The sequence below is a fragment of the Exiguobacterium sp. s161 genome, assembly GCF_018619045.1.
Classification (GTDB): Bacteria; Bacillota; Bacilli; order Exiguobacteriales; family Exiguobacteriaceae; genus Exiguobacterium_A; species Exiguobacterium_A indicum.
Map to the genome: position 1 here is coordinate 1 of NZ_JACSNH010000003.1, position 57,385 is coordinate 57,385.

The following is a 57,385-nucleotide window of genomic DNA, read 5'->3' on the forward strand; positions in this document are numbered from 1 at the left end:
GTGGTCACACCCGTTCCCATGCCGAACACGGAAGTTAAGCACTTGAACGCCGAAAGTAGTTGGGGGCTTCCCCCTGTGAGGATAGGACGCTGCCAGGCGATCGTTCCGCAATAGCTCAGCGGTAGAGCAACCGGCTGTTAACCGGTAGGTCGTAGGTTCAAATCCTACTTGCGGAGCCATTTATTACTTCTTCACCACGTACAATGGAGAGCTGTCCGAGTGGCCGAAGGAGCACGATTGGAAATCGTGTAGGCGTCAAAAGCGTCTCAAGGGTTCGAATCCCTTGCTCTCCGCCATCATCACTTTCAATTCATAATGGCCCGTTGGTCAAGCGGTTAAGACACCGCCCTTTCACGGCGGTAACACGGGTTCGAATCCCGTACGGGTCACCATTTATAGCGTCGCGGGGTGGAGCAGTCTGGTAGCTCGTTGGGCTCATAACCCAAAGGTCGTCGGTTCAAATCCGGCCCCCGCAATTACATACGGTCCTGTGGTGTAGCGGTTAACATGCCTGCCTGTCACGCAGGAGATCGCGGGTTCGAATCCCGTCAGGACCGCCATTGTTAAGGCTTTGTAGCTCAGTTGGTAGAGCAAAGGACTGAAAATCCTTGTGTCGGCGGTTCGATTCCGTCCAAAGCCACCATCTTTATTAACAACATGATTTTCCCATTTGTGGGGGGGTAGCGAAGTGGCTAAACGCGGCGGACTGTAAATCCGCTCCCTCGGGTTCGGCGGTTCGAATCCGCCCCCCCCCACCACCATAGGGGCATAGTTTAGCGGTAGAACTACGGTCTCCAAAACCGTCAGCGCGGGTTCGATTCCTGCTGCCCCTGTTTACCATGGCGATTGTGGCGAAGTGGTTAACGCACCGGATTGTGATTCCGGCATTCGTGGGTTCAATTCCCATCAGTCGCCCTCTTATTATTGGGCTGTAGCCAAGTGGTAAGGCACTGGATTTTGATTCCAGCACGCGAAGGTTCGATCCCTTCCAGCCCAGCTTTTCAAGCGGAAGTAGTTCAGTGGTAGAATACGACCTTGCCAAGGTCGGGGTCGCGGGTTCGAATCCCGTCTTCCGCTCCAATGAGTGGCGCCATAGCCAAGTGGTAAGGCAGAGGACTGCAACTCCTTTATCGTCAGTTCGATTCTGACTGGCGCCTCCAACTATTTCTCAATTAAATAGTTTTGCAAGAGATTGTGCCGGTGTGGCGGAACTGGTAGACGCGCACGACTCAAAATCGTGTTCCTTTGGAGTGTCGGTTCGATTCCGACCACCGGTATCTTGCGGGTGTAGTTTAATGGTAAAACCTCAGCCTTCCAAGCTGATGACGAGGGTTCGATTCCCTTCACCCGCTTTATACTTTTTACACAATCTGATGTTTCACCTGATCATGCGGGTGTAGTTTAATGGTAAAACCTCAGCCTTCCAAGCTGATGACGAGGGTTCGATTCCCTTCACCCGCTTACCAAAAAAGAGCAATGTGTCGTTTTCGCTGACACCTTGCTCTTTTTGTTTAGGAACGGGATTTTAACGAGGAAAGGAGTAGATCGTGATGGATGGTATGCAATTGAAATTGGCTTTACAAGAGTACGCAGCAGAAATTGGGATCGATGAATTGAAGGTGACGACGGCTGATCCATTTCTTGTCTTAAAACGTCGCCTGCAAGCGCAACAAGAAAAAGGATTCGCTTCTGGTTTTGAAGAGCCCGATCTCGACCTTCGAACGACACCGTCTCTACTCGTTGAAGATGCCGCTTCAATCATTGCCATTGCGGTCGCGTATCCAAGTACTCTCAAAAATGCACCTCGTGGCAAGGAAGGGGAGCGACGGGGAATCTTTTGTCGATCGTCCTGGGGACTGGATTATCACCAGGCGTTGCGACAACGCTTGACGTTACTTGAAGAAAAAATTCAAGAATTGAGTCCAGGTGCAAGGACACGCTCGATGGTCGATACAGGAGAACTCGTCGATCGTGCAGTAGCAGAACGAGCAGGTATCGGATTCAGTGGGAAAAACTGCTCGATCATCAGTGAGGAGCACGGATCCTATCTCTATCTTGGTGAACTGATTACAGATATCGTCCTACCGCCGGATCAGCCAGTCGAAGAATTATGCGGGACATGCAATAAGTGCATCGACGCTTGTCCGACGGATGCGCTTGTTGAACCTGGCGTCATCGACGCTAAACGGTGCATCTCGTTTTTGACGCAGACGAAAACGTTACTACCAGAACCATTCCGAATGGCGCTTGGGAACCGTCTATACGGTTGTGATACGTGTCAGCAAGTATGTCCGTATAACCGGAAGAAGAATGCGACACATCATGCTGAACTGCAGCCGGATCCAGAACAAGTCAAACCGCTCTTAGTTCCACTCTTATCCATGAGTAATCGTGAGTTCAAGAGCCGGTTCGGTACGTTATCTGGCGCATGGCGTGGAAAGAAGCCGATTCAGCGTAATGCGATTTGTGCGCTCGTCCATTATCGAGACAAGAGTGCGATTGATGCGCTACGATTGATGATAGAAACGGATGCCCGGGAAGACATGCGGGCACTGGCACTCTGGGCGGTTGGTCGAATTGGTGGAATTGAAGAAAAGTCATATATCGAATCACGTCTTTTAGCCGATATTGCAGTGGATGTGCAAACCGAAGGACAACGGTTACTTGAGGAGTGGGGGGAAGCAGATGCCATTTCAACAGCTCACTTATGAGTTTGGTACATTGCTCGTCGCATGGGAAAAAGAGCACATCGTGTATCTCGATTTTGGATTGAATGAAGAGCGTGCTCGAACCCATTTGCAAGAAGAAACCGGCGATGGTGAATTACCGAAAGCTTGGCGCATGGCGTTTGATCGTTACGCAGTCGGCGATCGACAAGCGCTTGATGCACTTCCTTGTCAGTTGCGTGTCACGCCTTTTGCAGAGCAAGTATTGCACGCTTTACGAACCGTTCCGTTTGGTCAGACGATCAGTTACGGTGAACTGGCTCGAATGATTGGGAAACCAAAGGCAGCACGAGCCGTTGGTGGTGTCTTGAACCGGAATCCAATCGCGTTAATTTATCCGTGTCACCGTGTCATCGGGGCGACTGGTAAACTGACGGGTTTTGCAAGTGGGATTGCCCATAAAGAAGCGCTTTTAGCGCATGAGATAGGAGAGAATTAAACCATGGCTATTCATGTCGTTATGTATCAACCGGAGATTCCTCAAAATACAGGAAATATTTCACGCACATGTGCAGCGACGCATTCCGTCCTTCACTTGATCCGACCGCTCGGCTTCTCGACGGACGATAAGCAACTTAAACGTGCGGGTCTCGATTACTGGGAATTCGTCGATGTCCGTTATCATGATTCGTTAGAAGAACTGTGGGAGAAGCATCCGGAAGGTATTTTCTACTATATTACGAAATATGGAGAACAGTACCCGAGCCAGATCGACTTATCGGACGTCGAACAGGATTATTTCTTCGTCTTTGGTCGGGAAACAAAAGGATTGCCGCTTGAAGTCATCGATGCGAACGCAGAGCGTTGTATCCGTCTACCCCAATCGAATCTCGTTCGTTCACTGAACGTCTCGAACACGGCAGCGATCATTGTCTATGAAGCATTACGTCAGCAAGGATACGCAGGTCTTCTATAAAGCAAAAGCTCCATCCTGAATCAGGATGGAGCTTTTATGAATTATTCGTTACCTTCAGGTTTTTTGTTGTAGCCTGCAGTGAAGATTGCTGTCAAAAACGCAAGACTTACGCCGACCATTAAGATAAATGCCATTTTTGTTTCCCCCTTCAGTCTCTTGAACCGATATAATCTATTATAGTATACCTGTAAGTGAAATTGTGTGCTACATATGAATTTTCTATGAATGGAGACTCCACATGCGTACGAACGTTTACCTATTAAGTTATGCTCCGCTGATCAGCATCTTGTTATTTAGTACGTCCCTTGCGATTGCAACGACGGAACTCGCATTACATTGGCTCGATCAAGTTGGTGTGTACGATGAATTGTTACAACTCTTGACGGCACGCGATACGAAGCTTGTCGTTTGGCTCGGCTTTTTGATTGTCTACTTCATGATCTTCAGTTCATTGAAATTATTATCGGATACGATCAATCAGCTCGGTTTCGCCTTTTTCATCAAGGAACAAGAGGGAACGACACTCGGCATGTTACGTCCGGGAAGTATTCTGCTACTTATCGGAGGTTGTGTCAGCTTCGCCTTCATGACGTCCTTCTTGCATGTCGGAATCGTCTTGCTTGTGTCTTTTTTCATCTACTTCATCTTTTACACGGTACAAATCAGTAAAATGACGAGTGCAGCAGGAGCCGTCGGTTTGATTATCTTTTCTTTCTTAGCCTGGGGTGTTCTGCTTGCTGGTCTATCGTGGGTCGGTCTGACTTTATTCAATTCGTTCGGGGAAGCGATTTTATTTCCGAGTTGACTTAAGGACTTAAAATCTTCGCCCACGTCTGGACCTGTAACGTTGCATTTGCCTCAACAGGGAAGGGACGCGGGCGATCTGCCCCTAGCCATATTCCTCCGATATGTTGATTTTTAATACCGACGAACCACATATCCTTGTTATCGTTCGTTGTTCCTGTTTTTCCTCCGATATAGCGCGCAGAGGAATCATATCCTTTGCGTCCCGTTCCATACGTCATGACATTCTTTAAACCAGCCCGTAATTCCCGGTTCGTCTGACTGGACCAAATCCGTTGTTCCTTTTCTTGTGGTCGTTCGACCGTTCCATTCTTAAGCGTAATACTTTTGATCATTGATGCCGGTCGATAGATCCCGTCATTAACGAATACGGAATAAGCGTTCGTCAGCTCATACGGACTGATCCCGTATTGCAACCCACCTAGAGCACTCGTAAAAGCATCATCCTCTCGCGTCCATTGGCTGAACTGAAACGGACGGATGGACTTCAGTCCTTCCCGGAAAGAGACAGCAAATGCGCGAATGGCTGGTGTGTTATAGGAATAGGCAATCGCATCGGCAATCGTTACTTGTCCGAGAATTCGATTTCCGCTATTTGACGGACAGTATCCATCGATACAGACGGGACTACCGTCTAACGTGCTCGACAAGCGGGCTTTCGTCTTCTCAAGGTAAGGACCGTAGACAAGTAACGGTTTGATGGCTGAACCAGGTTGTCGGTATGACTGCACTGCTCGGTTGAACTGACCTGTCAAATTCGATTTGTAGCCGACAAGAGCCGTGACTCCGTGTGTTTGTCCGTCGATGCCAACATAAGCCCCCTCAATCGGGTTGGGTAGATTGCGAAGAGCTTCCTTAGCCCGTCGTTGTTCTGCTGAGTCGAGATATGTCGAGATGACCGCCCCTTGTTGATGTAGATATTCTGCAGCACGCTTCTCACTCCAACCTTTTTTTTGAGCGGTCATCCGAACAGCAGCTTGAACGGTGGCATCGATATAGTCCGGATAAGGGACACTCGGTTTATAGGATCGAGGCGACACACGAGAAATAGTAAAATCTTTCGTCAGTACACGATCGCGTATTAACGCTTGAACGATTCGTTGCTGACGTTTTTTTGTGTTTTCAGGAAAGCGCAGCGGGTCATAAAGAGAAGGATTGTTCGGAATTGCTGTCAGAAAACTGATTTCAGACCAACTCAACTCGCGTGCCGGCTTATTGAAATAGGATTTCGCGGCAAGTTCGATGCCATAAATATTATTCGCAAAATAGGCTTGATTGACATACGCTGTCATCAGTTCTTTTTTCGAATATTTTTGCTCCAAAGACACAGCAATTAACAACTCTTTTATTTTTCTAGTATATGTTTTTTCGTTTGATAGATACGTCATTCTTGCTAGTTGTTGTGTGATCGTACTGCCACCTTGAGATTTAGAATCAGACTGATTTTTTGTAAACGCGCGTAAGATTCCTGTGATGTCATATCCGTCATGTTGATAGAAACGCTGATCTTCGATGGCAACAAACGCTTGCTCGACTTTTTTCGGCAATGTTTGAGGAGTTAGATCATCCCGTCGCAATCCGTCATAGAGCTCGACCCGTTTGTTTTCATAGGTTACGGTGATTGGTTGATAGGAGGTCAGTGGATGTCGCGTCGTCTGTTCATCGGCCCAGAAAAAAAGTGTACGTGCTGTTTTCAACTCATCTTTTATTGAAAATAAGGAAAATAGAAGCATCGTCGCAAGACCAAGTAAGACAAGATATCCTGTAGTAATTCGCATGAGAACTCCTTTCAAAAATCCATTTCATTCCTATTATCGGTCTTTTATGGAGAAATCAATAGATTTTTTTTCGATTTTTGTATTTTAATAAACCTATTTTGCAGGAATGTTATATTAAAAAGAGAAAAGATTGGGTATATAGAAGTATCTGTGGATTTTACAACGCGAATTGTCTGAAAAAAAGAGCATAAATGGAGGGGACGAAATGGCTAAAAAGAATGTCGTTGCGATGTTACTTGCAGGCGGGGAAGGGAAACGTCTGGGAGCTTTAACGAAACATACTGCAAAACCAGCTGTTGCATTTGGAGGAAAGTACCGAATCATTGATTTCCCACTATCAAACTGTACGAACTCAGGAATCGATACAGTTGGTGTATTGACGCAATATGAACCACTTGAATTAAACCGCTATCTCGGAATCGGGAGTGCATGGGACTTAGATCGACGAAACGGTGGTTTGACGATTCTACCTCCTTACCAGGCGCAAAACGGAAAGAACTGGTACGAAGGAACAGCAAATGCCATTTATCGAAACATGAGTTACATCAACCAATTTGACCCTGACTATGTTCTTGTCTTATCAGGCGATCATATTTATAAAATGGATTATGAACAGATGATTGAAGAGCATCGTCTTGGCGGAGCGGATGTGACGATTTCCGTTCGTGAAGTGCCATGGGAAGAAGCACCACGGTTCGGAATTCTCAACACGGATGATGATCTACGGATTAATGAATTCGAAGAAAAGCCACAGAATCCAAAATCGAATCTTGCATCGATGGGAATCTACGTCTTTAACTGGGATGTATTAAAACGCCATTTAATTCAAGATGCTGGTGATGCGGAATCAAGCTTTGACTTCGGTAAGAACATCATTCCGAACATGCTCTTTGAAAACCTCAATATTCGAGCTTATAAATTTAAAGGATACTGGAAAGATGTCGGAACGATTCAATCGCTCTGGGAAGCGAATATGGACTTGTTGACGGCAGAACCAGAGTTTGATTTATATGATCCTTCTTGGAAAGTCTATTCGGTCAACCCGAATCAGCAACCACAATATATCGGGAATGCTGCGACAGTCGAGACATCGATCATCAATGAAGGATGCCATATCGAAGGCGAAATCAATCATTCGGTTCTCTTCCATGGTGTCGACGTAGCAGAAGGATCACTCGTCAAAGACTCGGTCATCTTCCCGAACGTCAAAATCGGACGAGACGTCACGATTCATCGGGCAATCTTAGCAGACGGTGTGATCGTAGAAGATGGTGCAACGATCGGCTCTCCAGACGGAGAAGTTTTCGTCATCGAAGCAGACAGCATCGTCAAGAAGAACGAAGTCATCAAAGAAGCGATTCAATAAGGGGGATATTCGGATGAAGGTCGATTTATTAGGTGTCATCAATTTAAGCGGAGAAGAAGGCTTTTTCAAGGAATTGACGGAACATCGTAACTTAGCGGCAGTTCCATTTGCAGGACGTTATCGGTTGATCGATTTTACATTAACGAACATGGTACAAAACGATATCGCAAACATCGGGGTTTTTACGCTCGAGAAATATCGTGGAATGATGGACCATCTTGGATCGGGTAAAGAGTGGGATCTTGACCGTTCAAACGGTGGACTCTACATCTTCCCGCCTGCATTGTCACAAGATGCGAACGAGTTCCGTGGAGACTTATCGAACTTCCACCTCCACCGTGACTTCTTCCTTCGCAGTAAGGAAAACTATGTCGTCGTTTCTGGTTCAAACATTTTATCTGCGGTAGATTATCGCGATGTGTTACGCGAACATAAAGAATCGAATGCGGACATCACGGTCGTCTATACGAAGCGTGAGCTGCCTTGTAAATACTGCCGTCCGATCCGTTTTGGCGAACAGAATCGCGTGACTGCAATCGGATCACGAGGATTCCAACCGACGGATGAGACGTTCTATATGGAAACGGTCGTTCTATCGAAGAATCTCTTTGTTCGTTTAATCGATGAAGCAATCGCACGTGGTGAGTACGATTTACTTCAAAGCATCATTCGTTCGCAGCTCAATCGCTTGCACGTTCACGGGTATGAGTACCGTGGTACATCACAAGTCATTCATTCGCTTCGTTCGTATTACCGTGAAAGCATGCTGTTACTTGAACAGTGGGGAGCAATCAACGACTTCCAACACGTTTATACGAAAATCAAGCATGAACCGCCGACGCGTTACTTACCGGGTTCTGCCATTAAGAACTCACTCGTCGCAAACGGCTGTAAGTTAGAAGGCACGACGACGGACAGCATCTTGTTCCGTGGTGTCAAAGTCGGAAAACACGCTCGCATCAAGAACTCGATCATCATGCAAAAATCAGTCATTGAAGAAGGCGCGGTCGTCGAGTACGCGATTCTCGATAAAGAAGTCACTGTCAAACGCGGTCAAGTCATCCGCGGAACGGTAGAAGAACCAATCGTCATCAAAAAACAAACAATCGTTTAAAGGAGATGTCATTCATGAAGGTATGGTTTGCTGCCACGGAAGCGACACCCTTCATCAAGACAGGGGGGCTAGCTGACGTCGTCGGCTCGCTCCCCTTAGCGCTTGCTGAGGAAGGGGCAGACGTTTCAGTCGTCTTACCCAATTATGGTCAAATCAAGGAACAATACAAATCAGAGATGGAGTTCTTGTTCGACTTCATCGTGCCAGTCGGTTGGCGCCAGCAATTTGGCGCCGTCCTTCGTTTGAAACAAGATGGTGTGACGTTCTATTTCATCGATAATGAGTATTACTTCAAACGGGATGGCGTCATTTATGGACATTACGATGATGCGGAACGGTTTGCGTATTTCTCACGTGCTGTCCTTGAGATGATTCAACGTTTGGATCGAAAGGAAGTACCGGACGTCATCCATTGTCACGATTGGCAAACAGGTGTGATTCCAGCGTTCTTACGCATCCATTATCAACACCTCGAGCGCTATCAAGACATTAAAACGGTCTTTACGATTCACAATCTACAATACCAAGGTGTCTTCCCAGAGGAAGTGCTTGGTGACTTACTTGGCTTGAGTCATGAACATTTCACAGCGGATGGGATCGCTCATAACGGACTCGTCAATTACATGAAGGCAGGACTCGTCCACTCCAATCAAATCACGACAGTCAGCCCATCGTACCGTGATGAGATCATGGATCCTTATTACGGTGAGACGCTTGAGCCAGTCTTACAACATCGTGCTGTTGACGTGCGTGGCATCTTGAACGGGATCGACTATCGTCAATTTGATCCTGCGCATGATACGCATCTCGTTGAGACGTATTCCGTTGATACCGTCACGGAAGGAAAAGCAAAAAACAAGGCGGCTTTACAAGAGGAACTAGGTCTCCCAATCAATCCGGACGTACCATTGTTCGGTTTCGTATCTCGTCTTGTCGACCAAAAGGGAATCGATTTACTCGCGCATATCTTACCAGACTTGTTCGAACTCGATGCGCAGTTCATCATTCTCGGATCGGGTGAAGCGGAATATGAAGGGTTGTTCCATCATGCGACATCGATTCGTCCAGACAAAATCGCTTCTTATATCGGATTTGACGTTGGTCTCGCACAACGGATCTATGCAGGAAGTGATGCCTTCTTGATGCCATCGCGTTTTGAACCGTGTGGTCTCAGTCAGTTGATTTCGATGAAGTATGGCTGTTTACCGGTCGTTCGGGAAACAGGTGGGCTCCGTGATACGGTCAAACCGTTCAATCAGTTCACATTAGAAGGAAATGGATTCTCGTTCGCGAATTATAATGCACATGAGTTTTTAGAAGCGATTAAACGTACGATTGAGGTGTATCATGATCGACCAGTCTTTGATCATTTGATTGAGACAGCGATGAATGAGGACTTCAGTTGGTTGCGTTCAGCCGACGAATACTTGGCGTTATATCGTTTGATTGCACCGTCCGCCACTTGATCGTATCACTGGGAAAAGGGGTTACGTCATGTTCAAAGATAAAGAGAAGTTCAAGGAGAGGTTTACGGAACGATTCGTTTCGATGCATGGCAAGGCAATAACGGAAGCAACAGAAAACGATATTTATCAGACACTTGCCCATCTGGTACGCGAGACGGTCACGACCGATTGGTTACGGACGAAGGAAACATATATCCATAAAAAAAGTAAGCAAGTCTATTACTTCTCACTCGAGTTTTTACTCGGACGTTTCCTGCATAACAATCTATTGAGTCTTGATGTCTTAAAGGATGTCGAGCGGGGACTTGAAGAACTCGGATATCAGCTCAGTGATTTGACGGAAGAAGAGCCGGAACCTGGACTTGGGAACGGGGGTCTCGGACGTCTCGCGGCGTGTTTCCTTGATTCCCTTGCTGCGCTCGGTCTTCCTGGACACGGGAACGGAATCCGGTATCAGTATGGTCTCTTCAAGCAAAAAATCATCGATGGTTATCAAGTCGAATTACCGGATAACTGGCTGAAGAACGGGAACATGTGGGAAATCAGACGTTCCGATAAAGCGGTCGATGTTCCATTCGGTGGACATGTCTGGCTTGAAGAAGTCGGTGATGGGTATCGCGTCCATCATGAACCGGCTGAAATCGTTCGTGCTGTTCCGTACGACATGCCGATCGTCGGTTATCAAAACAAGGTCGTCAATAACCTGCGACTCTGGAGTGCTGAGTCTCCACTTGATGATGATGAATTACTTAGCCAATACCGTGGGAACTATAAAGATTTACTGGCACATAAACAATCGATTCAGACGATTTCCGAGTTCTTGTATCCGGATGATACGACCTATGAAGGAAAAGAGTTGCGTCTGAAGCAACAATACTTCTTCGTTTCTGCTGGATTACGGAGTATCTTGACGTCCTTTAAAAAACGAAATCATTCACTGAAGCAACTCGGAAATCATATCGCCATCCATATCAACGATACGCATCCGGTCGTCGCGATTCCGGAGTTAATGCGGATCCTTATCGATGAAGAAGGATTTGGATGGGAAGAAGCATGGCGCATCACAAAGAGTGTCATGTCGTTTACGAACCACACGTTACTGTCAGAAGCACTCGAGCGCTGGCCGATCGATTTGTTCCGTCGCTTGTTACCGCGCATCTACCTCATCATCGAGGAAATCAACCGACGCTTCTGTAAGGATGTGCTTGCGAACTATCCACACATGGAAGCGCATATGCGAGATATCGCCATCATCGCGGATGACCGGATCAACATGGCGAATCTGGCTGTTGTCGGAACGCATTCGACGAATGGTGTCGCTCAGATTCATACTGAGATTCTGAAGCAGCGTGAGATGCGCCTATTTTATGAGATGTTTCCGCTTCGCTTTAATAATAAGACGAACGGAATTACACATCGTCGCTGGTTCCTCTCATCAAACCCAGCACTGGCAAATCGTGTGACGGAAGCAATCGGGGATAGTTGGATTCAGCATCCATCTGATTTGCAAAAGTTGACGAAATGGGCAGAGGATTCAGCATTACAGAAGGACATCGCCGAGATCAAACTTCAGCGCAAAGAAGAATTAGCGTTGCTCATTGAAAAAGAAACCGGTATCGTCGTGGACCCAACCTCGATTTTTGATGTTCAAGTCAAGCGATTGCATGCGTACAAACGTCAACTCTTGAATGCGTTACACATTCATTCGCTCTACTATCGTCTGAAGGAGGACCGTTCCTTCACGATGACACCACGGACATTCATCTTTGGTGCAAAGGCGGCGCCAGGCTATCATTATGCAAAAGAAGTCATTCGTTATATCAATGCGTTAGCTCGCTTGATCAATCAGGATCCAGACGTCAGTCCATACTTGAAAGTCGTCTTCCTAGAAAACTATCGTGTATCGCTTGCTGAGAAGATTTTCCCGGCAAGTGACGTCAGTGAACAGATTTCGACTGCAAGTTATGAAGCCTCTGGAACCGGCAACATGAAGTTCATGATGAATGGTGCACTGACAATCGGAACGCTCGACGGAGCGAACATCGAAATTCGAGACGAGGTCGGGGATGCGAACATCTTCATCTTCGGCTTAACACCACAAGAAGTCATGAATTATAAACAATACGGCGGTTACAGTGCATACGATCAATACAATGCCCAACCCGAGTTACGACGGATTATTGATAGTCTCGTTGATGGAACCTTATTTGCTCCAGGTGAATTCCAAGCGATTTACGATTCATTATTGACGTATAATGATGAGTATCTGATCCTGAAAGACTTCATGTCGTATCAACAAGCGCAGGAACGAATTGATCGGATGTATCAGCAACCAGAAGAATGGTATAAACGCGTCATTCTTAATATTGCGCGGTCAGGTGTGTTCTCAAGTGATCGAACGATTAAAGAGTATGCGAATGCGATCTGGAACATCAAACCGATTCAACTCTGAACAAAAAGACACTGACAGATGTTTCTGTCAGTGTCTGATGCTTACGAACGGGAGACATCTTCACCACGGCTGACCCAATCACTATAAGAGCCGGCATAAAGCCGGACATCAGTTTTCCCGAGTGAATGGAGAGCGATGACATTGACACACGCTGTCACACCACTTCCACAATAAAGGATAGGGGCTGTGACCGGTAGGATGTCGGCGTACAATTCTTTCAAATCTTCCGCGTCCCGTAGGCGACCATCTGGTGAGAGTGCTTGTTCGAAGAAACAATTCACGGCACCTGGAATGTGGCCGGCGACGTGATCGAGTGGTTCGATTTCTCCACGGTATCGATCGGGCGCACGGGAATCGATGACCATCGTTTCTGTCAGCTGATCTTTCAGCTCTTCGAACGAGACGAGCATCTCATCTTGAAAACGAGGCGCGTAATGAGAAGGTTCATAAGTAGGAACGTCGTCCGTGACCGGAAGATCGAACGCTAGGTAAGAGGAGAATCCGCCCTCAAGGACGACGACACGCTCATGTCCGATCCATTTAAATAACCACCACGCACGAGCTGCATAAGGAAAACCATCGTCATACAAGACGACGAAGTCTTCTGGTGTCACACCATGCTGTTCCAGTGTGTGTTGCCACGCTTCTTTTGAAGGAAGCGGATGCCGACCGCCGACCTCATCGACGGGACCGGAAAGGTCAGTTGTTAAATCCAGGTGCTGTGCACCTTCGACGTGTTGTTCCAAGAAAGCATTTCGTCCATATTCAGGTTGTTGCAAGTCATATCGGCAGTCAAACCAGCGAATCTGATCCGTTCGGACGAGCTGTTGAAGATCTGCCATTTGAATCGTAGGAAACATGCCTCATCACCTTACCCTTTCTAGTGTTAATCATATGAAAGGTATCGCATCATCGCAAGTCTTACCCTCATTTAAAAAAGGAGTCGATTTACCATGTCATGGAAAGAAACCTATCAAAAATGGGATCAGTTCGCTGATTTAGACAGTACATTAAAAGAAGAATTAGTCATGCTAGCAACGGATGAAAAAGCAGCCGAAGAAGCATTCTATAAAGAACTCGAGTTTGGAACAGGTGGTATGCGTGGGGAAATCGGTGTCGGGACGAACCGGATGAACGTATATACGGTCCGAAAAGCATCACAAGGGTTCGCGGCATTCATTAAGGCGTCGGGGGAAGAAGCGGCAGCAAAAGGAATCGTCATCGCACACGATTCACGCCATTTCTCACCAGAATTTGCGCTAGAGGCGGCACGTACGCTCGCAAGCAACGGCATCAAAGCGTATCTGTTCGACGGTCTACGTCCGACACCGGAACTTTCGTTTGCGGTTCGGTCTTTACAAGCGGCGGGCGGGATCGTCATCACGGCGAGTCACAACCCACCAGAGTACAATGGTTATAAAGTATACGGGGATGACGGTGGACAACTTCCACCAAAAGAGGCGGATGAACTCGTTTCGTACGTCAGCCAAATCGAAGATGAGCTATCGATTGAACTGGAGCAAGAAGAAGTCCTTCGTGCGAACGGATTGATCGTCCGTGTCGGAGAAGAGCTCGACGAGGCGTATCAAAACAAATTACAAACGATTCGTGTCTTACCTTCGATTCAATCGGAATTAGCGGATCCACTTAAAATCGTCTTCACACCACTTCACGGAACAGGTCTTGTGCCGGTAACAGAAGGCTTGAAACGGTATGGATTCGAACATGTGACAGTCGTTAAGGAGCAAGCGGAACCAGACGGTGCGTTCCCGACCGTGACGTCGCCGAACCCGGAAGAACATGCTGCCTTTAAACTGGCGATCGAATATGGTGACCGGACAGATGCCGACATCTTGATTGCGACGGATCCCGATGCTGACCGTGTCGGAGTCGCAACACGTGATGCCGACGGAGAATGGACAGTCCTGACAGGGAATCAGACGGGAGCGTTATTGCTCGACTACATCCTTTCACAAAAAGCGGCGCAAGGAACACTGCCAGCGAACGGATTCGTCGCGAAGACGATCGTTACGTCGGAACTCGGCGCGTTGATTGCGCGTCATTATGATCTCCATGTCGAGAACACATTGACAGGCTTTAAGTTCATCGGGGAAAAAATCAAACAATACAATGCATCGGGTCAATATGAGTATCTCTTCGGATACGAGGAGAGCTATGGATACCTCATCGGTGACTTCTGCCGAGACAAGGATGCCGTCCAAGCGTGCTTATTAGCTGCTGAGATGGCTGCGTACCATAAGAAAGAAGGACGGACGCTCTATGAGGCATTACAGGCGATTTACGAGCAGTTCGGGTACTTCGAAGAGTCACTCCGCTCTCTAACGCTCAAAGGGAAGGATGGCGTGGCACAGATCGGGCGTATCATGGATACGTTCCGTGAAAATCCGCCAAAACAAGTGGCTGGAGAACAGGTCGTCTTATTCGAGGACTATGATGCGAGCATCGCCCACGATTTGAAGACGCATCAACCTTCACCAATTAACTTGCCAAAATCCAACGTACTGAAGTTTACGCTCAGCGATGGATCGTGGTTCTGCCTTCGTCCATCGGGTACGGAACCAAAAATCAAATTCTACTTCAGCGTCACGTCACCAGATGCTGTTGAGACGACACGGAAACGTCAGCAGATCGAAGATGAAGTCATGCAAGAAGTCGAACAAATTCAATAAGTCCCATGCAGGATCACGTCATCGACGGGGTCCTGTTTTTTATCTCAAAGCATCAAAAAGTGAAATTCGTGCAACCGGTACCATTTTGGGGTACAGTAAACAAGATAGAGTTTATACGATAGGGGAGTGGAAGATAGATGGAACGGATTCAACTAACAGAAGATTTATCATTCTCACGCATCATTCACGGCTTATGGCGATTGAATGAATGGGAGATGACGAAAGAAGAGCGGCTTGAATTGATCGAAGCATGTCTTGCTTTAGGAATTACGACGTTTGATCACGCAGATATCTATGGCGATTACACGAATGAACGCTTATTCGGAGAAGCGCTTGCTTTAAAACCGGAGTTACGTGACCGAATGGAGATCGTTACGAAGACGGGCATCAAGATGAAAGGGAATCATTTCTCGGATCAGTCGTTGTCATTCTACGATACGACGAAAGAGCATATCATCAAACAAGTCAACCGTTCTCTTCAAGAACTCGGTGTCGAGTACGTGGATACGTTGTTGATTCACCGTCCAGATCCGTTGATGGACCCGAACGAGATTGCTGAAGCGTTCGTAGAGTTGAAGGACGCAGGAAAGGTACGGACATTCGGTCTCTCGAACCATACACCTGCGCAACAAAGTCTCATTCAGTCGCGCTTACCATTCATGCTCGTGACGAACCAACTCGAGTTGTCGGTTTCGGAACTGAAACATTTCGAGGACGGATCCGTTGATCTCTGTCATGAAAATGAGATGCCGTTGATGGCATGGAGTCCGCTTGCGGGCGGTCGTCTCTTCAAGGACGAGCAATATGCACCGTTACGCGAAAAATTAGCGGAAATCGCAGAGACGATCGGGGCAGAAGAAATCGACGAAGTCGCATATGCATGGTTGCTCAAACATCCAGCACGTATCATGCCAATCGTTGGTTCTGGTAAGATTGAACGCATTGAATCTGCGGTTCGTTCGACGAAATTATCGTTGACACGCGAACAGTGGTTTGAGATTTTGAAGGCATCACGTGGTCGTGACGTCGATTAATTGATTTTGAGATAGAAGCGGATCAATGCGTAAAATGTCCGTTAGCGAAATAAAGTGAGAGGATCGTTTCCGATATATCATCCGGAAGCGATCCTTTCTTTCGCTTACGTATAGAACATATGTCAAAAAGTAAACAAAAAAAGCCCCATCTCAAGGGGGAGGAGAGATGGGGGATCTATGAGGTTAAGCTTCTAAGCGAAGCATCTCCTGACGATATTTATCTAAACGATCTTTACTTGCTGACATGGCAGCTTGGTCATTGGCTTGAATCGCATCGAAGAGCGTACTGAGCTCATAATCGATTTCGAGACGTAGCACTGGAATTCGCTGCTCTGCATCTTGTCTACGGAAAGCTTCAATTACTTGTTTCATCTCGGCCACGCTCCTTTGTAAGTTGTCAGATAATTCTGATTTTTATTAGTATACTTGATTATTCCCGGATTGCCTAGTGCTAAACCTAAAAAAATCTAAAAAAACACACTTGAAATCCTGACGGTTCCAAGTGTGGAAAATTCATTCTGGAATGCTGAATCGTGCCTCTAAGCGATGTTGAACACTTTGAATGAGCGTTGACATGATCCAGTAAATCGCAGCTGAGAATAGCAGCAACGGCATGACGAGATACGTCGTTGCTGAAATCTGGTCAGAGACATACGTCAATTCTTCGACAGCAACAATCGTACCGAGTGATGTCGATTTGATGATATCGATGACAGAGTTCGAAAGCGGTGGAATCGCCCGAGATAGTGCTTGCGGCAAAATGACATCCTTGAATGTCTTACGGCGCGGAATACCGAGCGAATCAGCGGCTTCCCATTGTCCACGATCGACAGAGGAGATAGCAGCGCGGAACGATTCTGAGATATACGCAGAAAAGTGAAGCGATAAGCCGAAAGCGAGAGCTTGGAATCCAGTCAATTGAAGGACAACGAGACCATTGTATAAAATCAGGATTTGTAACAGCAATGGTGTTCCTCGGAAGAAGGAGACGTATAAACGTGCAAAACCGCTAAAGACGGCAAGACGGCTATCACGCATGACGGCAAGAATCAACCCGAGAATAAGCGCAAAGACGATGGCGAGACCACTTGCTAGAAGGGTCGTACCAATCGCCTTTGCGTAGACGTCCGAGTTATCCCGGACGATCGTCAGTAATTCACTCACTTACTGATATCCTCGTTGAAATACTTCTCACCGATTTTTGCAAGAGTGCCGTCTTCTTGCATCTCAGCGAGTGCTTTATTAAAGTCTTCTGTATACTTGCTGTTTTTCGCCATCATGAAGCCTGATTCGTTCTTATCGAACGTCTCACCGACCGCTTTGACTTTGTAGCCTGCTTTTTTCAGCTCCGTCAAGACGAAGAGACGATCGTTCATAGCAGCATCAACACGACCTGCTTCAAGATCTTTTAAGACTTGGTTCGCACCTTTGTAGTACTTCACTTTCGCGCCAGCTTCTTCAGCCGTTTTGGCATAAAGTGAACCTTGTGTCGAACCGACTGTCTTTCCTTTTAAGTCGTCGAGTGTTTTGATGTCGTTCGTTTTATTGTTGACGATGATCGTTGAACCAGAGACCGTATACGCATCAGAGAAAGCGTATTTTTCTTGGCGCTCAGGCGTGATTCCCATTTGGTTCGCGATGACATCGATTCGTTTTGAATCGAGTGCTGGGATGAGTCCTTTGAAGTCCATCGCTTTGTAATCGACTTTATAGCCGGCACGTTTTGCGACTTCGTTCATGACGTCTACGTCATAACCTGTCAATTTTCCTTTTTCCTTATACGTGAAAGGTGGGTACGTTGCTTCTGTACCGACTGTAATGACTTTTGACTCTTTATCAGAACCTGCGTTGTCGTTCGAAGCGCCGCATGCTGCAAGCACCCCCGCTGTCGATAATGCTGCTACAGCTAATTTCAAACCGTGTTTCATAGCGCTCTCTCCTTTATAAATGAATGATTTCAATTCCTAGTTTTCGAATAGGATTAATTTTAAGCTACAAGCAGTATCATACAAAGTTACAGGAACGTCTGTCAATAAAAAAGACTGCCCTTAAAAGGACAGTCTGAAACATCGTAACTGATCGATGATGCGATTAACGGATCGTTGCTTCTGTTGAAGCATCGAAGAAGTGTGCTTTCGTCATATCGAAGAAAAGATCAAGCTGCGATCCCATCTCGACGTGTGAACGAGAATCAACACGTGCCGTGAACGCTTGTTGTCCGACTTTTGAGTAGAGGTAAGACTCTGCACCCATCAATTCGGAGACTTCGATATGTGCTGGGAAGCGGTGTGCTGTTTTCGTGTCTTGGTAGATCAATTCCGCATGGATGTCCTCTGGACGAATTCCGAGGACGAGATCCTTGTTCGTGTAACCGCGATCGCGGAGAACTTTCATTTTTCCTTCTGGTACTTCGAACTTCTCTTCTGTTCCTGAAACGTGGAAGAGACCGTCTTCCGCTAATTTACCTGTCAAGAAGTTCATCGATGGTGAACCGATGAATCCAGCGACGAACATGTTATCTGGGTGATCATAGACTTCTTTCGGCGTACCGACTTGTTGAATGATACCCGCTTTCATGATGACGATTCGTGTCGCAAGCGTCATCGCTTCCGTCTGATCGTGCGTAACGTAAATCGTCGTCGTCTCAAGACGTTTGTGTAGCTGAATGATTTCCTTACGCATTTGTACCCGCAATTTAGCATCTAAGTTCGAGAGCGGCTCATCCATCAAGAAGACTTTAGCATCACGAACGATGGCGCGACCAATCGCTACCCGTTGACGCTGACCACCAGAGAGTGCTTTTGGCTTCCGCTCGAGGTACTCTTCAAGACCAAGGATACGAGCTGCGTTATCGACGCGTTGCTTGATTTCATCTTTTGGGAACTTCCGAAGCTTTAATCCGAACGCCATGTTATCGAAGACGTTCATGTGTGGATACAACGCGTAGTTTTGGAAGACCATCGCGATATCGCGATCTTTTGGCGCTACATCGTTCATGCGTTTGCCATCGATGATGAAATCCCCACCTGAGATTTCTTCGAGCCCAGCAATCATCCGGAGCGTCGTTGATTTACCGCAACCTGATGGTCCGACGAAGACGATGAATTCTTTATCTTTAATGTGAAGGTTGAAGTCATCAACCGCTTTTGCATCACCTGAGTAGATTTTATCGATATGTTCAAGACGAATTTCAGCCATGTGTAGTTCCCCCTAATAAAAATGATGAAATAATAACGCTTACAAGATTTAGTATAAAAGAAGTCAGGGAGTCTGCCTATGGACAACCTGACTAAATGCAAACGTTTTCAATTAGGCATCATGCTACAAGAAGTAAGGTATAGAGGAAAGTAGCACCTTCAAATGAGCGAACATCGATTCCAGTCTGCTCCGTCAACCGGTCGAGTCGATACTGGAGGCTATTTCGATGTAAGAATAGATGTTTTGCTGTCAGAGAGACGTTCAAATTAGCTCGACAAAAAGCAAGAATCGTCTCACGAGACTCTGGCTCGAGGGAACGGATGAACTGATCGACGAGTGTCGCGCGATGCCGGTCATCTAGACTTGCAAGACGGATCATGGCAGGCAAGAAACGTTCGATTTGCATCGAAGGAACGAAAGCAAGCGCTGCTTGTTCAAGTTGGAACTGGACGGCGATATCACCTGCAGCACGTTGTTGACCAAGCAATACCTTACCGTCGAGTACAAAATCAGATTGTAATGCTAAAAATAAATCGGATAGTTCGGACTCGATGACAAACTCTTCGCGTTCAACGACCGTGAAGCGGTGTGTGCTAAAAGGAATAAGGATGCTCGTCTGCGAAAAGAAAGAGGAGAGCAATTGTTGAATTTCTTCACTTGTCCGTTCATCGGTTGGATTGAACAAAAAATGGACAAGTCGGAACGACTGATCTTCGAGGGCATGAGCAGATTGGATACGCTCTCGCCATAAATCGATATCAGACCGCGACGTCGTAATGATGCGTTCAGCGAATACATCAAGCAGTTGTTGTTCGCGGTCAGAGATGGCGGTCGCCTTGATTCCAAAACAGAGTCCATCTTCAAGGCGATATACGCTATACTGTTCCTGGCAATAAACATTCGGATCGGTCGTAAGCTGGTCATTGAATACAGTCATCAGTTGTCGTAACACACGGCATCACTCCTAAATCGTACATAACTATCTCGACTTTACCATAAGTCGAAAATCGGAAGGAATGATAACTTATGTCAGATACGTTTTTACTCGTATTGAAACTTGTCGGAATCATCGTCATTGGGGCCCTGATTGGCGCAGTCACGAATCATCTAGCGATTCGGATGTTATTTCGACCACTTGAACCGAAATACATCGGAAAATTTCGCGTACCCTTTACGCCGGGTCTGATTCCTAAACGGCGGGATGAACTGGCAGCGAATCTCGGACGGACGGTCGTCAAGCATCTCTTGACGCCAGAAGGGATCGGGAAACGTCTCGCATCACCAGCTGTTCGTGGAGCCGTCACACGGCTCGTCGAACGAGAAGTCATGAAATGGACACGCTCGGAAGAGACGACGGAAGCGTGGATTAGTCGATTCATCGATGAACCCAAACAACGGATCCAAGGGAAAATCAGTTATCACTTGGAGCAGGAGTTTTCACTCCTCATGGGTAAATGGCGTGAAAAATCCGTACGCGAGTTGATCGGGGAAGCCGGAGAACAAAAAATCGAGGAGGTCATGCCACGACTCGTCACATCCGTATTGCACCAAGCAGAGGAATATTTTGATGGACCAGAAGGACGTCTACAACTCGAGGAAACGGTTGCTCGTTTCATCCAACAGCGTCTCGGAGGTGGGATGTTCGGGATGTTGCTCGCGAACGTCAACGTCGTTGATATGATTCAGCCGGAGCTGAAACGGGTACTTCAATCAGAGTCGACGTCTCAGTTCATCCTTGCCTTATTACGTCAGGAATGGCAAAAGGGACTGGATCGTCCACTGTCGTCTTATATGACAGAAGAGACAGAGTCACGGATTCGACAGACTGTCAAAGAACAAGTCTTGGCGCGTTTACCGATTGAATCGATGCTTGCTACACCATTACGCGTCTGGTTGAATCCACTCGAAGCACAATTACTCGAGCAACATGTCCCTGTCGTCATCGATCATCTATTCGAACGGACGACGAATCAAATCGGGCAAATCTTGCAGACGCTTGATCTCGAAACGATTGTTCGAGAAGAGGTCGGTTTGCTGGATACTGCGTATCTCGAGGAAATCGTCTTATCGATTTCCAAACGGGAATTCCGGGCTATCACTTGGCTTGGAGGGTTGTTAGGTGGTTTAATTGGATTGATACAGGCGGGGCTTTATCTCGTCTAAACAAATTGGAGGTTTTACTCATGGCAGAAACAAATTTATATGATCACGCGTACACACTGGAGCGTGCATTACGTGAAACTTCGGAGTACACGACATTAAAAGACTTGTACACGCAAGTTAACGCGGATCCGGAATCAAACGAATTGTTCGCATCGTTCCGTAACATCCAACTTGAATTACAACAAAAACAGATGCAAGGTGAAGAAATCACACCAGACGATATGGCGTCTGCTCAAACAAAGATGCTCGAAGTACAAAACAACCCATTAATCAGTCAGCTGATGCAAGAAGAGCAACGGATGCACACGATGTTGACAGAAGTCACACAAATCATCATGAAGCCGTTAGAAGAACTCTACGCGCCAATGATGGAGCAACAAGACGACGTTCAATAAGTCATCAAAAAGGAAGACGCGCCATTATGGCCGTCTTCCTTTTTTGTATGGCTCAAGATGAAGCAGGAACGATTCGTGGCAAGTAAGCGCGCTCGAAATGAATCAAACGACCTGAACGTGTGACGCGAGCGGCATGATGAGCGTAGCCACTCTCATTGAGACGCCGAATCCCTTCTTCTCGTGCCTGTCCATCTGTGTCTGCTTCAAAAACGTCATCGAGTAACGTTTCACCACGATCTGAAAAGACTGTAATCGTATACTGCATACTTGTTCCTCCCTTGTCTGATCGGTCTTGTATTTAGTATAGTGAATCACCATTCATTTTACAAGCGTAAGTCCAAGTCTTGCCACGTCAACTGTCGCGCAGCGGGAGGAGTAGTCAGGTGACTGACTGTCATACCAATCAAGCGGATCGGTCCGTCGAAGGTGATGCCATTGAAAAGTTTCGTTGTTTCCTCAAGTAATCGTTCTTCGTCCGCCGTCTCTTCTGAAAATGTATGCCGTTTCGAACGTGACTGGAATGTATCGGTCTTCCACTTGATTGTGATTGTTCGGCAGACGAGTTCTTTTTTTTGAAGACTCGCAATGACGGATTTTGATTCTCGAATCAACGTCTCGAATATCGTATCGATATCCTCCGTATCTTCTTCGAAGGTCGTCTCAGAACCGATTGATTTTCGCTCGCGTTCCGGACGAACGGGACGTTCATCGATGCCATGCGCCATTGCATGCAGTTCCGTTCCGCGATCGCGTCCGAGCAATGCTCGTAATTGTTCGACCGGCATTGCTTGGACATCTGCGACGGTTTCAATTCCTTGTTTTCGTAACGCTTGTTCCGTGACTTTTCCGACGCCATGTAAATCTCCAATTTTTAATGGAGACAAGAAACTGAGGACGTCCTCTGGAGGAACGACCGTCAACCCGTTCGGTTTCTCGTATCCGGAAGCGACCTTCGCGACGAGCTTAGAGTTCGAAACACCAGCAGAGGCTGTCAGACCTGTCCGTTCTTTAATTTGCTGAAGAACATATTGCGCGATATAGGTCGCACTTTTTTGATCAAAATAATTTTCCGTGACGTCGAGGTACGCTTCATCAAGCGAGAGAGGCTCGACGAGCGGTGTCACTTCTCGGAAAAGCGCCATAATTTGCGCACTGACAGCCCGGTAGACGTCAAAGCGGGGACGAATGAAGACCGCACGAGGGCAGAGCTGAAAGGCGCGTCGTGACGGCATCGCGCTATGAATCCCGTATTTCCGTGCTTCATAGGAACAGGTCGCTACGACACCGCGTGCATGAGGTGGTCCACCGACGACGACAGGAACACCTTTTAATCGAGGACGATCGCGTTGCTCGACGGAAGCGTAAAAGGCGTCCATGTCAATATGAATGATTTTTCGTTCCATCGGACAAGCGTCTCCTTTCAGTAGATATGATACAATTAGTATAACGAACTTATGTTCTGATATCTATTTTTTTGGTCGACTGTTCTTTGGCATCCGAACAAGAGCGCCTAACCATCCGCGCCAGCGCATCCAGTAGAAGATGCCACCGGTCGAGAGAAAGATCAGTCCTAGGGATAGGGCGTAACCGTATTTCCATTCTAATTCCGGCATGATTTTAAAGTTCATCCCCCAAATCGCACCGAGGGCCATCGTTGGTGTCGCGACGGCAGTAAAGATCGTTAATGCCTTCATGATTTCGTTTCCACGGAAGTTCGAGACGGTCGTCGATAAGTCGAGCAGGACCTCAATGTCTTTTTGATAATGTTCAATGAGCATCAACAGACGACGGACACGTTTCGTAGCTAGTTTCAACGAGAGATTCTCGAGATACGCGTCCTCGTCAAGAAATGATTCTTCGCCAGCCATGACGAGCTCTTGAAACGGAACGATCAAATCGGACCAGTTCTCGATCGTGTCGCGTAACGCGAAGATACTATCGAGCGAATCTTCATTTATACTGCCGCGCAGTTCATCTTGTCTTGAGAATAGTTCCGTCTCAAACTGATCGATACCGGCAAAATACGTGTTCAGCTGTAAAGCAAGAATCGTATAAAAAGCCGCAAAGGGATGCGCGGGAGAATAGGGAGCGACCAGGGACACGATCGAATCCGACAATCCAATCGTGATGAGTTTTTCTTTCGTTACGTAAAAGCAAATCGAGCGGCGGTCACTTTTGTCGACAGGATTTTGCCAGGTGACGACAGCACCATAGAGAACCCCTTTTTCCGAGCGGGTGAAGTTCATGTCTTTCGATCGCAGCTGTGTGACCCAGTCCATTTCGGATTGGTCGACGGCAGCCGTCGGAAAGGTTTGTTCATAGTCAGCTAAATCGAGATAGCGGGACCAATTAAATTGAGGTTCCAGTTCCATGTTCATGACTCCCATATAGTAGAATGAAATAGTATATGCCTTAAGTGTAGTCAATGGAATATAAAAAAGACACCTATTTTACAGATAAAGGACGTGTTTCAAGTATGAAAGGAATCGGTAAATTAGCAGTTGGAGAAACGCTCGATCAACGAGCGATGATCAAGCAAGCAGTCAAAGGAATTGCAGCAAATGGGAAACCATACTTGACGCTCATCTTGACGGATAAGACAGGCGAAATCGAGACGAAGATGTGGGATACGAGTGATCTTGAAAAATATGCGCCGAAATCAATCGTCCATGCTGCTGGAGAAGTCATGGACTATCGGGGACGGACACAACTCAAGCTCAAACAAATCACGGTCCTAGAGGAGACGAATGTCGAGGACTACGTCCAATCCGCACCGATTCCGCGAGAGCAGATCGAGACGGAAGTACTCGCGTTCGTAGAATCGATTCAGAACAGTGATATGAAAAAGCTCGTTAAACATTTGATTACTTCGCGATTCGACGCTTACTTCACGCATCCGGCAGCGGTCAAGAACCATCATGCTTTTTACTCGGGGCTGTCATACCATGTTCTTTCGATGTTGCGCTTAGCGGATCAAATCGCTCAACTCTATCCGACCTTAAACCGTGACGTGCTAATCAGTGGCATCATTCTACACGATTATGCGAAAATCAAGGAGTTATCCGATCCGGTTGCACCGGAATATACGTTGCCTGGTAAACTCGTCGGTCATATTACGATGATGGTAGCGGAACTTGAAAAAGTCGGAGCAGAATTACAGATTGACGCAGAAGTACTGACGGTCTTGCAACATCTCGTCTTAAGTCATCACGGACGACCAGAATGGGGTTCTGCCGTCGCACCACAGATGCGCGAAGCAGAAGTCTTGTTCTTGATCGATAACCTTGATGCACGGATGACGATGATGGATCGCCTTTTGGAATATGTCGAGCCAGGACAGTTCTCGGAACGATCATTTGCACTAGATAATCGTGCTTTTTACCGTCCGAAGCTATAAGGGGGAAGAAAGATGAAGACGAAGTTGTTTGATACAGTTCAACTCGGAACGTTGACATTCCGAAATCGGGTCATTATGGCGCCGATGTGTATGTATAGTGCAAAAGAAGATGGACTCGTTACGGATTGGCATGTCACGCACTATGCAACCCGTGCGATGGGTGGTGTCGGTGGCGTCATCTTAGAAGCGAGTGCCGTTACGCCAGACGGTCGCATTTCAGCCGGTGACCTTGGAATTTGGTCAGATGCGCATATCGAAGGCTTACAACGGATCGCAGAGCAAGTCAAAGCAGCGGGTGCAAAAGCAGGCATTCAACTGGCCCATGCCGGGCGCAAAAGCACGACGGCAGAACCACCTGTTGCACCGAGCGCTTTACCGTTTGATGACACATACGGTCAGCCGCGAGCATTAACGCTTGAGGAAATCGCAACGATCAAACAACAGTTCATCGATGCAGCACTGCGTGCGGAACGAGCAGGGTATGATTTCATTGAAATTCATGGGGCTCATGGTTACTTATTGAACACGTTCCTCTCTCCGTTATCAAACGTTCGTGAGGACCAATACGGTGGATCGATTGAAAATCGGATGCGCTTGTTGCTAGAGATCGTTGATGGCATTCAAGCCGTTTCCAAGCTCTCGATCTGGGTCCGGATTTCAGCAGCGGATCACGCAACAGGGGGAATGACAGCGACGGATTATATTCCACTCGCAAAAGAACTAGCTACACGTCACATCGATCTACTCGACTGTAGTTCAGGTGCTGTCGTCGCTAATGCCGTACCGGAAGTGTATCCGGGCTATCAAGTGAGTTATGCGGAAGAGTTGAAACGAGAGACGGGTATTGCAACAGGCGCGGTTGGATTGATCACGACAGCTGCTCATGCAGAAGAAATCGTCCGTAACGGTCGAGCAGATATTGTTCTGCTCGCACGGGAACTACTTCGCCAACCGTACTGGGTCTATCATGCGGCAGCCGAACTAGGAGACACGGTCGCCTTGCCGAAACAATACGAACGAGCACCGATTCGGACGGTTCGTTAATCATCGCTCATATGAAAAACGACACGAAAAAAGGAAGCCTTCGCGGCTTCCTTTTTTGATTACTGCTGTTGTTGTTGCATCATTTGTTGTTGCATTTGTTGTTGTTCTTGTTTATCTAAATCAAAAGCATCCTTGAAGTCTTTGTTTTCGATTTTAACATCGTATTCTTTCATGAGTGAACGGTAGATATCGTTCGGGTTGACTTGTGCTGCTTTTTCTTCAGCAAGTGCTTTTTTGATGCGAGCTTTTTCTTTATCGAGTGTAAAGTCTTTCTTTTCTTTACGATCAACTACTTTGATGATGTGGTAACCGAATTGTGTTTTAATTGGATCGGAGATTTTACCTTCAACGCCATCCTTGAACGCATAATCTTCGAATTCCTTGACCATCTTACCTTTTGTGAAGTATCCAAGATCTCCACCTTTTGCACCGCTACCTGTATCTGTTGATTTCTCTTTTGCGAGTTTCGCGAAGTCCGCGCCGTCATCCAATTGTTTTTTGATGTCTTTTGCTTCTGACTCTTTTGCAACGAGGATATGGCTTGCCTTAACTTCGACTTTTTCTTGGTCAAAACGCTCTTGGATTTCTTTATCTGTTACTTTTGATTTCGCAGATTTTGCTTCCGTTAAGAGCATTTGTGTGCGAAGAACTTTCTCGAATTCTTTTTCATTCTTGATTCCAGCAGATTTCAATGTTGTACTGAACTGCTCTTTATCCGGGAACTGGTCCTTTGTCTTCTTGACTTCTGCTTCGACTTCTTTATCCGTGACTTCTTTGCCGTATTTCTTCTCAAGCAATTTGTTCATCGTTTGCTGGAAGGCGATTTGAGCACCAGCTTTTTCGTATGCTTCTTCTTGAACGTCAGCCTTGTTGACTTCGCCACCTTTGTAATTGATAACGGCTTCGTCATTTGATCCACATGCTGCTAACGTAAATACACTTGCGACTGCTGCTGCGCCTAACAATTTCTTTTTCATACATACACCCCTAATTTACCATTTATTTCAACCGTTTTATCATATCATATTCTCGTCTGGTTGACAGCTGTATCTTGTCATGCAGAGAGATACTTGCTCTTTTCCATGCTATCACATCCAAGTAGCCGGTTGAGGATAATTTTTATGGGAAATTGTGAGGGAAATAACGCTCTTGAGACATAGTAGTAATGTCCTTGTCATGAGGAAAAAAGACCTAAAAAAAGCATTCTAGCTAGAGGCTAAAACGCTTTTAGTAAGGTTATGCTTTTTTGATTGAGTCCATGACTGGATCTTGAGGGCGACGATCTGCTTCTTCTGTGATCATCTTTGATGTCTCAGCGAATATGTCCATGAAGCTGTCGCCATACAAGCGACGTACGATCGCAGAAATGTCCGTTAATTCCGGGAACTTCCCGTACAGTTCCTGAAGAGGAAGTGATGCACGGAAGACACCGTTTTCTTCAGGGCGGAACGCTTGAATCGTCTCAAGCAAGAGTGATTCGCCCTCTGGTGTCAACTGGACGTAGGTATTTCGTTTATCTGTTTCCTTTTTTGAGAACGTCAACAGTCCGCGGTCTTCTAACTTCTTCGAGAAGTTGAACGCCGTCGAGACGTGCATGACACCATACTTCGCGATCTCTGAAATCGAGGCACCGCCTAGCGCGTGCGAAATCCACAAGATATGATGTTCATTGATGTTCAGATCAAAAGGCTTGATCCAATTTTGCCAATCTTTTTCTACCGTTTTCCATAGTGCTTTGCTTAACTGGACAATCTTGTGGCTATACAACAAAGCCTCTTGTCCAGGATATAACTTTTCGTGTTCCATATCTGACTCATCCTTTCGAAAGGTGACAATGGCTCAAACGCGCAAAATGCAAACTATACAAAAACAAATCGAAGCAACGGATCTTACTTTTGTGGAGAAAGCTGGTCTGCTTCCTGTTTCGCTTCATCAGCGAGAGACTGGATCTTCGTGAGCGATGCTTGGACTTCCGTTTGGTATTCCGAGACGCTCTGCATGACTTCTTCTTTGAAGTGCATACCAGACGCTTTTGCTGTCTCTACTAAGTTCTTGCCCTCCTGGGTCAAATCCTGCACATTCGTTACGATTGTAGAATAAGAATTTCGACGTTGATGACCGTTCGAAGAGTCGCTTTTCGTACCTTGGCGAAGCGCCTTCAGACCGTAAAAAGTCACAAGTGTTAGCGTAGCACCAAAAGCGACCCAGTTACGGGCGGGACGCTTCGACATATTGAACCTCCTTTTTAATATTAAAATATTTGTTTTATATTATTTTACCGAAAATCGAATGAAAGAAACCTATTTCGGCAATATTTTTCTAAGAATAGAAGAAAAAGAACAGACTTAGATGCGAGAAGCGATCGAGTTAGCGAGTTCAGCCAATTCCTCTACCGTGTAATCGTCATTATGAACTTCCCATTTCGCGCCGAAACCGTCTTGTTTATCGTGACGCGGAATGAGGTGCAGGTGGAAGTGGGAGACCGATTGACCCGCTACTTTTCCTGTATTCGATAAGAGATTCATGCCAGCTGCCTCTGTCTCTTGTTGAAGCGCACGACTGATTTGCGGGATCGTCGCAAATACGTCTTGTGCTTGTTCAGGAGAGAGATCATACAAATTATCGGCATGTTGTTTTGGGATGACGAGCGTATGTCCTTTCGTCACTTGTGACAGGTCAAGGAAAGCGAGAACTTGTTCGTTCTCGAATACGATATGACCAGGGACTTCTTTGCGAGCAATTTTACAGAAGATACATGACTCTTTTTGCATGGAACGTTCACTCCTTTGGGTAAGATAATATTAGTATACGGAAAGTTTCCGACTTCCGCACGATTGACTGTCAAATTGAACCCGATACACTTAGAAACATACAGCTACTGAAGGAAGGAGCGAATTGCATGGCATCACGAGTAGCCTCGACGGCACAAAAAAAACGAAAACGGCGCCTGCTCGTCGGTAGCGTCATCGTCGTCGGTCTTTTCTTATTCGTTGCCTTTTGGTTTGGGCGTAACATGCAAGAAGCGGCGAAAATGGAGAAAACAGACGAGCGTCTTGCTACCTTGTTAAAGGAAAAGGATCAGCGTGGATTCCAAAAGCTAGTCACGATGAACGATAAGTCACTACCGATGAGTGAGGCGACGCGACTCGTTAATTGGTTGACGGCTGACTCAGAGCGAACGGACCGGGTCATCGCACAAGTCAAACAGGATCAAGACGCAGGTAAGCAAGTGAAGACACATCTGTTTTCGTTACAAGAAGAGGATGGATGGCTTTGGTATGATCGGTACTCTCTCGATGTGAATCCTCAACGGTTAACCGTTTCGAGTGATCTACCGGGAACAAAGGTTTCACTAGATGGAGAAGAAGTCGGGACGATTGATCAGAAACCCCTTGAAGTCAAGCGTTCTCCTGGAGAGTACGATGTTCAAGTAAGTGCGGAACAATCAGGACAGACCGTCCAGGAATCAAAGACTGTACAACTCGGAGATGAACCGAACGCGACAGTCGACTTTAAATTAGCTGATCGGTTCAATACGACCGTTTCGAACGAATATGCAGTCGATATCAAAACGTTACTTGAGACGGAAGTGAAAGCCCGGACTGGAAAAAGTATCGATACGATGACTGGCTATCTTGGGCGTTCGCGTGACTCGTTCGAGAATACGTTCGGCACGCCTGATTCGACCGTTGCCGATCGAGCACGATACGATGGATATGAAGTGACCTATCAATCGGGGCAGGTGGAAGAATTGTTAATCCGATTGAATAAGACTCCAGATGAACTTGAAGCCATCGCTGGAAAACCAGAACGAAAGAAGCGCGAGCAAGTCGGTACCGTTTGGGAATATCCGTCTAGTTTTCTCGAAGGTGTGTTTGAATGGTTGAACTTACGAGCAGAAAAACGAGTCGTCGAGCGAGAGGACGGTATGTGGTTACAATTAAAAGACTAAAAAAATCCTCGGACTAGAACGTCCGAGGATTTTTGGTTATCGTTTATTCACCGCACGGAGAATGAACGATACGATAAGAATAAGAATGATAGCTCCGAGTAAAGCAGGAACGATTGCGAATCCGGCAACCATTGGACCCCAGTTTCCGAATAATGCTTGACCGATCAATGCACCAACAAAACCAGCGATGATGTTACCAATGATACCGCCTGGAACATCCTTACCTAAAATCAAGCTTGCTAGCCAACCAATAATACCACCGACGATTAACGCCCATAAGAATCCCATTTAAAACACTCCTTTTCAATTTAAGATCTATGATTACTTACGTACTGCCCGGAGAATAAGTGAGACGATGAAGATCAAGATGACTGCTCCGAGAATAGCCGGAATGACTGCGAAACCAGCGATTTTTGGTCCCATTGAACCAAAGATGGCTTGACCGATCATCGAACCGATGAAACCAGCGATAATGTTACCGATGATGCCACCCGGTACGTCTTTCCCGATAATTAAACTTGCGATCCAACCGATGAGACCACCAATGATGAGTGCCCATAAGAAACCCATTTCTAAACATCTCCTCTACATATTAGTTTTACCTGTTTTCAGGCAGTTATAAACACGTGCGAAAATGAAAAAATCTGAAATCGTTCATTCTTTAGTTCATTCTTTAAATGACTAGACGATTAGACCACTTGATAGAGAATGAATGGACGATTCATTGATTTCACTTTCAATTTACATGTAAATCGTTTTCATATATTGATGTAACGATTACACTTAGAGTAATTACCGAAAAAACAAGTATTAAAACATTATATTTTAAAAAACTAGGCGTTACGCTAGAAAAACGAAGCGAGTCTACTTTACGATGAGCCTAAAGGGAGTGGCAAATATGTTATTAGACATTAAAGGTTTGTCTGGGGGATACGGGTCAAAAACCGTTCTGCATGACATCAATATCGAAGTGGATCGGGGTGAACTCGTCGGTCTGATTGGGTTGAACGGTGCAGGAAAATCAACGACGATCAAGCACATACTCGGTCTTTTACCAGTTAAGACGGGATCAGTTCGAATCAATGGAATGGATTTAGCAACGAACGAAACCGAATATCGTCGCCAAGTTGCATATATTCCAGAACAGCCGATGTTATATGAACAACTGACATTACGGGAGCACCTTCGTCTGATGGCGCAAGGATATGACGTCGAAGAAGCGATCGCGACAGAACGCGCGCAACATTACGCTGAACGACTTCGGATGACGAAGCAACTCGAATGGTTTCCAAGTGTCTTCTCAAAAGGAATGAAACAAAAAGCGATGATCTTGTGCGCACTCGTCACAGGGAGTGAGCTGTTGATCGTCGATGAACCGTTCGTTGGACTAGACCCTTTAGCGATTCGTGAGTTACTTCAGATTTTTAGTGAACTGAAACAGGATGGAAAAGGGATCTTAATGTCAACACATATCCTTGAGACAGCCGAGCGTCACTGTAATCGATTCGTGCTCTTACATGAGGGTCACATTGCAGCAGAAGGAACGACAGCTGCTTTACGAGCGCGATATGGACTGCAAGATGGAACGCTGGATGATCTGTACGTTGCCGCAATCGAGGAGGCGGAACGATGAACAGCCAGTCCTTATGGAAGGAACGATACCAGGCGGCGATGACGGAAACAGTGAAATATACACGATATATGGCGAATGGTGGACTGTTATTCACCGTTTACTTCGTTATTTTGTACGGTTTAGTCGTCTACGGTCGTTTCCTCGACCAACTCGATCCATCGTTTCCTGGTCGATTCGTCATGGCAGCCTTATTTCTGATTTTACCGCTCTACCGAACAAGTCGGACGTTTCTCGTCGAAGCGGATCAAGTGTTTCTGTTACCGGTATTAGCGAAGTTATCAGGGTTTATGCAACAAGTACGAGCGTACAATGCGGTCTTTGGTATCATCCGTGCCGTGATTCCGTTTTTAGCTGTCGTTGTTCTCTATGTTCGAACGGAACAGACGACACCACTTGAACTTGTTTTACTTGGGGTAGCGCTTGCTTTGTTCGGAGCGGCTGCGAATTTATCAAAGCTTGAAGGCATCGCACATCGGACGGTAATGTTATATGCGTTCGGAGCGGCACTTCTCGTCATCATCGATATGGCGTGGATGACAATCGTCGTCGCACTTCTCTTAATGGTCGTACTCCATTTGAAGCGTCAGGACCATCTTCCTCTACGCGAATGGATTGCTCTTGAGCAGGAATCGCGTGATCGTTTTTATCGATTAGCGAACTGGTTCGTCGATGTGCCGCATTTATCGGCAACATATAAACGCCGTCGTCTCTTGAGTAACATGGTCGAGCGGATTCCATATCGAGCGCAAACGACATTCGATTACTTGTATGTCAAACAGTTCATCCGGAGTGGAGACGGGATCGGATTGATTGTTCGTTTGACGCTGATCGGGGCTGTGTTCATGTGGTTAGCGAGTGGCAACGAGTTGTTCGTTGCGCTTGCAATCCCTGCGTTTGCAGGATTGACAAGCTTTCAACTAGCACCGTTCACGAAGGCAGTGGACCAACATCTATTGACTCGTCTATTACCGTTTGGAAATGCTGTACAGGCGAAACGAAAAATCATCCGCTTCGCAGCAATCAGTCAATGCATCGTCTTGACGCTACTTGGATTCTTTTTAAGCGGATCCATCTATGTCGTTGGTGGGGCAGCCTTGGCGCTTGTGATTGGTGAATACTACGCTCGAAAATAATAAACAAGAAAGAGCCTACGCGATGAATCCATCGTGTAGGCTCTTGTTCTTTTTATTAATTGACGCGTTCGTTTGAGAGATCTTCTTCTTCGACCATACGCAATTCTTTGCTGACAGGAGCAGGGAGATCGTAAGAAGATTGACCATGTTCCGCAACGTCCAGTCCGCGGAGTTCATCTTCGCGTGTGATCCGAAGACCAATCGTAAGGTCGAGAACTTTTAAGAATGCATAACTCAAGACACTGACGATGACGACGGCAAAGACGACACCAAGTGCTTGAACACCGAGTTGCGTAAAACCGCCACCATAGAAGAGACCAGCTTGTCCGATCCCTGTGATTTCAACGAGTCGTGGTGAAGCGAAGAATCCAGTTGCGAGTGTACCCCAGATACCAGCGACGCCATGAACGGAGAAGGCACATAATGGATCATCGACACGGCTTGCGAGAAGAATGCTCGTTCCATATGTGATCACACCAGCGAGGAAACCGATGACGACAGCTGCCCATGGTTCGACGAAGGCACAGGCTGCTGTGATGGCAACGAGTGCAGCTAAGACACCGTTGATGATCGAAGGGATATCTGCGACACGACGGTGCCAGAATGAGATGGCAAGAGCACCGAGGGCACCTGCTGCAGTCGCAAGTAACGTCGTCAAGGCAACGTAACTAAAGAATCCATCGGCAATCGTTAGTGTCGAACCAGCATTGAAGCCGAACCAACATAACCAGAGGATGAAGGCACCAACGACAGAATAGATGACGTTGTGTCCGAGTAACGGTGTTTTTTCAGCACCGATTCGTTTCTTGAGCAGTAAAGCAGCAACGAGTGCAGCAATCCCACCTTGTAAGTGAACGACCGTTGATCCAGCGAAGTCTTGCATCCCGAGCGAACCAAGGAATCCACCTGCCCAAACGGAACGTGCAATGATCGGATAGATGATAGCAACGAAAAACGTTCCGAACAACAGGTAGACGGATAATTTAGCACGTTCTGCGAATCCGCCCCAAGCGATCGCGAGGGAGACAGCGACGAATGAGAGTTGGAAGAGGAACTTCACATCAATCGTGATGTTCGACCAATCAAGACTGCTGAATCCTCCTTGTAAAAAGAATCCTTCCGTTCCGATGATAGAATTGCCATCACCAAACGTCAATCCGAATCCGATGGCCCAAAAGGCGAGAGCGGCAACCGAGAAGCTGATGATTTGTTTGACGGCGACGTGCCCCGCGTTCTTCGCCCGTAACATCCCTGTTTCTAGAAGTAAGAATCCGATTTGCATCGTAAAGACGAGCAGTGCTGCGAATAAGACATAAAACGTATCGACTGAGATAGCGAGTTGTTCCAGTTTCATTGTCGTTCCTCCTTTATCCATTTAAAGTATGTGTTTACTTTAGACGGAAATACTTTCAAAGAAACGTGTTGTGTCAGAAAATCTGACATGGTATTTTTGTGGAAAGGAGTGACGAAGATGAACTACCGTGAAAAAAAGGTGATGTCGATTGGAATCGTCTGTGAATTGACCGGCTTGTCAGAACGTCAGATTCGTTACTATGAGGAACGGAAGTTGATCTTTCCAGAACGGACAAATGGAAAAACACGAAAATATTCGTTTACGGATGTCGAGCGACTCGTCGAAGTCGCGGAAAAAATCGAGGATGGCTGGCGTACGCACGAAATTCGAGAAAAAGAACGTAAGGTAACGGAACAGCAACGTTCAGACTTGATCCGCGGTCAGTTAAACGCTGCGTTCGGTCTTTACAAGAAACAGTGAACATTTCATGAACTGGTAACAGAACTGTCATTTTGTAAACGATTTATTGGCACAGACTTCTTAATTTCAGATATAATGTTTCTGTGTTCACAAACTTATCGTACGTTTTTTTGGGGCGTTAGAACGAGTATAAAGGGGTAGTTATGATGAAGAAATTCAATGATACGTTTTTGCGGGCGATCCGTGGCGAGCAGATTGATCACGTTCCCGTCTGGTACATGCGACAAGCAGGTCGTTATCAAGCGGAATATCGTGAAATCAAGAAGACGCGGACGCTTTTCGAGATCACACATGACTCGGAACTAGGCGCATATGTGACAGAACTACCTGTAAAACAATTAGGGGTCGATGCAGCGATTCTGTATAAAGACATCATGACGCCACTTCCATCGATGGGCGTTGACGTCGAAATCAAGAGTGGTATCGGTCCAGTCATCGCGAACCCGATTCGCACGATGGCAGATGTCGAAGCATTACAACCATTTAACCGTGAAGATATTCCATATATCTATGAAACGATTCGTTTGTTACGGGAACGACTCGAAGTACCGTTGATTGGTTTTTCCGGGGCACCATTCACGCTTGCGAGCTATATGATTGAAGGTGGTCCTTCAAAGGGATACCATAAAACGAAAGCATTGATGTATGGACAACCTGAGGTATGGCATGCCTTAATGGAGAAACTAGGTGACATGGTCATCGATTACATCAAATCACAAGTGGATGCAGGAATACAAGCGTTCCAAATCTTTGATTCATGGGTCGGAACGACAAGCCGGAAAGATTATGTCCGTTACATCAAGCCAACGATGGAACGCATTTTCACAGAATTAAAAGATACAGGCGTGCCGATGATCATGTTCGGTGTAGGAGCGAGTCACTTGGCAGAGGAATGGCACAGTTTACCGTTAGACGTCGTCGGACTTGATTGGCGTTTGTCGATTGACGAAGCACGTGAGCGTGGACTGACGAAACCTGTCCAAGGAAACCTCGACCCGTCTTATCTGTTAGCACCATGGGATATCCTTGAAGCAAAAACGAAGGAAATTCTCGATATGGGAATGAAGCAACCAGGATTTATCTTTAACCTCGGTCACGGCATCTTCCCGGAAGTCGATCCAGAAGTATTGAAACGTTTGACTGCATTTATCCATGATTATTCGAAAGAAAAAATGGAGGTAGGAAAATGAAGACGTTAGGACTACTTGTTATGGCGTACGGTACGCCATATAAACCAGAAGATATCGAGCGTTATTATACGCACATTCGTCGCGGACGTAAACCGTCTCCAGAAGCATTGGCAGAGTTAACGGAACGTTACGAAGCCATCGGTGGTGTCTCACCACTCGCACAAGTCACGATTGATCAGGCTGAAGAGCTACACCGTCAATTGTCTGAGAAATATGCCGGTGAAATCGAGTTTAAGCTTTATCTTGGTCTAAAGCACATCGAGCCATTCGTTGAGGATGCTGTCGAGCAAATGGCAAAAGACGGCATCACAGAAGCGGTCACAGTCGTTTTAGCACCGCACTATTCGACGTTCAGTATCCGTTCATATAACGGTCGTGCGAAGGAAGTCGCGGACCAACACGGTATCCGTCTCGCATCCGTTGAATCGTGGTACAAAGAAGAAGCGTTTCTCGATTGGTGGGGTAAAGAAATTCGCAAGACGTTCGACGCTTTACCAGTATCTGAAGAGAAAGCCGTTCTCGTCGTTTCAGCACACAGTCTACCTGAAAAAATCATTGCAAACGGTGATCCATACCCAGAACAATTGAAGGAAACAGCTGAATTGATCGCGCAACGTGCTGGTGTACCGCATATGATCACAGGCTGGCAATCGGCTGGACAAACGCCAGAACCATGGCTTGGACCAGATGTTCAGGATTTGACACGTGACGTCTACGAAGAAAAAGGATACGAAGCATTCGTCTACGTACCCGTTGGTTTCGTTGCCGATCACCTAGAAGTATTGTTCGATAATGATTACGAGTGTAAAGTCGTCTGCGACGAACTCGGAATTCATTATGCGCGACCTGTCATGCCAAACGCGGATCCAGCTTTCATGAAAGCTGTCACGGAAGCCGTCGCGAAACAGGTGGGTAGTTATGTCCAGTAAACGTCTCGTCATCGTGGGCGGTGGTATATCAGGACTTGCAGCCGCCTATTATGCAGAGAAGCAGTTTCCGGAGATGAACATCACGTTACTCGAGGCAGAGGGTCGTCTCGGTGGTAAGGTGGCGACATATCGGGACGAAGGATTGACGATCGAGCGGGGACCGGATTCATACGTCGCACGGAAACACGTGTTGACGGATCTCATCGAAGAGATCGGATTAGGGGAGCAACTCGTTCGCAATAACACGTCGCAAGCGTATATCTTGGATGCGCGCGGTCTCCACCCGATTCCAAAAGGTGCCGTCATGGGGATCCCGACCGATTTAGAGTTATTCGCAGAGACGTCTCTACTGACGGAAGAAGAAAAGGCAGAGGTGACAGAACGCTTGCTTCACCCTGCTCCTGATTTGACGATTCCGGAAACAGACATCCCATTAGGGGAATACCTGCGTCCGCGTCTTGGAGATGCGCTCGTCGAGAAGTTGATCGAACCGCTTCTTTCAGGCATTTATGCTGGTGATATCGATCGGATGAGTACGTTTGCGACCTACCCGCAATTCGTTGTGAATGAGCAAAAGGCGGGAAGCTTGTTCGAAGGGATGCGCCTCATGCGTCCGCTTGATCAACAACAAGGTCCGACGCTCAAAGCGACAGGTCAATTTTTATCGCTCGCTACTGGACTCGAGTCTCTCGTCGAGCGGCTAGAAGAGGTGCTTGAACGGACAGAAATTCGTCTTGAGACACCACTTCGCTCGATTAAACGGGAAGAAGACGGGCGGTATCGTCTCGAAACGGATCATGGTCCAGAGTATGCCGATGATATTTTGTTAACGATTCCGCATCGCCAAGTCGTGTCCCTGTTACCAGAAGCGACGCTGCCTGGGCTTGCGAACCTCTCGACACACTCGACGGCGACAGTCACGTTGATTTTTGATAAGGAAACGGCGTTACCGATTGATGGAACGGGATTCATCGTCAACCGTCGGGCACCGTATTCAATTACAGCATGCACGGCGATTGATCAAAAGTGGAATCATGCAGCACCGAATCATACCGTGCTCCGAGCCTTCATCGGACGCCCCGGAAAAGATGCACTCGTTCGTGAATCAGACGAAATGATTGAACGTGTCGTCTTAGAAGATCTTGAAAACATCTGTGGTCGTCCATTGCAACCGGAACGTGTCGTCATCAGTCGTTTATTAGACGGCTTACCGGCCTATACGGTAGGACATGCACAGCGGATTCAAGAAGTGCGAGAAATCGTCGCTTCTCACTATCCACACATTCATTTAGCCGGACTCGCTTATGATGGTGTTGGTTTGCCAGACTGTGTAGCAGGTGTCAAAGCGACGCTTGAACAAATGGCGTTACAACAACCGGAACCATGTAAAGAATCATGACACACCTAAACCTTTTTGAAGCTATCAGTGCTTCAAAAAGGTTTTTTTGTCTTCAGAAGAATGACACGGAAGGAAACGGGAATAAGAGACAGAGGAATCAAAATCGAAGAATACCGTTGAAGCGGGAGGGAATCGTATGGTGGAAGTATGGAGTACGTTCACGATCATCATCGTCTACGGATTGCTTATCATGAATATCTTGGCTGTCCTGACGGTTATTTTTCTCGAGCGACGCGATATTGGTGCGACGTGGGCATGGGTATTCATCTTGTATTTCGTTCCGCTAGTTGGGTTTCTCGTCTATCTGTTTTTCGGAAGACTGTTGAAAAAAACGAATTTTTATCGTGTCACGGATGAAGAACAACTGGAACAGGATAGACGGATCGCCTTACAGAAAAAAGAACTTGTAACGATGGGACGGCACCCGATGATTCAAAAACACCGGGATATGATTCGGATGAACCTGATGTCGAACGGTTCGTTACTCAGTCTCTCGAATCAACTACAGATTCTTTCGGATGGCGAGCAGAAGTTCAATCGGATGATTCAAGATATCCGCCAGGCTGAGCATGAAGTGAATATCCAATATTACATCATTCAGAAAGATCGCCTCGGGTTAGCGTTGATCGATACATTGACCGATTGTGCCCGTCGTGGGATCAAAGTCCGTCTATTGTATGATGCTGTCGGATCACGTAGTCTCAAACGGACGGATTTCAAGGATTTACTCGCACACGGGGGAGAAGTGTTTGCCTTTTTCCCGTCGACGATTGGATTCGTTAATTTTCGATTGAACAACCGCAATCACCGTAAATCCTGTATCATCGACGGTCGAATCGGCTACATTGGTGGGTTCAACGTTGGTACGGAATATCTCGGTATCGATGAAAAGTTCGGCTACTGGCGGGATACACATTTTCGCTTGGAAGGTGACGTCGTTCACGATCAACTCGATCGCTTTATTCTCGACTGGAACCAAGCAAGTGACGTCTATACGGAAAAATCTTTGTTTTACTATGGAACGCATAGGATTCAGGATATATTACCGATGCAAATCGTCACATCGGGTCCGGATTCTCGTTCAGAGTATTTGAAGCTTGCCTTGATTAAAATGATCAACGAAGCAAAACGGACGATTTATATCCAATCGCCTTATTTCATTCCAGACACGAGTTATTTAGATGCATGTAAGGCAGCCCTCTTATCCGGAGTGGAAGTACGCATCATGATTCCGAACAAACCGGACCATCCATTCGTTTACTGGGCAACGACTGCTGCTGTAGGGGAACTGCTATCTTACGGAGCTAAAATCTACACGTATGAACCTGGATTTTTGCATGCGAAGACAATCGTCGTCGATGGAGAAATTGCTTCGGTCGGAACAACGAATATCGATGCGCGAAGTTTTCGTTTAAACTTCGAAATGAATACAATCGTCTATGACCAGGCAGTAGCGATTGAACTAGAACGGCTCTTCTTAGCCGATTGTGAGGTATCAAAGCTCATGACGGTCGAGTCGTATGTTGCGCGTTCAAGAATGATCAAATTCAAGGAAAGTATTTCGCGTTTGTTGTCACCGATTTTGTAAACCGTGTTTACGACCAGTCAAAATGTGAAAAATGGTATAGTAGTATGGAAATAGAAAAAGAGGAGAGTGAAGACGATGGCAAATCCAATCAAATTACTCGTATCAGACATGGATGGTACCGTTCTTTCGGGCAAACAACGAATAGAGCCGGAGACGATTCAGGCAATTGAAGCAGCACGCGAACAAGGTGTCGAGTTTGCAATTGCAACAGGACGTAATTACTTAAATGCTAAAGAATTGACGGATGCCGCAGGAATCCACTGTCCAATCATTGCTTCAAACGGGGCACGTGTGATGACCGTCGATGGAGAAGAGTTGAGTGCGACGACTCTGACGACAGAACAAGCACAGCAAATTTACGGCATCATTAGCCAGTACGAAGTCTTCTTCGAGATGTTCTGTGATCAAGGACTCGTGACAGCGCAAGGAGCGACGATTGATGCAGCCTACGATTCGTTAAAAGAATTAAGTGAAGAAAGTGATCGGGCAAAACAAGTGCTTGATTTCTTCCACGATCGCTATTATGTCCACGAAGACGTCAAGATGATTGATGGATTCCGGTCATACATTCGTAATCAAGCGGGAAAAGTATTCAAGTTCATTTCGTTCTCATTTGATCAAGAATTGATGAAAACAATCTGGCAGGAAATCGAGCAGAAAGTCGAGGGTGTCTATGTCACGTCGTCAGGACACGATAACATCGAAGTCATGGCAGTCGGTGCCGATAAAGGAACGGCAGTTAAAATCCTCGCGGACCACCTTGGTGTGCCGATCGAACAAGTCGCTGTCATCGGTGATAATCTGAACGATCTTCCCATGTTTAAGGTTGCTGGAAAGGCGATCGCGATGGGGAATGGTCATGATGAAGCAAAAGCGATTGCGCATCATGTGACGAAAATAAACGATGAGCACGGCGTCGGATATGCGATTCAGCAACTGGCGTCCCGTGCTTGGTAAGGGGGACGTTTCATGTTTAAGGCATTTAAGGAGTTTGCTTTTCGAGGCAATGTGATCGATTTAGCGGTCGGGGTTATTCTGGGTGCTGCGTTTAGTGGGATCATCAAATCCCTCGTCGACAGCGTCTTTATGCCACTGATCGGTATCATCATCGGGGGCATTGATGTCAAAGGATTATCGGTCATGGTCGGAAATGCAGAGTTGCAGTACGGTCAATTTCTTCAAGCGAGTATCGAGTTCTTGTTGATCGCCTTTGCACTGTTTATCTTTGTCAAAGGAATCACTTCATTCCGGAAGAAGGAAGAAGTCGTCGAAGAAGAAGCGGTACCAACGACAGAAGAAAAACTATTGACAGAAATCAGAGATGCCTTGATTCGTCAAAATGAGTCATCACCTAAAAACTGATATATACCAAAAGCCTGTCTCACATATTTATGTGAAACAGGCTTTTTTGGCTCATAAAATTTCGAGTAATGCATTTTCGGAGCAGACTTGTAACGAAAGCTGTTTTTTCATTCCTTGATCAAATGAAATTTCTAGCACATCGTCAACCAGGTGCAAGACGGTTCCGGGACCAAATGCTGTATGCGAGACACGCATGTTCTCAGTGATCGGAAGTGGAGGAACTTTAGCTCGCGCTGCAATGGCAGGACGTTGGCGTTCTATTTTTCGTTTTGCGGAATCCGGTGTAACAAGACGATGAACGTCTTCGACGAATGGTGAGACATCGAACGATTTCGATTTAAAACGATAAGACAGGAGATGCAGTTCGTGTCGCGCTCGTGTCATCCCGACATAAAACAAGCGTGCTGCTTCTTCCATATCATCGAGTTGTCCATTCTTGTACGCCTTGATCGTGTCAGCCGATGGAAGAATACCAGCAACGAGATCAATCATAAAGACGCGATCAAATTCAAGCCCCTTTGCACTGTGAAAGGTCGAAAGGGTGACCGCATTTTGATTTTTGTTTTGTTTCGCATCACGCATCAACTGTTCGAGATGCGCGATCCGCTCACGAAAGGCGAGTAACGTCGGTACATCACTTGCGATGTTATCGATCGTATTTAATGTCTCAAGCAGGTGATCGAGACTAAAACCGAGACTCTCACTCATTTTCCGCAAATTCTTTTCGTAGCCCAGTTCATGACGAATCAATGAGAGGGCAGCAGACGGTCGAACGGTCTGAATGGAAGCGAACGTGCGCTTCATTTGTTGAAGTTGTTTCTTTTGATAAAACTTCATCTCGATTTTGTTTATGAGTAGATCAAATACAGATTCACCCGTACCGAACTGTTGCAATTGAGAAAGTTGCGCTTTTGAAATGTACCCGGCGAATTTCGTATGAATAGTTGCTAACACATCGATATCTGTCGGATCTTGTGCGAATGTCATGAAGTTTAAGATATCCTTCAAAATCCAATGACTGAAGAATTTATGATCGACATCCTTAATATAAAACGGAATATTTGCTTGATCCAACGCATTCATGACGTTGATCGAAGAAGCATTGTTGCGATATAAGATGGCCACTTCGCGGTAATTCGTCTCTGTCCGTAGTTGATTCAACAGATAGCGGGTCTGATCCTCGTAAGTTGGTAACGTCTCTAAGATGATCGGACGAACAGCAGCGTTCTCCGTGAACATCTGTTTCGGATAGCGTGCTTTATTGCGCTGAATGAATTGGTTCGCGACGGATACGATGTCTTGAGACGAACGATAATTTTGTTCCATGTAAAGAATCGTCGCATTCGGATACGTATCTTTGAAGTGCAAAATTTTAGAAGCGTCCGCGCCACGCCAGCTGTATAGCGTCTGATCATCGTCTGCAACGACACAAAGTCGGTTATGCGGTAAGGCTAACTTTTCGACCAATTGATGTTGAACGAGTGACGTATCCTGGCTCTCATCCGTTAGGATATAGTCAAAGCGACGCTGATAATGTTGCAACAGACGACGGTCTTGCTCCAAAATCGTATTCGCATACGTCAACATATCATCAAAGTCGAGTAACGGATGTAAGGGATCACGCGACTTGAATTGTTCATACGCGACATAGATATCAGGGAAATGTTTGATCGTCGTCGGTACTGCCTTGATTTCCTTTAAAGAAAGAAGACGGTTCTTGACGAAGGAAATCATTCGTAATAACTCATCCATCTGGTCGTCGGTAATGACACTCCGATTAATTTCCTGGAAAATACGCCGGAGTAACATGCGTTTATGTGGCGCATTCGGATGTTGTTGATCCATTGGTCCCTCAATGATCGTATAGGAGAGACGTTGCTGGGATGTATGATCCCGAACGACTTGAAAAGCAAAGCTATGAATCGTCGAGAATGCCGCTGTCGTTCCAATTAATTCGTGAAATAGATGATAAAAACGATCCGCCATCTCGCGAGCTGCTGCCTTACTGAAGGTCAGCCCTAAAATACGATGTGGTTCGATCTTTTTTTGTAAAATCAAATAGGCAATCTTAAAATTAAGCGTCGTTGTTTTTCCAGAGCCGGGTGAGGCGAGTAACAGCAACGGACCATGGTCATGTTCGATTGCCTGTTGTTGGACAGGATTCAGTTGAATGCCGGTCAATCGCTCCATCTGTTCGAAAAAATCTTCATGCATGATACAGTTCACCTCGAGCGTATTTATTTCTCGTCCAATAATCGAACTTTCCCTAGTGTATCATTTTTAGTGTCAGGATTGGATTACGGAAAGAAGAACCGTGGAATAAAGAGACAAGAGCCTATTGGATGTTATGTAAGACGAGTACCCTAAAAGACTAGGCAAATGGATACAAAAATATTAAAATGGGAATAGATGTAAGAGAGTACTCTCTTGTCCTGTACAAAGAGGGAAGGCGGAATGAGAATGTCTGTAGTGAAATTACACATGTATACGAATGAACATTATGAACAATGTGATGCGTTCATTCTTCCGGAAGAACAAGTCCAGTTTACTTCTTTTCCGACGGATGTCGTCACAGATGCGGTTGCCCATCCAGATAAATTCCCGGTTGTCATCAAAAAAGACGATTTAGTCGTCGGATTTTTTATTCTTCATCTTAATCCCCCTAAAACACATCGAACACATGAACAAAGTGTCCTATTACGTGCCTTTTCCATTGATGCACGCCATCAGCACCAAGGATATGCGAAAGAGGCAATGATGCAGTTGCCAGAGTTCGTGCATCATCATTTTCCAGAAGTCACAGCGATCACACTAGCGGTCAATAAAAAGAATATTGCTGCAAAATCACTGTATTTCAAAACGGGATACGTTGATACGTTACAGTCCGTCATGGGTCCAATTGGGGAGCAGCACATCCTTGCATTTGATCTAGAAAAAGAATCACGATTGAAGCATTGAAGCAAAAAAGCATTTTCCTGATTCTATTCAGGAAAATGCTTTTTTATTTAAGATAAATCGTAGAGTGATAAATGCGCACCTGCTTCACCAGAGAAGACAATACCTCGACTGGATGTTTTCGGGAAAATCCGTCCAGATGCAACGGCTTCTCCGTCATTTAGAAAAAGTTCAAACGAAGAACGATCCACGAACAGACGTAATGTATGCAAGTCCTTCGCAAGAATCGTCGATCGCGAAGTGCCGAATGATTCAGCAGGTACTTCTGCACCTGATCGGCTTCGATCGATAGTAAATTGACGTGATACAGCATCGTAATGGAATACGGTTTCTTCTGTGGCGTCTTGACGAATCGAGAAGCGGAACGAGTCCGACGACAGTTTCAAGTCTGTCATCACGAGCTCGAAAATCTCGGCTTCCGCAATTGTCACGTCTTGTTCGAAAAGAATAGTTTCGTCAAACAGCGTCTCTTTTCGTAGCTGTGTCAGTTCATTGACAGGTCGTTGACGAAGTTGTCCCTGTTCGATCGTTAATTCACGAGGCAATGTTAAAGCATGTGCCCAGTTATAGATGTCAGAAGGATAACTGATATCCGGTAACCCCATCCAACCAACAAGAATCCGTCGACCATCTGCCGCCTCAGTTGTTTGTGGCGCGTAGAAGTCAAATCCGAAATCGAGTTCTTGGAACGATTCGTGTGTGAATGTTAAGTCGGGTAAAGCTAACGGTTCGCCGATGAAATAACCGGACTGGAAAATATTTTGATAGTTCGGACCATCTGGTTCAATCCCTTGAGGGCTAAAGAGGAGGATCCCTTTTCCATCCAGCTCGAAATAATCAGGACATTCCCACATATAACCGAATGTCGAGTAATTCGTCTGTAACTCACCGAGGAATGTCCAGTGCTCTGCATCTTGAGACTGATAGATGACAGTACAACCCGTCAAGTCACTACGCTGTGCACCAATGATGCAGTACCAAATGCCCGATGCATCTTGGAAGACTTTCGGATCACGGAAATGTTCCGTATATCCTTCAGGAACGTTTGGAATAGCAGGTGGTAAATGTTTTTCGATTCGTCCATCCGAGCGGAGATGACCGACGATTTGGCTCGTATGGCGATTCCAATCCGCATCCCGTTTATTACCGGTGTACATGATGTGCACTTGATCATCTTTAATGAAGCCACTACCGGAATAAGCACCGTGTGAATCAGGATCGTTATTTGGGATCAAGGCAGCTCCTTCATCGAACCAATGTACAAGATCTTTTGATGTCATGTGATACCAGTACTTCAGCCCGTGTACGGGTCCGAGTGGAAACCATTGATAAAACAAATGATAGAGACCGTCATGATAGACGAAGCCGTTCGGATCATTCAAAAGTCCGGTCGGAGGTTGAATATGGTAAGAAAATCGCCAAGGAGATGTTCGAACTTCTTCCTTCATCGCTTGGTAGACGCTCGGATCGACATCCGAGAGGGGACGGTATCGTGCTTCACGTGTCCATTGATTCATGTTGACAGCTCCTCGTTGAAAAATTATACGCTTCTCTCGTTCACCTTACGGAGGAGAGCTGCGCTTGTCAATCCTCCGTCCTGAATGGTCAATGAACGGACATACATCCTCTGCCATTTTGCTTCGAACGATAGAGCGCTAAATCAGCGCGATGCATGACTTGTTCGAGTGATTCTCCTGTCACCTGTTCGGCGACTCCGATACTCATACCGATGTGGACGGTTTGTTCTTCTAAGTGATACGGCATCGAGACGTGAGCGATCCATTGTTCACCTAAGTATCGTGCTTCTGTTAAGGATTGAGTCGTCAAGACGATGATGAACTCATCGCCGCCCAGACGAGCTACGAATCCACCAGGTGGAAGCAACTGTTCGAGACGTTGACTGACCTCGATCAGCAGGAGATCACCTAGCGCGTGACCATACGTATCATTGACTGCTTTAAAGCCGTCTAAATCAAGGCAAAGATAGATAGAATGCGTTTCTGCAGGCAATTGTTCGATGTATTGAGCGAGACCGTTGCGGTTCGCGAGACCCGTCAGGCTATCGCGTTGTGACAAGCGTTCAAACGTTAATTTCTCTTGTTCGGTATGTAGCAAGCGATGAATCAGTCGTTGTAAGGCATCCGTCAGTGTCTCGATTTCTCGGATTCCACGATGATTCGGGAGTGATTTTGAGGGATCATCCTGCATTTGCTGTGCGGCATGCGTGATTTTTAATAATGGTCGTGTCAATAACTTCGCTAACATCCATCCGAGTAAGGCTGTGATGAAAGAGGCAATCAATCCGGCGATAAAAATCGTTTGACGTAAAGCGTCGGCATCAGCGAAGGCAATCGAAGTCGGTTGACGCACGAGAACCGTCCAACCTAATCCATCGTAATCCTTGTAACCTCGGCTTGTACTTTGACCAGAGACGAATTCTTTCCCTTGCAAAGAAGCGGTCGCAGAAGCATTCGAAGTCAGCGTTACGCTATCAGGTAATGTTTTACCGCTCCATCCGTTCGGTCCAAGCAAAATCGTCTTTCGATCTTGACTAATGATGAAGACATCGACTTGTTGGAGAGAGGACGTGGCGCTCTGAAAACTTTGTTCGATTGCTTTTGCCCATTCGAAGCTGAGATGTGTCGCAAGGACACCAGAAAATCGCCCCTTATCGTACAAAGGTGTACTAATATCGACGAATTGTAACGGTTCACCGCTTGGGTTTGGCAATAATTTTGCGAGTAGAACAGCTTCATGGACATCCCCGATGAATGGTTGTGATAAGGCTTGTTGGAAGACGGGGCGTTCCTTGATCGATGTTCCTTCAAGAATCTGATTCGTTGACGCAACGACTTTGCCTTTCGCATCTAAGCGACCAATCCAAGAAAAGTCAGGAATCTGTCGTTGTAACTCTTCGAGTGTCTGCCGTGTTTCTGCTTTTTGTTCTGTTTGTTGAATCGTTGATAAAGAACCCAGCAATTTTACTTCGGCATAACGTGACCACATGTAATGATCAAGCTTATCAGACAGTTGGTGAGCAGTCGTTGACAGATTCATCCCGACTTCCGATTGGAGTCGGTTTGTTGCATGTTGACTAATGAAAAAAGTTAATCCGAGCGTCATGCTAAAAAATAGCAGGGAAATCAATCCCGCTAACAAAACATCAAAGCGAAGTGAGAGTCTGAACATTGTGCGATACTCCATTCATGCGTTTTCATTTTTTTTTACTTACATCATACACGTAGACGTCTACCTGTTGTTCGCGGTTCGAGATACTCGTTCGTACATATCGAAATTCGTGTTTTTCCCAAAAACGACGGGCTCTTAAATTATCGGGTAAGACCGCGAGATGAATGTGAGGTTCCTGACTTAGAAACTGATCACAAAAAGCAGATAGTAACCGACTGCTAGTTCCCGTACCGTGCTGAGAAGCATCCAGTAAAAATAGACCGATCCAAGGTGTACCGTCTTTTGGATGCTTCGGTAGGTAATCAATCAGTAAGACGGGTTCTCCGTCTACATACCCAATCAGCGATACGGTATCGGGATTTAAAAACTCTTCCTGTAAGGTCGAATCAGAGAGCGGAAGCACTCGTTCTTCTAAGAGCGCATATGCAGGAACGCTCGCGTACAACGATTGGATGATCGGAAAGTGATCATGTGTTACTTGTTCAAAGCGAATCATCTAGCGACTCCATTCTTTATTTTTAATATAAAATTTCTGTTGTTACGCCTTTTTAATTGGAATCAGATTACATATTTGTAAGAAATGAAACTTATCCTTTAAAATCACGTACACTAATAGCATAGACAAAATATGAATGAGGAGGAAGAGCAGATGTTAAAGATTGAAAATATCTCAAAGCGTCTCGGAAAAGAGCAAATTTTAAAAGACGTCAGTTTTGAGGTATCCCCAGGAGAAGTGTTCGGCTTCCTCGGACCGAATGGAGCAGGGAAGACGACGACGATTCGGATCATCACGGGACTACTCGAGCAGGATGCAGGGAAAGTCACAGTCAATGGATTTGATGTCGTAGAAGAGCGTTCGAAAGCGCTGACGCAAATCGGAGCAATCGTTGAAAATCCAGCGTTTTATCCTTATCTGACAGGAAAACAAAACTTAGTTCATGCAAAAAATCTCATTCCGGGACTCGGTCAAGTGGATTATGATGCACTAGCACGACTCGTTGGTCTTGAAGGAAAGCTTTCAAAAAAAGTCGGAGAGTACTCACTCGGAATGAAGCAACGACTCGGAATTGCTCGTGCCTTGCTACATAACCCGCGCGTCTTGATTTTAGATGAACCGACGAATGGTCTGGATCCATCCGGAATTGCAGAGCTTCGTGAATATTTACGCCAAATGGCGCGTGAGCAAGATATCGCGATTTTAATTTCAAGCCATATGTTGAGTGAGATGGAACAAATCAGTGATCGTTATGCGATCATCGATCAGGGTGTCATCAAGTCGGTCGAGTCCGTTCGTAATGAAACTGGAGCGAAAATCGCTCTTCGTGTCAATGCAGAAGCGATGATAGAGGTACTCGATGCCCTTCGCGTCGCGAACTACCCATCAGAAGTACTCGAGAATAAAATCATTATCACCGCACCGGAAAGTGAATGTCCAGCTATCGCTCGACTCGTCGTGCCGATTGCCGATTTACATGAACTGACCGTTAAACGTTTGACGCTTGAGGAACAATTCCTGCAAGTAACGAAAAAAGAGGGGGATTCACATGCTTTCGCTCATACAAAATGAATGGATGAAATGGTGGACGACTAAAAAAGCGAAAATCGTTTTAGCACTATATATCGTTATTGCAGTTGGTATTATCATCGTTGCAAAGACGAATGATTTTGAGTTCACACGTTATGATTATTATTCATCAACGTTCCTTTTACTGACATCTCTATTAGGAATCATCACGATTGTCTTCACGGCAGAAGCCATCGGGAATGAAGTACGTTATGACACGATGAAACACTTATTAATGAGTCCGTATTCCCGAATGACGATTTATTTCTCGAAACTTATCTTTTCGATCTTGATCATGTTGTTCCAATTCGTGTTCATCGCTGCGATCGTCTACGCAGGCTCATTTGCGTTTTCAGAGGCAGGAGATCCAATTCTGTTCCGCGATACGATCGTCGAAGTTGTCAGTCCGATTTTTACAATATTCATGACGTTATTCTTCTCATTGTTGTTCCGTTCTGTTGGAATGATTATCGGCTTCACCGTACTAGCACAGTTCTTTACGAGCATTGCGGGTAACTTACTGGTTGGTTTCAAACCAGCAATCGCTAAGTGGATCGTATTCATGCATTTAGACTGGTCAATGTATTTCAAGGATTCTATGACCTATGGTACGAGTGAAGCGATGGGAACAACTTTGACGTTCTCCGCCTTGTTCGTATTGGCTCATATCATCGTCTTGTTAGGTGCATCGATTCTTGTCTTCCAAAGAAAATCATATACGTAAATGAAAGAGCTGCTATTGATAGATGAATTTGTCTATCAATAGCAGCTCTTTTACAGTATTCAAGAACTTGTCCGTTTAGGTGGACGTGCTGTAATCGGGAACAATCGCTGAAACCATTCGATCAGTGGACCGTTCAATAAGAGAAAAATGAAAGTTCCGACTCCGATGCCGATCAGTTCGCGTTCAATCAGTGAAAAGAGACAAGCAATCAAAAAAGGAATGCCGAGGCTGATCGTTGCCCCGAGCGAGGTACTTTTAAAGCGACTGATCAGTGACTTCATCAAGTAATCCGGTGGCATCAATACGAATCCGATTTGTAGATAGAGAGCGAGTCCAAGTGAAATCAATGGCATGCCGATCAACATGTACACAACGCGCATCCAAAGTCCCTGTGGTGTATAAATCAATTGATGGATCGATAAGAAGAAATCAATCGCAGCGCCGAACAGAACGACGAGTGCGAAACTGAGGACGATCGTCCACCAACTAAATCGACTCCCAAGAGAGAGTGCCGCAATCAAAGCGAGCACATGTAAGACGATGATCGCTAGTCCGACAGTTAAAGGGGAGATGGCCGCAACGGCTTCACTCGCTGATGTCCAAGGTGCACTCCCGATCGAGGCGGTCACCATGAAGCTGTTTCCTAAGGCGTTAATTAAAATAGAGAATAAATAGATGACAATCCGTTTTTGCTGACTCATTGACGTGCACAGACGGTAGGACTGCGCGTTCACCTCCTGAAAAGAAATCGTTTCGTTAAGCTATACCCTAATCGTAGCGCTCTTTTCACTTATTTTCATGAAAAGAGCATTGCCTATTCCTTATGTTTCACGACATACTTAGGACACATTACGAATCAGGGGGAGAACATATGACATATTTTGGACAGAAGATCCTGCCTTCCGTTAGAAAATTAGAAGACTTTGAAAAGATGTTGAAGAGTCCATATGAATATGGGGTATTACTCGAAATGCATGTATCGCGTTTAAAAGCGGTCTATGAGATGGCGCATCGTTACGACAAAAAAATGTTTTTGCACATGGATCTCGTTCAAGGGTTAAAAAATGATGAATATGCCACAGAATACGTCTGCCAAGAATTGAAGCCGTATGGTGTCATTTCGACGAAGGCGAGCGTCATCTTGAAAGCACGTCAAAAAAAGGTCAAGACGATGCAACGCATGTTCTTACTTGATTCCAGTTCACTCGAAAAAAGTTATCAACTCATGGAACGGACGCAACCTGATTACATCGAAGTGTTACCAGGGTTAATGCCAAAGTATATTCAAGAAGTGAAAGAAAAGACAGGGCGTCTCGTATTCGCCGGTGGACTCATCGATACGGTCGAGGAAGTGGAACAAGCGATTGAAGCAGGTGCCTCAAGTATCACTACATCGAATAAGGACTTGTGGCGTCATTTTGAACCACGCTCTTAAGTTGATTGTGAGGAAAATCATTCGGATTATTTGACAGCGTTTTCACTGATTGTTATAGTGATATCAAGTTGATACAAAGTGACGGAGAAAAGGGAGATTCACGTGTGAGTCCTGCTTGAAGAACATTCAAGTATGAACTGACGTGGATCTCCTTTTTATGTTGCTTTTTTCACATAACCAAAAGGAGGAACACATATGTCACCCATTTTAGCGGAATTTTTAGGCACAGCTTTGCTTGTCGCGCTTGGGAACGGTGTTGGTGCAGGCGTTAGTTTGACGAAATCGTTTGCGAAGGATGCAGGTTGGATTGTCATCACGTTTGCATGGGGTTTTGCCGTGGCGATTGCAGCGTATGCCGTCGGTCAATTCAGTGGAGCACACCTTAACCCAGCAGTAACGCTTGGTTTAGCCTTTGACGGTTCATTTGCATGGGCAGACGTACCAGGCTATATCGTCGCTCAAATTGCCGGCGGGATACTTGGTGCAAGTCTTGTTTTCGTCCATTACTTACCACACTGGGCGGAGACGAAAGACCCAGTAACGAAACTCGGCGTCTTTGCGACGTCACCAGCGATTCCACATACATTTGCCAATCTAATGAGTGAAATGATCGCGACATTCTTGCTTGTCATTGGGTTGTTATCAATCGGAGCAAATAAGTTCTCAGATGGTCTAAATCCATTGATCGTCGGTTTCTTGATCGTCAGCCTCGGTATGTCATTCGGAGGAACGACAGGATATGCGATGAATCCGGCGCGGGACCTTGGTCCACGTATCGCCCACTTCATCCTACCGATTCATGGAAAAGGATCATCGAACTGGGGATACTCTTGGATTCCGGTTCTCGGACCAGTTCTCGGTGGAAGTCTTGGCGGATTGTTTTATCGTTCGGTCTTCACAGGGAAAGATACACCGGCTTTTTGGATTGTAGGACTTGTGACAATCGTCATATTAGGCTTATGCTATAGATTCGGTGTTCGTCCGAACAAAACAACGTCAGTGGAGTCAAAGTCAGCTTAACTTATTTAGATACAAAAGGATGGGGAAGAGATGGAGAACTACATTTTGTCATTGGATCAGGGAACGACGAGTACACGTGCGATCCTGTTTAATCGTGCCGGCGAGATCGTCCATTCAGCACAACAGGAATTCACGCAGTATTTTCCGAAACCAGGTTGGGTCGAACACAACGCAAACGAGATTTGGGGAAGTGTCCTTGCTGTCGTGGCGACTTGTCTGACGGAGGCGAACGTAAAGCCGTCGCAGATTGCTGGTATTGGAATCACGAACCAACGTGAAACAGCTGTCGTCTGGGAAAAAGAAACAGGGAAACCGATTCACAATGCAGTCGTGTGGCAATCGAGACAAACGGCTGAAATCTGTGAAGCGCTTCGAGCAGCCGGTCATGCCGAGCTCTTCCGTGAGAAGACAGGTCTATTGATTGACGCTTATTTCTCTGGTACGAAAGTCAAATGGATTTTAGATCATGTCGAAGGAGCACGGGAACGTGCTGAACGTGGTGAACTATTGTTCGGTACGATCGATACGTGGCTCATCTGGAAATTATCCGGCGGAAAAGCACATGTGACCGACTATTCGAATGCAAGTCGTACGTTGATGTATAACATTCATGAATTAAAATGGGATGACGAGTTACTCGACATCTTAGATGTCCCGAAAGCGATGCTTCCAGAAGTACGACCATCTTCTGAAGTGTACGCAGAGACAGCAGGGTATCACTTCTTCGGAGAATCAGTTCCGATTGCTGGAGCAGCGGGCGATCAGCAAGCCGCATTGTTTGGTCAAGCGTGTTTTGATACAGGAATGGCGAAGAACACATACGGTACAGGCTGCTTCATGTTGATGAACACAGGGGAAGAGGCTGTTAAATCAGATCACGGATTGCTGACGACGATCGCGTGGGGCGTCGATGGAAAAGTGGAGTATGCTTTAGAAGGAAGTATCTTCGTCGCAGGATCTGCGATTCAATGGTTACGTGACGGATTACGTCTCATTGATGATGCCAAAGAATCAGAAGGATACGCAACACGCGTCACGTCTTCAGACGGTGTCTACGTCGTACCAGCATTCGTTGGTCTTGGTACACCTTACTGGGATTCAGACGTTCGTGGTGCCGTCTTCGGTTTGACACGTGGTACGGAAAAAGAACACTTCATCCGCGCGACACTTGAATCACTCGCTTATCAGACACGCGACGTCCTATCTGCGATGGAGCAAGATTCAGGCATCGAGATGAAAACGCTCCGTGTTGATGGTGGAGCAGTTAAAAACGACTTCTTGATGCAGTTCCAAGGTGATATCATCCAAGCACCAGTTGAGCGTCCGGAAATCAATGAAACGACGGCATTAGGTGCAGCGTACCTCGCAGGTCTTGCTGTTGGATTCTTTGAGAACCGTGAACAAATTGCGACGCAATGGAAAAAAGAACGTCGCTTCGAGCCGAGCATGGCAAAAGAAGAGACGGATGCGCTCTACGGTGGATGGCAAAAAGCTGTTCAAGCTACTATGTTGTTCAAATGATGTGACGTATGTTATAGTAAGGTCAAGTTAATAAATCGGTCGGAGAATATGGAGAGACCACAGCAGCAGTTGACATAGTCAGCGTGTTTGTTGTGGTCTCTTTTTTTTTCGAACCTAAACAGGAGGAACTATTCATGGCTAACCAACCATTCTCAAGCAAAAACCGTGCAGATGTCTATAATCGATTAACACGTGAAGAACTCGATCTACTCGTCGTAGGTGGCGGTATCACAGGTGCGGGGATTGCCCTCGATGCAGCGTCACGCGGTATGAAGATTGGCCTCGTCGAAATGCAGGATTTCGCGTCCGGTACGTCTAGTCGTTCAACGAAATTAGTCCATGGTGGTCTACGTTATTTAAAACAATTCGAAGTTCAAATGGTCGCGGAAGTCGGTAAAGAACGTGCGATCGTTTACGAAAACGGACCACACGTCACGACACCAGAGTGGATGTTGCTTCCGATGCACAAAGGCGGTACGTTCGGACCGTTCAGTACGTCAATCGGTCTTCGTGTTTATGACTTCTTAGCAGGTGTTAAACGTTCGGAATGGCGTACGATGTTATCTGCGAAAGAAACATTAGCGAAAGAACCACTCGTCAAACAACAAGGTCTCAAAGGTGGCGGTTATTACGTTGAGTACCGTACAGATGACGCCCGTCTAACAATCGAAGTCATGAAAGAAGCGGTTGAACACGGTGCACGCGTCGTCAACTATACAAAAGCGGAAGAAATCATCTACGATGCTGGAAAAGTCGTCGGCATGCGTGTGACAGACCTCTTGACAGGTGACGTACATGAAATTCGTGCGAAAAAAGTCGTCAACGCGACAGGTCCATGGGTTGATGAATTACGTGAAAAAGATGGCTCTAAAGTCGGGAAACAACTTCGTTTGACAAAAGGTGTCCATGTCGTCATCGATCAATCGAAATTCCCACTTAAACAAGCGGTCTATTTCGATACACCAGACGGTCGGATGATCTTCGCGATTCCACGTGATGGAAAAGCATACGTTGGTACGACAGATACGTTCTTCGATAAAGATACTGCACATCCGAAGTTCACAGTCGAAGACCAAGACTACGTCTTAGACGCGATTCACTATATGTTCCCAGAGGTTAAAGTGACAGCAGAAGACGTTGAATCAAGCTGGGCTGGTGTACGTCCATTGATTTATGAAGAAGGAAAAGACCCTTCTGAAATCTCTCGTAAAGATGAAGTATGGCAGTCTGAGTCAGGTCTCATCACGATTGCGGGTGGGAAATTGACTGGATACCGTAAAATGGGTGAGCACGTCGTTGATCTCGTCGCTAAACTTTTGAAAAAAGAAGAGAACGTCGCGTATGCGCGTTGTTCGACGAAAAACATGCCAATGTCTGGTGGACACGTCGGCGGAGCAAAAGGATTTGCTGAATTCTTAAAAGCTCAAACAGCAACGAACGGTCTAACGACAGAAGAAGTTCAATTCCTAGCAAAACGCTACGGTTCGAACTTACCGAAAGTACTGGAATATGCAGCAGCATTCGATGCAGCAACGACAGCTCTTCCACGTTCTGTCTATGCACAACTCCACTACAGCATCGAACATGAAATGGTCGCTCGTCCAATCGACTTCTTCATCCGCCGTACAGGTGCTGTCTTCTTCGACATCGCTTGGGCTCGTGCGCACAAAGATGCCGTCATCGAAGAAATGAAATCTGTCTTGAACTGGACAGCAGAACAAACAGATGCTTATACGAAAGAACTCGATATCGAAATCGAAGATGCAGCACATGCACTCGTGACAGAATAAGCTCTCTAACTCATCAAGGAATCAAGATCAATATGATCTTGATTCCTTTTTTGCATATTCGTATTGGCGCGGGCGGAAAGATTGCAACTCTGTCTAGAGGCGACTATGCTTAATGTATGAAATTACACAAAAGGAGAGAACACAGATGAAAGTAGAAGTATGGTCGGATTACGCATGTCCGTTTTGTTATATTGGGAAGCGTCGCTTAGAACAAGCGATTGCGAACGAAAAGTTAGATGTCGAGGTCGAATTCAAGAGCTTTGAACTCGATCCAGATGCACCAGCAGTACCGACACAAGGCTTATACGAAATTCTTGCGTCAAAATATGGAACGACTCTCGAGCAAGCACGGAATATGTCGCAAGGTGTCGTTGATACGGCACGTCAGGAAGGTTTGTACTACGAGATGGATCGTGTCATCCCAGCCAATACATTCGAGGCTCATCGTCTGACTCAATTCGCTAAAAAACATGGTAAGATGAATGCAGTATCAGAAGCCTTGTTTACAGCGTATTTCATGAATGGAGAAGATTTGAATGACCCAGCCATTCTGACACGGATCGCAGTAGATGCTGGACTTGCTGAAGCAGACGTCACAGCGTTTCTTGCGTCAGAAGAACTGGCGACAGATGTTCGAGAAGAAGAAGCGATGGCACAACAACTCGGAGTTCGTGGTGTACCGTTCTTCGTCTTCGACCGGAAATATGCGATTTCAGGCGCACAACCAGTGGAAGCATTCGAACAAGTCTTCGCGAAGATCCGCCAAGAACAAACACTTGAAGTCATCGCTGAAGGTGATGCGTGTGGTGTTGACGGCTGTAACTGATCACATTATGATTCCATCACAAAGGAGCACGAAACCCTTATGAAATTCATCTTCCATCCTGAGATTCGCGATGCGCGAATCAATCTCGCTGTCGAAGAATTCATCTTGAACAACCTGAACGTCAATGAAGAAGACTATTTCTTGTTTTATATCAACGGTCCATCGATCATCGTCGGAAAAAACCAGAACACGAACGAAGAAGTCAATTTGAAGTATGTCGAGGAAAACGGGATCCACGTCGTCCGTCGTCTTTCAGGTGGTGGCGCTGTGTATCATGACGAAGGAAACTTGAACTTCAGTTTCTTGACAAAAGATGACGGTGATTCGTTCAACAACTATAAAAAGTTCACGGAGCCAGTCGTACAAGCGCTGCATAAACTCGGTGTCGAAGCGGAGCTATCCGGACGAAACGATATTCATGTCGGAAGTCGGAAAATCAGTGGGAATGCCCAGTTCACGACGAAAGGACGAATGTTTAGTCACGGTACGCTGATGCTTGATTCGAACATCGAAGAAGTCGTCAATGCGCTTGTCGTCAGTGAAGAAAAGATGCGCTCTAAAGGCATTAAATCGGTCCGAAGTCGTGTCGCGAATATCTCGGAATTCCTGTCAGAACCGTTGACGATGGAACAATTCGTCGATCATCTCCTTGCTTCGATCTATGAAGGAAAAGAGATTGAACGGTATATCTTAACCGAAGAGGACTGGGATAAAGTACGTGCCATCTCAGCAGAACGTTATGGCAACTGGGAGTGGAATTTCGGAAAATCGCCGAAATTTGATGTCATTCATAAAAAACGCTTCCCGATCGGTACGATTGATTTCCGGCTGAACGTCAAAAAAGGCATCATTGAAGAA

The 57,385-nt window shown here is 46.1% G+C and carries 54 protein-coding genes, 15 tRNA genes, 1 rRNA gene and 1 pseudogene (1 of these 71 cut by a window edge); 49 read left to right on the top strand and 22 right to left on the bottom strand.

Annotation, left to right across the window (positions count from 1 at the left end; all coding sequences use genetic code 11):
* The 20 genes from rrf to KNQ14_RS09645 form a co-directional block, all read left to right on the top strand.
* Nucleotides 1-98, top strand: a 5S ribosomal RNA gene (gene rrf / locus KNQ14_RS09550); the annotation flags it as partial.
* A 6-nt stretch (nt 99-104) separates the two neighbouring features.
* A tRNA-Asn gene (locus tag KNQ14_RS09555) sits at nt 105-179 on the top strand.
* Between the two features lie 26 nt (nt 180-205).
* Nucleotides 206-296: transfer RNA gene (locus KNQ14_RS09560), tRNA-Ser, on the top strand.
* 21 nt (nt 297-317) lie between these two features.
* A tRNA-Glu gene (locus tag KNQ14_RS09565) sits at nt 318-392 on the top strand.
* A 10-nt stretch (nt 393-402) separates the two neighbouring features.
* Nucleotides 403-476 (top strand) — tRNA-Met (locus tag KNQ14_RS09570).
* An 8-nt stretch (nt 477-484) separates the two neighbouring features.
* Nucleotides 485-560, top strand: a tRNA-Asp gene (locus tag KNQ14_RS09575).
* 7 nt (nt 561-567) lie between these two features.
* Nucleotides 568-643 (top strand) — tRNA-Phe (locus KNQ14_RS09580).
* A 31-nt stretch (nt 644-674) separates the two neighbouring features.
* A tRNA-Tyr gene (locus KNQ14_RS09585) sits at nt 675-758 on the top strand.
* 4 nt (nt 759-762) lie between these two features.
* Nucleotides 763-833: transfer RNA gene (locus KNQ14_RS09590), tRNA-Trp, on the top strand.
* 9 nt (nt 834-842) lie between these two features.
* A tRNA-His gene (locus KNQ14_RS09595) sits at nt 843-915 on the top strand.
* A 10-nt stretch (nt 916-925) separates the two neighbouring features.
* A tRNA-Gln gene (locus KNQ14_RS09600) sits at nt 926-997 on the top strand.
* Nucleotides 998-1,005: 8 nt separating this feature from the next.
* Nucleotides 1,006-1,080 (top strand) — tRNA-Gly (locus KNQ14_RS09605).
* 6 nt (nt 1,081-1,086) lie between these two features.
* Nucleotides 1,087-1,160, top strand: a tRNA-Cys gene (locus KNQ14_RS09610).
* Between the two features lie 36 nt (nt 1,161-1,196).
* A tRNA-Leu gene (locus KNQ14_RS09615) sits at nt 1,197-1,277 on the top strand.
* Between the two features lie 4 nt (nt 1,278-1,281).
* A tRNA-Gly gene (locus KNQ14_RS09620) sits at nt 1,282-1,352 on the top strand.
* Nucleotides 1,353-1,390: 38 nt separating this feature from the next.
* Nucleotides 1,391-1,461 (top strand) — tRNA-Gly (locus KNQ14_RS09625).
* A gap of 89 nt (nt 1,462-1,550) precedes the next feature.
* Complete coding sequence (gene queG, locus KNQ14_RS09630; RefSeq protein ID WP_214860879.1) at nt 1,551-2,711, top strand: tRNA epoxyqueuosine(34) reductase QueG; 1,161 nt, start codon at nt 1,551-1,553, stop codon at nt 2,709-2,711.
* A complete protein-coding gene (locus KNQ14_RS16895; RefSeq protein WP_214860881.1) occupies nt 2,686-3,165 on the top strand; it encodes a methylated-DNA--[protein]-cysteine S-methyltransferase in 480 nt (159 codons plus the stop codon). Before queG ends, KNQ14_RS16895 begins: the two co-directional genes overlap by 26 nt.
* A gap of 3 nt (nt 3,166-3,168) precedes the next feature.
* On the top strand, nt 3,169-3,642 hold the full coding sequence (gene trmL / locus KNQ14_RS09640; protein ID WP_023467320.1) for a tRNA (uridine(34)/cytosine(34)/5-carboxymethylaminomethyluridine(34)-2'-O)-methyltransferase TrmL: 474 nt from the start codon (nt 3,169-3,171) through the stop codon (nt 3,640-3,642).
* A gap of 238 nt (nt 3,643-3,880) precedes the next feature.
* Nucleotides 3,881-4,447, top strand: coding sequence for a DUF5366 family protein (locus tag KNQ14_RS09645; protein WP_029340917.1), 567 nt, complete (start codon nt 3,881-3,883; stop codon nt 4,445-4,447).
* 1 nt (nt 4,448) lies between these two features.
* Here KNQ14_RS09645 and KNQ14_RS09650 read toward each other — a convergent pair whose 3' ends face one another.
* Entirely contained in the window at nt 4,449-6,224 is a 1,776-nt protein-coding gene (locus KNQ14_RS09650) for a transglycosylase domain-containing protein (protein WP_214860883.1), read from the bottom strand.
* A gap of 205 nt (nt 6,225-6,429) precedes the next feature.
* Between KNQ14_RS09650 and KNQ14_RS09655 the strand changes: the two genes are divergently transcribed.
* From KNQ14_RS09655 to KNQ14_RS09670, 4 genes are read left to right on the top strand one after another with little or no spacing between them, the layout of a single operon-like run.
* Nucleotides 6,430-7,590, top strand: a complete 1,161-nt coding sequence (locus tag KNQ14_RS09655) for a glucose-1-phosphate adenylyltransferase (protein ID WP_058265030.1) — start codon at nt 6,430-6,432, stop codon at nt 7,588-7,590.
* A 13-nt stretch (nt 7,591-7,603) separates the two neighbouring features.
* Nucleotides 7,604-8,704: a glucose-1-phosphate adenylyltransferase subunit GlgD gene (gene glgD / locus KNQ14_RS09660; protein WP_214860885.1), complete on the top strand. Its 1,101-nt coding sequence runs from the start codon at nt 7,604-7,606 to the stop codon at nt 8,702-8,704.
* Nucleotides 8,705-8,718: 14 nt separating this feature from the next.
* Nucleotides 8,719-10,170, top strand: coding sequence for a glycogen synthase GlgA (glgA, locus tag KNQ14_RS09665; protein ID WP_214860886.1), 1,452 nt, complete (start codon nt 8,719-8,721; stop codon nt 10,168-10,170).
* A 28-nt stretch (nt 10,171-10,198) separates the two neighbouring features.
* Entirely contained in the window at nt 10,199-12,622 is a 2,424-nt protein-coding gene (locus KNQ14_RS09670) for a glycogen/starch/alpha-glucan phosphorylase (protein ID WP_214860888.1), read from the top strand.
* A gap of 41 nt (nt 12,623-12,663) precedes the next feature.
* Here the strand turns inward: KNQ14_RS09670 and KNQ14_RS09675 are convergent, their stop codons facing one another.
* A complete protein-coding gene (locus KNQ14_RS09675; RefSeq protein ID WP_214860891.1) occupies nt 12,664-13,482 on the bottom strand; it encodes a sulfurtransferase in 819 nt (272 codons plus the stop codon).
* Nucleotides 13,483-13,575: 93 nt separating this feature from the next.
* On the opposite strand from KNQ14_RS09675, the gene KNQ14_RS09680 reads away from it, so the two are divergent.
* Nucleotides 13,576-15,312, top strand: a complete 1,737-nt coding sequence (locus KNQ14_RS09680) for a phospho-sugar mutase (RefSeq protein ID WP_214860893.1) — start codon at nt 13,576-13,578, stop codon at nt 15,310-15,312.
* Between the two features lie 137 nt (nt 15,313-15,449).
* A complete protein-coding gene (locus KNQ14_RS09685) occupies nt 15,450-16,346 on the top strand; it encodes an aldo/keto reductase (RefSeq protein ID WP_058265034.1) in 897 nt (298 codons plus the stop codon).
* A gap of 183 nt (nt 16,347-16,529) precedes the next feature.
* On the opposite strand, the gene KNQ14_RS09690 is transcribed toward KNQ14_RS09685, so the two are convergent.
* From KNQ14_RS09690 to KNQ14_RS09710, 5 genes are all read right to left on the bottom strand, one after another.
* The gene (locus KNQ14_RS09690) at nt 16,530-16,718 is read right to left on the bottom strand and encodes a hypothetical protein (protein WP_023467331.1); all 189 of its coding nucleotides are present in this window, start codon (nt 16,716-16,718) and stop codon (nt 16,530-16,532) included.
* 141 nt (nt 16,719-16,859) lie between these two features.
* The gene (locus KNQ14_RS09695) at nt 16,860-17,510 is read right to left on the bottom strand and encodes an amino acid ABC transporter permease (protein WP_023467332.1); all 651 of its coding nucleotides are present in this window, start codon (nt 17,508-17,510) and stop codon (nt 16,860-16,862) included.
* Nucleotides 17,507-18,274, bottom strand: coding sequence for a transporter substrate-binding domain-containing protein (locus tag KNQ14_RS09700; RefSeq protein ID WP_047396216.1), 768 nt, complete (start codon nt 18,272-18,274; stop codon nt 17,507-17,509). The genes KNQ14_RS09695 and KNQ14_RS09700 overlap by 4 nt, the downstream gene beginning before the upstream one ends.
* Nucleotides 18,275-18,437: 163 nt before the next feature.
* Nucleotides 18,438-19,544 carry an ABC transporter ATP-binding protein gene (locus KNQ14_RS09705; RefSeq protein WP_035409428.1) on the bottom strand — a complete coding sequence of 369 codons (1,107 nt, stop codon included), beginning with the start codon at nt 19,542-19,544 and terminating at the stop codon, nt 18,438-18,440.
* A 118-nt stretch (nt 19,545-19,662) separates the two neighbouring features.
* The gene (locus tag KNQ14_RS09710) at nt 19,663-20,496 is read right to left on the bottom strand and encodes a PucR family transcriptional regulator (RefSeq protein ID WP_214860894.1); all 834 of its coding nucleotides are present in this window, start codon (nt 20,494-20,496) and stop codon (nt 19,663-19,665) included.
* 74 nt (nt 20,497-20,570) lie between these two features.
* Between KNQ14_RS09710 and KNQ14_RS09715 the strand changes: the two genes are divergently transcribed.
* Together KNQ14_RS09715 and KNQ14_RS09720 are read left to right on the top strand one after the other, a co-directional pair.
* Entirely contained in the window at nt 20,571-21,707 is a 1,137-nt protein-coding gene (locus tag KNQ14_RS09715; protein ID WP_214860895.1) for a DUF445 family protein, read from the top strand.
* Nucleotides 21,708-21,727: 20 nt separating this feature from the next.
* Nucleotides 21,728-22,102 carry a YlbF/YmcA family competence regulator gene (locus KNQ14_RS09720; RefSeq protein ID WP_023467337.1) on the top strand — a complete coding sequence of 125 codons (375 nt, stop codon included), beginning with the start codon at nt 21,728-21,730 and terminating at the stop codon, nt 22,100-22,102.
* A 52-nt stretch (nt 22,103-22,154) separates the two neighbouring features.
* Here KNQ14_RS09720 and KNQ14_RS09725 read toward each other — a convergent pair whose 3' ends face one another.
* The 3 genes from KNQ14_RS09725 to KNQ14_RS09735 form a co-directional block, all read right to left on the bottom strand.
* Nucleotides 22,155-22,367, bottom strand: a complete 213-nt coding sequence (locus tag KNQ14_RS09725) for a YhzD family protein (protein WP_058703678.1) — start codon at nt 22,365-22,367, stop codon at nt 22,155-22,157.
* Nucleotides 22,368-22,425: 58 nt separating this feature from the next.
* Nucleotides 22,426-23,505 carry a DNA polymerase IV gene (gene dinB / locus KNQ14_RS09730; protein ID WP_029340930.1) on the bottom strand — a complete coding sequence of 360 codons (1,080 nt, stop codon included), beginning with the start codon at nt 23,503-23,505 and terminating at the stop codon, nt 22,426-22,428.
* Nucleotides 23,506-23,568: 63 nt separating this feature from the next.
* Complete coding sequence (locus KNQ14_RS09735; RefSeq protein WP_214860896.1) at nt 23,569-24,474, bottom strand: magnesium transporter CorA family protein; 906 nt, start codon at nt 24,472-24,474, stop codon at nt 23,569-23,571.
* Nucleotides 24,475-24,578: 104 nt separating this feature from the next.
* Between KNQ14_RS09735 and KNQ14_RS09740 the strand changes: the two genes are divergently transcribed.
* On the top strand, nt 24,579-25,499 hold the full coding sequence (locus tag KNQ14_RS09740) for an HD domain-containing protein (protein ID WP_029340932.1): 921 nt from the start codon (nt 24,579-24,581) through the stop codon (nt 25,497-25,499).
* A 12-nt stretch (nt 25,500-25,511) separates the two neighbouring features.
* Complete coding sequence (gene namA, locus KNQ14_RS09745) at nt 25,512-26,543, top strand: NADPH dehydrogenase NamA (protein WP_214860897.1); 1,032 nt, start codon at nt 25,512-25,514, stop codon at nt 26,541-26,543.
* 59 nt (nt 26,544-26,602) lie between these two features.
* On the opposite strand, the gene KNQ14_RS09750 is transcribed toward namA, so the two are convergent.
* The 4 genes and pseudogenes from KNQ14_RS09750 to KNQ14_RS09765 form a co-directional block, all read right to left on the bottom strand.
* The gene (locus KNQ14_RS09750; RefSeq protein WP_214860898.1) at nt 26,603-27,520 is read right to left on the bottom strand and encodes a peptidylprolyl isomerase; all 918 of its coding nucleotides are present in this window, start codon (nt 27,518-27,520) and stop codon (nt 26,603-26,605) included.
* Between the two features lie 259 nt (nt 27,521-27,779).
* The gene (locus KNQ14_RS09755) at nt 27,780-28,349 is read right to left on the bottom strand and encodes an HTH-type transcriptional regulator Hpr (RefSeq protein ID WP_023467344.1); all 570 of its coding nucleotides are present in this window, start codon (nt 28,347-28,349) and stop codon (nt 27,780-27,782) included.
* Nucleotides 28,350-28,432: 83 nt separating this feature from the next.
* The gene (locus tag KNQ14_RS09760) at nt 28,433-28,774 is read right to left on the bottom strand and encodes a hypothetical protein (protein ID WP_023467345.1); all 342 of its coding nucleotides are present in this window, start codon (nt 28,772-28,774) and stop codon (nt 28,433-28,435) included.
* 114 nt (nt 28,775-28,888) lie between these two features.
* Nucleotides 28,889-29,317 (bottom strand): annotated as a pseudogene (locus KNQ14_RS09765) (HIT family protein); the annotation flags it as partial.
* A gap of 125 nt (nt 29,318-29,442) precedes the next feature.
* On the opposite strand from KNQ14_RS09765, the gene KNQ14_RS09770 reads away from it, so the two are divergent.
* The gene (locus KNQ14_RS09770; protein WP_214860900.1) at nt 29,443-30,495 is read left to right on the top strand and encodes a TcaA second domain-containing protein; all 1,053 of its coding nucleotides are present in this window, start codon (nt 29,443-29,445) and stop codon (nt 30,493-30,495) included.
* 36 nt (nt 30,496-30,531) lie between these two features.
* Here KNQ14_RS09770 and KNQ14_RS09775 read toward each other — a convergent pair whose 3' ends face one another.
* Nucleotides 30,532-30,783 carry a GlsB/YeaQ/YmgE family stress response membrane protein gene (locus KNQ14_RS09775; RefSeq protein WP_023467348.1) on the bottom strand — a complete coding sequence of 84 codons (252 nt, stop codon included), beginning with the start codon at nt 30,781-30,783 and terminating at the stop codon, nt 30,532-30,534.
* Between the two features lie 33 nt (nt 30,784-30,816).
* Nucleotides 30,817-31,065: a GlsB/YeaQ/YmgE family stress response membrane protein gene (locus tag KNQ14_RS09780; RefSeq protein WP_023467349.1), complete on the bottom strand. Its 249-nt coding sequence runs from the start codon at nt 31,063-31,065 to the stop codon at nt 30,817-30,819.
* Nucleotides 31,066-31,393: 328 nt separating this feature from the next.
* On the opposite strand from KNQ14_RS09780, the gene KNQ14_RS09785 reads away from it, so the two are divergent.
* Nucleotides 31,394-32,128, top strand: coding sequence for an ABC transporter ATP-binding protein (locus tag KNQ14_RS09785; RefSeq protein ID WP_133207904.1), 735 nt, complete (start codon nt 31,394-31,396; stop codon nt 32,126-32,128).
* Entirely contained in the window at nt 32,125-33,261 is a 1,137-nt protein-coding gene (locus KNQ14_RS09790; RefSeq protein ID WP_214860902.1) for an ABC transporter permease, read from the top strand. The genes KNQ14_RS09785 and KNQ14_RS09790 overlap by 4 nt, the downstream gene beginning before the upstream one ends.
* Before the next feature lie 55 nt (nt 33,262-33,316).
* Here the strand turns inward: KNQ14_RS09790 and KNQ14_RS09795 are convergent, their stop codons facing one another.
* A complete protein-coding gene (locus tag KNQ14_RS09795; protein WP_023467352.1) occupies nt 33,317-34,615 on the bottom strand; it encodes an ammonium transporter in 1,299 nt (432 codons plus the stop codon).
* A gap of 117 nt (nt 34,616-34,732) precedes the next feature.
* On the opposite strand from KNQ14_RS09795, the gene KNQ14_RS09800 reads away from it, so the two are divergent.
* The 7 genes from KNQ14_RS09800 to mscL all read left to right on the top strand — a co-directional run bounded on the left by KNQ14_RS09800 (nt 34,733) and on the right by mscL (nt 41,503).
* On the top strand, nt 34,733-35,035 hold the full coding sequence (locus KNQ14_RS09800) for a MerR family transcriptional regulator (protein ID WP_023467353.1): 303 nt from the start codon (nt 34,733-34,735) through the stop codon (nt 35,033-35,035).
* Nucleotides 35,036-35,178: 143 nt separating this feature from the next.
* Nucleotides 35,179-36,225, top strand: a complete 1,047-nt coding sequence (gene hemE / locus KNQ14_RS09805) for a uroporphyrinogen decarboxylase (RefSeq protein WP_023467354.1) — start codon at nt 35,179-35,181, stop codon at nt 36,223-36,225.
* Nucleotides 36,222-37,154, top strand: a complete 933-nt coding sequence (gene hemH, locus KNQ14_RS09810; RefSeq protein ID WP_064300380.1) for a ferrochelatase — start codon at nt 36,222-36,224, stop codon at nt 37,152-37,154. The genes hemE and hemH overlap by 4 nt, the downstream gene beginning before the upstream one ends.
* Nucleotides 37,144-38,553, top strand: a complete 1,410-nt coding sequence (gene hemG, locus KNQ14_RS09815) for a protoporphyrinogen oxidase (protein WP_214747394.1) — start codon at nt 37,144-37,146, stop codon at nt 38,551-38,553. Before hemH ends, hemG begins: the two co-directional genes overlap by 11 nt.
* 136 nt (nt 38,554-38,689) lie before the next feature.
* Nucleotides 38,690-40,141 (top strand): cardiolipin synthase, encoded by a 1,452-nt coding sequence (cls, locus tag KNQ14_RS09820; protein WP_214747398.1) that lies wholly within the window; start codon nt 38,690-38,692, stop codon nt 40,139-40,141.
* Nucleotides 40,142-40,216: 75 nt separating this feature from the next.
* On the top strand, nt 40,217-41,098 hold the full coding sequence (locus KNQ14_RS09825) for a Cof-type HAD-IIB family hydrolase (RefSeq protein WP_214747401.1): 882 nt from the start codon (nt 40,217-40,219) through the stop codon (nt 41,096-41,098).
* A gap of 12 nt (nt 41,099-41,110) precedes the next feature.
* Nucleotides 41,111-41,503 (top strand): large-conductance mechanosensitive channel protein MscL, encoded by a 393-nt coding sequence (mscL, locus tag KNQ14_RS09830; protein WP_214860904.1) that lies wholly within the window; start codon nt 41,111-41,113, stop codon nt 41,501-41,503.
* 51 nt (nt 41,504-41,554) lie between these two features.
* Here mscL and KNQ14_RS09835 read toward each other — a convergent pair whose 3' ends face one another.
* Nucleotides 41,555-43,717 (bottom strand): ATP-dependent helicase, encoded by a 2,163-nt coding sequence (locus KNQ14_RS09835; protein WP_214860906.1) that lies wholly within the window; start codon nt 43,715-43,717, stop codon nt 41,555-41,557.
* Nucleotides 43,718-43,963: 246 nt separating this feature from the next.
* On the opposite strand from KNQ14_RS09835, the gene KNQ14_RS09840 reads away from it, so the two are divergent.
* Complete coding sequence (locus KNQ14_RS09840; protein WP_035398466.1) at nt 43,964-44,461, top strand: GNAT family N-acetyltransferase; 498 nt, start codon at nt 43,964-43,966, stop codon at nt 44,459-44,461.
* A 47-nt stretch (nt 44,462-44,508) separates the two neighbouring features.
* On the opposite strand, the gene KNQ14_RS09845 is transcribed toward KNQ14_RS09840, so the two are convergent.
* The 3 genes from KNQ14_RS09845 to KNQ14_RS09855 form a co-directional block, all read right to left on the bottom strand.
* On the bottom strand, nt 44,509-45,975 hold the full coding sequence (locus KNQ14_RS09845) for a glycoside hydrolase family 32 protein (protein ID WP_214747410.1): 1,467 nt from the start codon (nt 45,973-45,975) through the stop codon (nt 44,509-44,511).
* Nucleotides 45,976-46,063: 88 nt separating this feature from the next.
* Nucleotides 46,064-47,647: a sensor domain-containing diguanylate cyclase gene (locus tag KNQ14_RS09850; RefSeq protein WP_214860908.1), complete on the bottom strand. Its 1,584-nt coding sequence runs from the start codon at nt 47,645-47,647 to the stop codon at nt 46,064-46,066.
* Nucleotides 47,648-47,672: 25 nt separating this feature from the next.
* A complete protein-coding gene (locus KNQ14_RS09855; RefSeq protein WP_023467366.1) occupies nt 47,673-48,143 on the bottom strand; it encodes a GNAT family N-acetyltransferase in 471 nt (156 codons plus the stop codon).
* Between the two features lie 153 nt (nt 48,144-48,296).
* Here KNQ14_RS09855 and KNQ14_RS09860 point away from each other — a divergent pair, with 153 nt between their 5' ends.
* Nucleotides 48,297-49,214: an ABC transporter ATP-binding protein gene (locus KNQ14_RS09860; protein WP_214860910.1), complete on the top strand. Its 918-nt coding sequence runs from the start codon at nt 48,297-48,299 to the stop codon at nt 49,212-49,214.
* Nucleotides 49,192-49,935, top strand: a complete 744-nt coding sequence (locus KNQ14_RS09865) for an ABC transporter permease (protein WP_214860912.1) — start codon at nt 49,192-49,194, stop codon at nt 49,933-49,935. The genes KNQ14_RS09860 and KNQ14_RS09865 overlap by 23 nt, the downstream gene beginning before the upstream one ends.
* Nucleotides 49,936-49,994: 59 nt before the next feature.
* Here the strand turns inward: KNQ14_RS09865 and KNQ14_RS09870 are convergent, their stop codons facing one another.
* Complete coding sequence (locus KNQ14_RS09870; protein ID WP_371743347.1) at nt 49,995-50,669, bottom strand: YczE/YyaS/YitT family protein; 675 nt, start codon at nt 50,667-50,669, stop codon at nt 49,995-49,997.
* Between the two features lie 137 nt (nt 50,670-50,806).
* On the opposite strand from KNQ14_RS09870, the gene KNQ14_RS09875 reads away from it, so the two are divergent.
* The 6 genes from KNQ14_RS09875 to lplA form a co-directional block, all read left to right on the top strand.
* Complete coding sequence (locus tag KNQ14_RS09875) at nt 50,807-51,370, top strand: glycerol-3-phosphate responsive antiterminator (RefSeq protein WP_023467370.1); 564 nt, start codon at nt 50,807-50,809, stop codon at nt 51,368-51,370.
* A gap of 195 nt (nt 51,371-51,565) precedes the next feature.
* Nucleotides 51,566-52,390, top strand: a complete 825-nt coding sequence (locus KNQ14_RS09880) for an MIP/aquaporin family protein (RefSeq protein ID WP_214860914.1) — start codon at nt 51,566-51,568, stop codon at nt 52,388-52,390.
* A 30-nt stretch (nt 52,391-52,420) separates the two neighbouring features.
* The gene (gene glpK, locus KNQ14_RS09885; protein WP_023467372.1) at nt 52,421-53,911 is read left to right on the top strand and encodes a glycerol kinase GlpK; all 1,491 of its coding nucleotides are present in this window, start codon (nt 52,421-52,423) and stop codon (nt 53,909-53,911) included.
* 134 nt (nt 53,912-54,045) lie between these two features.
* A complete protein-coding gene (locus KNQ14_RS09890; protein WP_023467373.1) occupies nt 54,046-55,701 on the top strand; it encodes a glycerol-3-phosphate dehydrogenase/oxidase in 1,656 nt (551 codons plus the stop codon).
* 145 nt (nt 55,702-55,846) lie between these two features.
* Nucleotides 55,847-56,527 (top strand): DsbA family oxidoreductase, encoded by a 681-nt coding sequence (locus KNQ14_RS09895; protein ID WP_075641994.1) that lies wholly within the window; start codon nt 55,847-55,849, stop codon nt 56,525-56,527.
* 39 nt (nt 56,528-56,566) lie between these two features.
* A protein-coding gene (lplA, locus tag KNQ14_RS09900; RefSeq protein ID WP_214747424.1) for a lipoate--protein ligase crosses the window boundary here: on the top strand, nt 56,567-57,385 show its 5' portion. 171 nt of this gene lie beyond the right edge of the window; 819 of the gene's 990 nt are visible here — the first part of the coding sequence; it begins with the start codon at nt 56,567-56,569; its stop codon lies off the right edge, out of view.

Coding starts and splice junctions, on each gene's coding strand:
- queG (WP_214860879.1), top strand. CDS start 1,551: ATGGATGGTATGCAATTGAAATTGGCTTTACAAGAGTACGCAGCAGAA.
- KNQ14_RS16895 (WP_214860881.1), top strand. CDS start 2,686: ATGCCATTTCAACAGCTCACTTATGAGTTTGGTACATTGCTCGTCGCA.
- trmL (WP_023467320.1), top strand. CDS start 3,169: ATGGCTATTCATGTCGTTATGTATCAACCGGAGATTCCTCAAAATACA.
- KNQ14_RS09645 (WP_029340917.1), top strand. CDS start 3,881: ATGCGTACGAACGTTTACCTATTAAGTTATGCTCCGCTGATCAGCATC.
- KNQ14_RS09650 (WP_214860883.1), bottom strand. CDS start 6,224: ATGCGAATTACTACAGGATATCTTGTCTTACTTGGTCTTGCGACGATG.
- KNQ14_RS09655 (WP_058265030.1), top strand. CDS start 6,430: ATGGCTAAAAAGAATGTCGTTGCGATGTTACTTGCAGGCGGGGAAGGG.
- glgD (WP_214860885.1), top strand. CDS start 7,604: ATGAAGGTCGATTTATTAGGTGTCATCAATTTAAGCGGAGAAGAAGGC.
- glgA (WP_214860886.1), top strand. CDS start 8,719: ATGAAGGTATGGTTTGCTGCCACGGAAGCGACACCCTTCATCAAGACA.
- KNQ14_RS09670 (WP_214860888.1), top strand. CDS start 10,199: ATGTTCAAAGATAAAGAGAAGTTCAAGGAGAGGTTTACGGAACGATTC.
- KNQ14_RS09675 (WP_214860891.1), bottom strand. CDS start 13,482: ATGTTTCCTACGATTCAAATGGCAGATCTTCAACAGCTCGTCCGAACG.
- KNQ14_RS09680 (WP_214860893.1), top strand. CDS start 13,576: ATGTCATGGAAAGAAACCTATCAAAAATGGGATCAGTTCGCTGATTTA.
- KNQ14_RS09685 (WP_058265034.1), top strand. CDS start 15,450: ATGGAACGGATTCAACTAACAGAAGATTTATCATTCTCACGCATCATT.
- KNQ14_RS09690 (WP_023467331.1), bottom strand. CDS start 16,718: ATGAAACAAGTAATTGAAGCTTTCCGTAGACAAGATGCAGAGCAGCGA.
- KNQ14_RS09700 (WP_047396216.1), bottom strand. CDS start 18,274: ATGAAACACGGTTTGAAATTAGCTGTAGCAGCATTATCGACAGCGGGG.
- KNQ14_RS09705 (WP_035409428.1), bottom strand. CDS start 19,544: ATGGCTGAAATTCGTCTTGAACATATCGATAAAATCTACTCAGGTGAT.
- KNQ14_RS09715 (WP_214860895.1), top strand. CDS start 20,571: ATGTCAGATACGTTTTTACTCGTATTGAAACTTGTCGGAATCATCGTC.
- KNQ14_RS09720 (WP_023467337.1), top strand. CDS start 21,728: ATGGCAGAAACAAATTTATATGATCACGCGTACACACTGGAGCGTGCA.
- KNQ14_RS09725 (WP_058703678.1), bottom strand. CDS start 22,367: ATGCAGTATACGATTACAGTCTTTTCAGATCGTGGTGAAACGTTACTC.
- dinB (WP_029340930.1), bottom strand. CDS start 23,505: ATGGAACGAAAAATCATTCATATTGACATGGACGCCTTTTACGCTTCC.
- KNQ14_RS09735 (WP_214860896.1), bottom strand. CDS start 24,474: ATGGAACTGGAACCTCAATTTAATTGGTCCCGCTATCTCGATTTAGCT.
- KNQ14_RS09740 (WP_029340932.1), top strand. CDS start 24,579: ATGAAAGGAATCGGTAAATTAGCAGTTGGAGAAACGCTCGATCAACGA.
- namA (WP_214860897.1), top strand. CDS start 25,512: ATGAAGACGAAGTTGTTTGATACAGTTCAACTCGGAACGTTGACATTC.
- KNQ14_RS09750 (WP_214860898.1), bottom strand. CDS start 27,520: ATGAAAAAGAAATTGTTAGGCGCAGCAGCAGTCGCAAGTGTATTTACG.
- KNQ14_RS09755 (WP_023467344.1), bottom strand. CDS start 28,349: ATGGAACACGAAAAGTTATATCCTGGACAAGAGGCTTTGTTGTATAGC.
- KNQ14_RS09760 (WP_023467345.1), bottom strand. CDS start 28,774: ATGTCGAAGCGTCCCGCCCGTAACTGGGTCGCTTTTGGTGCTACGCTA.
- KNQ14_RS09770 (WP_214860900.1), top strand. CDS start 29,443: ATGGCATCACGAGTAGCCTCGACGGCACAAAAAAAACGAAAACGGCGC.
- KNQ14_RS09775 (WP_023467348.1), bottom strand. CDS start 30,783: ATGGGATTCTTATGGGCGTTAATCGTCGGTGGTATTATTGGTTGGCTA.
- KNQ14_RS09780 (WP_023467349.1), bottom strand. CDS start 31,065: ATGGGTTTCTTATGGGCACTCATCATTGGTGGTCTCATCGGTTGGATC.
- KNQ14_RS09785 (WP_133207904.1), top strand. CDS start 31,394: ATGTTATTAGACATTAAAGGTTTGTCTGGGGGATACGGGTCAAAAACC.
- KNQ14_RS09790 (WP_214860902.1), top strand. CDS start 32,125: ATGAACAGCCAGTCCTTATGGAAGGAACGATACCAGGCGGCGATGACG.
- KNQ14_RS09795 (WP_023467352.1), bottom strand. CDS start 34,615: ATGAAACTGGAACAACTCGCTATCTCAGTCGATACGTTTTATGTCTTA.
- KNQ14_RS09800 (WP_023467353.1), top strand. CDS start 34,733: ATGAACTACCGTGAAAAAAAGGTGATGTCGATTGGAATCGTCTGTGAA.
- hemE (WP_023467354.1), top strand. CDS start 35,179: ATGATGAAGAAATTCAATGATACGTTTTTGCGGGCGATCCGTGGCGAG.
- hemH (WP_064300380.1), top strand. CDS start 36,222: ATGAAGACGTTAGGACTACTTGTTATGGCGTACGGTACGCCATATAAA.
- hemG (WP_214747394.1), top strand. CDS start 37,144: ATGTCCAGTAAACGTCTCGTCATCGTGGGCGGTGGTATATCAGGACTT.
- cls (WP_214747398.1), top strand. CDS start 38,690: ATGGTGGAAGTATGGAGTACGTTCACGATCATCATCGTCTACGGATTG.
- KNQ14_RS09825 (WP_214747401.1), top strand. CDS start 40,217: ATGGCAAATCCAATCAAATTACTCGTATCAGACATGGATGGTACCGTT.
- mscL (WP_214860904.1), top strand. CDS start 41,111: ATGTTTAAGGCATTTAAGGAGTTTGCTTTTCGAGGCAATGTGATCGAT.
- KNQ14_RS09835 (WP_214860906.1), bottom strand. CDS start 43,717: ATGCATGAAGATTTTTTCGAACAGATGGAGCGATTGACCGGCATTCAA.
- KNQ14_RS09840 (WP_035398466.1), top strand. CDS start 43,964: ATGTCTGTAGTGAAATTACACATGTATACGAATGAACATTATGAACAA.
- KNQ14_RS09845 (WP_214747410.1), bottom strand. CDS start 45,975: ATGAATCAATGGACACGTGAAGCACGATACCGTCCCCTCTCGGATGTC.
- KNQ14_RS09850 (WP_214860908.1), bottom strand. CDS start 47,647: ATGTTCAGACTCTCACTTCGCTTTGATGTTTTGTTAGCGGGATTGATT.
- KNQ14_RS09855 (WP_023467366.1), bottom strand. CDS start 48,143: ATGATTCGCTTTGAACAAGTAACACATGATCACTTTCCGATCATCCAA.
- KNQ14_RS09860 (WP_214860910.1), top strand. CDS start 48,297: ATGTTAAAGATTGAAAATATCTCAAAGCGTCTCGGAAAAGAGCAAATT.
- KNQ14_RS09865 (WP_214860912.1), top strand. CDS start 49,192: ATGCTTTCGCTCATACAAAATGAATGGATGAAATGGTGGACGACTAAA.
- KNQ14_RS09875 (WP_023467370.1), top strand. CDS start 50,807: ATGACATATTTTGGACAGAAGATCCTGCCTTCCGTTAGAAAATTAGAA.
- KNQ14_RS09880 (WP_214860914.1), top strand. CDS start 51,566: ATGTCACCCATTTTAGCGGAATTTTTAGGCACAGCTTTGCTTGTCGCG.
- glpK (WP_023467372.1), top strand. CDS start 52,421: ATGGAGAACTACATTTTGTCATTGGATCAGGGAACGACGAGTACACGT.
- KNQ14_RS09890 (WP_023467373.1), top strand. CDS start 54,046: ATGGCTAACCAACCATTCTCAAGCAAAAACCGTGCAGATGTCTATAAT.
- KNQ14_RS09895 (WP_075641994.1), top strand. CDS start 55,847: ATGAAAGTAGAAGTATGGTCGGATTACGCATGTCCGTTTTGTTATATT.